This is a genomic window from Vitreoscilla massiliensis, assembly GCF_001457815.1.
In the GTDB taxonomy this organism is placed as follows: domain Bacteria; phylum Pseudomonadota; class Gammaproteobacteria; order Burkholderiales; family Neisseriaceae; genus Vitreoscilla; species Vitreoscilla massiliensis.
Map to the genome: position 1 here is coordinate 111,873 of NZ_LN898216.1, position 57,671 is coordinate 169,543.

A 57,671-nucleotide genomic window follows, 5' to 3' on the forward strand; every position below is an offset into this window, starting at 1 on the left:
ATCACTTGTGCCAATGGTACTGATGCCCTGCAAATTGCCTTAATGGCTTTGGGCATAGGCCCTGGTGATGAAGTGATTACCCCAGGATTCACCTACATCGCCACCGCAGAAACCGTCGCTTTATTGGGCGCTAAACCTGTGTATGTAGACGTGTATGAAAACACTTACAATTTGAATGTGGAATTGTTAGAAGCTGCCATCACACCCAACACTAAAGCCATTATTCCTGTGTCTTTATATGGTCAATGTGCTGACTTCGATGCTATCAATGCCATCGCCGCCAAACACAATCTTCCCGTGATTGAAGATGGTGCCCAAAGTTTTGGTGCCTCTTACAAAGGTCGCAAATCTGGCAATTTGACCACCATCAGCTGCACCAGCTTCTTCCCAAGCAAACCTTTGGGTTGTTACGGTGATGGCGGCGCCATTTTCACCAACGATGACGAATTGGCAAAAATCATCCGCCAAGTTGCCCGTCATGGCCAAGACCGCCGCTACCATCACATCCGTGTCGGCGTGAACAGCCGCTTGGATACCTTACAGGCCGCTATTTTATTGCCTAAATTGGCCATTTTGGATGATGAAATTCGTTTGCGCCAAGAAGTGGCCGCAAACTATCAAAAAGGATTTGCAGAAGTCGGTTTTACTGCAGTGCCATTCATTGAAGAACACAATATCAGTGCCTACGCCCAATTTACCGTCCGTGTCGCCAATCGCGATGCCGTACAAGCCAAATTGAAAGAAGCAGGCATCCCAACAGCGGTTCACTACCCTATTCCACTCAATAAACAACCCGCTGTTGCCAGCGATGCAGTATTACCAATTGGTGACAAAGTGGCTGAAGAAGTGATGAGTTTGCCGATGCATCCGTATATGACTTTAAGTCAAATTCAACAAGTTTGCCTTGCAGTTGGAAAATAATAGTTTGTTTAAATCTCGATTTAGCACATCAGAATTTAGCCGCAATTTAATTACTGTATTCACAGGTTCTACAATTGCGGCCTTAATTCCCATATTAATCATGCCCATCATTACCCGAATTTACACGGTAAATGACATTGGGGTTTATGGCACGTTTGTCAGCATTGTAACCATTATTGCTAGTGTTGTAACCCTACGTTACGAACTGGCAATTCTGTTACCCAAAACCAAATTTGGTGCCAATATTGTCACCAATTTAGCACTGAATACAACTGTGATTGTGAGCATTTTTTGTTTGTTATCCGCCTGTATTTATGCACTGGTTTTTCACTATCCGTTACTTGACATCCAAAATCCAGCGATTTTTATTTTATTGAGTTTTATTGCTATCGTCCTAACAGCTTTTTATCAGGTATTTACTTACCTCTACAACAGACAAGCATTGTTTAGACACACTTCTAAAAATAAAGTGCTCCAAAATCTGGCCATGGGCTTTGCCCAAATTTCATTGTTTGGGCTTTCTCAATCATGGAGCTTATTGATTGGGCACATCATTGGTTTGGTTGTCACCAATATTTTATTAATGAAATATGCACTGAAAAGTAAATTTTGGGCCTATTCTATTAAGACCTCGCATCAATTCTTTGCTGCATACAGATACAAAAATTTCGCCTTAATGGATGTGCCATCGGTGATTTTTAGCACCAGCGCCTCTCACATACCAAACATCTTATTTGCAGCTTACTTTTCCCCTGCGGTGGCAGGGTATTATTTCCTTACCCAAAAAATCTTACAAGCACCAATTACACTGGTTTCAAAATCAGTACTTGAAGTATTTAAAGAAAAAGCTGCAAAAGATTACCGCACACTTGGCAATGCAAAATCTATCTTTATCAAAACATTCAAATTATTGTTGTTGATTTCGATACCATCAACGGTGTTTTTATTTTTCAGTATTGAGTATTTGGTCAAAATCATTTTTGGATCCAAATGGTTAGAAAGCGCCCTATATGCACAAATACTATTGCCATCTTTGGCTTTAAGATTCATTTCTAACCCATTAAGTTTTATGTTGTACATTGGCCAAAAGCAACCTTGGAATTTGATGATAATGTTGGTGCAATTCATTGGAATCATTTGTTCATTTTTATACTTTAAAAATGAGATTTCCGTTGTATATGCCATCTCTTCATCATTGTGCTTAACATATTTTATACATATCTTATGTGCTTATAAAATTGCGATAGGTAAAACTTAGCCCATGTTACGATCTAATAAACTCAAATTTTTTACTCTTTATCTGTTATTTTGGGTGCTACCAATTGCATTTATTAGCAATAAATATGCATATGAAATCTATGAATTTAATAGCTCGATGCGAGTATTACTTACTCAAGGCTCCACAAAACATCGTACATTCAATGAAAAAGGCTTACCTGTTTCATACTCTCCTAAAATTGGAGAATTTGTTTCGCCCTTCTATGTCGTGCACTACTCTATCATTTATTCTGATAATTTAAGTGATACTGACAAATTTCAAAAACAAAACCAATACCATTGGAGGCATGATCCATCTATTGCGTATTGGAATGTTCATCCAGAGACAAATGATCAAACAAAAAATCGCCAATCTTTCAAAAATTCGGTAGATTGGATAATCCAAAACATTCAGTATGATCATAATGGCAATGCCCATTTATTTTATTCATTCGACTGGCCATATCGTGGCTATCCAAACAATAAAATTAAAGCGCCATGGTGGTCTGGTTTAACTGATGCATACGCCATTATTCCATTACTTCGTGCAGCTGATATTTACGGTGATGAAAAATATGCAAAATTAGCTGGTGAATTATATCGTTCTGTCACTGCCTCTTACCATAACGGAGGGAGTCGAACCGAATTAAACCAACAAATTTGGATTGAGGAATATTTAGACACTCAGGTACAAAAAGATACTGACTTAGCCTATGTATTCAATGGGATGGTATATTCTACTTATGGTATTAAATCTTATGAAGATTATCAAAATTTTGATAATACTAAAGCATTACAACAAAAATTGATCAACTCCATTTTTAATAATGTCCATATGTTTGATAACCATGGCTGGTCTTATTACGATCTTTATGGCACCAAGAATAATATTAAATACCATAAAGTACATGCCATACTGCTTGATAATTTGATGCACGACTTCTCGAAAGAATTATCACAATTAGATAAGCAAAAAATCAAACAACTACAAGAAATCAGTAACACTTGGAATAACTCACTTACTAATTCGGGTATCTACTATGGTTTATATGGTGAAAAAAACTCTTTTGCTTACTACAATTTTTTATTAAGCATTATTTTGCTACTGATATTACCCATATTATTGCTGCTACTTACCCGATTCATTAAAAATTTCGTTCTTAAAATACATAAAAAATGAACAAAAAAATAATTTTCCTATTATTTACCTGCATATTCATTGCATTGACATATCAGCTTACATATGACGTATGTAACTATTTTGCAATTATTCCAGGATTTAATTGCAATCAGTATCCACTTACTTATGAATATTACATATATGGCTTAATTGCTTTTATTCCAGCCTTTTTTGTACCATTTGAAGGTAAAAAACCCAGTACCATTTTCATTAATATCCTCTATTTTTTCCATGTTATTCCTTCAATATTACTGATACCAAAAGCCATTCAAGGTTATGTACTAGAAAGCATTGTTTGGGGTTTAACTATCAGCGTACTGTTTACGCTTATTGTAATACTATCAAAGGGGATACATTTCAAATTACCTAAGATTAAGAATCAATTAGGGCTATTCATCATTTTCGTGTTGGCTATGGTTGCCATAGCATTTTCTGTGATTATTGTTAGTCGACATGGTTTTAAATTTGAAATTCCAAACATAACCGATGTGTATGGCTTACGTGAAGAATTTAAAGAGAACAGTGATGCCATTACACTTTATGCAACCTTATTGGGCGGCTATTTTATCAGTCCCATTCTGATTCTTATTGCCATTAATAGAAAATTTGATTTACTCTCCAAAATATTGGTGGTCATAAGCTTGTTACTGATATTTATTATTTTTTCCAGTTCAGGTATTAAAAGTATCGCATTTTCGTCAATAGTTACTATTTTCTTTTATTTTTTAATAAAAAAAATAAAAAATTTTGGCCTATCCTTAATTATTTTTATAACGACCGTCATTGGATTTGCATTTACTTTATTCAAATTAACACCAATTGATCTTGTCTACATTCATTGGCTGCGCAGGATTCAAGTTGTACCTGGTCTTAACACATCCCGCTTTTATGAGTATTTTATTTTAAAATCAGATACTTTAGCTGAAAGTACTTACTCTGCTCCCAAATTGATTTCCCAATACTACTATGGCACATCTGGTTCTGCTAATGCAGGGATATTCGGTGATGCAGTAGGTAGATTTGGTCTTATTGGTTTATTAATTAACTCCATATTATTACTATTAATATTAATCGTATTAAATGCGATTACCAATAAGAATAACACCAATATTTTGGCAGCCATGATGATTTTAATCGGATATGCGGCCTGTAACAGCTCATTGCTGACGGTATTATTGTCTTACGGTTTAGGTCCAACCATACTGACAGTATATTTGCTTCAAAATACACAATTTATTAAAGACAAAAAATGGTCAAACGAATAACTCATCTTACGAGCGTACACAAACGCAATGATATCCGTATTTTTTTGAAAGAATGTGTTTCTTTATCCAACCATTTTGATGTGACTTTGATAGTCGCAGACGGTCAAGGTGATGCCAAAGAAAGCAATATTCAAATTTTGGATATTGGCAAACCTTTATCTCGATGGAATAGAATGACAAAAACATCTAAACAGATGTTTTTAAAAGCCGCATCGTTAAATTCAGACTTATACCACATTCATGACCCGGAACTCATACCCGTTGGAGTAAAACTGCTAAATCAAGGGTTTAAGGTCATTTTTGATGCTCATGAAGATTTACCGAAGCAGATTTTGACCAAGCCTTACTTACATAAGATGGTGCGTAAACCTTTGGCTTTATCAATCGCCTATTATGAAAAACTAAGTCTGAAAAAATTCTCAGGCATCATAACGTCAACCAGTACCATTGCTGCAAAATTTAGACTCATCAATAACAATGTTGCCAACATCAACAATTATCCAATTCTGAATGAACTATTTGATAATGTTGAGACAACAAACGAAGTTAAAAATACGTTTTCCTTCGTTGGGGGAATGACTGCAATAAGAGGCATTACTGAAATTTTGGATGCCATTGATTATGTAAAACAACCATGTCAAATTGCTTTTGCGGGGGAATTTTCCCCACTAGTATTTAAACAACTCTCAACTGCACACAAAAATTTTCAAAACGTCGATTATTTAGGCCAACTCAATAGAGTCGAAGTTAAAAACTTATTGAAGACTTCTCTAGCAGGCTTGGTTTTATACGCACCGGTTCCTAACCATATAGATGCTCAGCCAAATAAGCTGTTTGAATACATGAGTGCCGGCATTGCTGTAATCGGATCCAACTTTCCTTTATGGAAAGATATTATCGAAGCTTATTCGTGTGGTATTTGTGTTAATCCGGAAGACCCCAAACAAATTGCAGAGGCCATCAATTATTTAAGAGACCATCCTGAATTGGCCAAAGAAATGGGATTGAAAGGCAGAAATGCAGTTATCAATACATTCAATTGGGAAACTGAACAACAAAAACTGGTTTCATTTTATAATAAAATTTTATAGGTATTTTTCGTGAAAAAAATCATCACAGTCATTGGTGCTCGCCCACAATTTATTAAAGCCAGTGTGGTATCACAAGCATTGAAACAACTGTCCAGCATCAAAGAAATTATTGTCCATACGGGTCAACATTTCGATGAAAATATGTCCAATATTTTCTTTAATGAATTGAATATCCCTAAACCTGATTACCAATTGAATATTAATGGCAAATCACATGGCAAAATGACAGGGGAAATGTTAGCCTCTATTGAAGACATCATCTTGCAAGAACAACCAGATGCTTTAATGGTATATGGGGATACCAATTCCACCTTAGCAGGTGCATTGGCTGCTGCAAAACTGCATGTCCCAGTTATCCATATTGAAGCAGGACTTCGCAGCTTCAATATGAAAATGCCAGAAGAAATTAATCGTATTTTAACCGATCAAATCAGCGCGATTTTGTTTTGTCCAACTCAAACTGCTATAGATAATCTACAAGCTGAAGGTTTTACTGACAAAGAAATCTTAATTGAGTTGTCTGGTGATGTTATGCAAGATTCAGCTATGTATTTCAAGCAATTTGTGAAACAACCACAAATTGAAAATCTACCTGCAAACAACTTTATTCTTGCTACTTTGCATCGTGCTGAAAATACAGATAATATCCAACGTCTGCAACAAATTGTGCATGCTTTGAATACCATCCATAAAACCATCGCACCGGTTGTTTTGCCTTTACATCCTCGTACCCGTAATGTTTTGGCCAAAGAAAACATACCATTGGAAGTATGTGTAATTGAGCCTGTTGGCTATTTGGAAATGATTTGGTTGCTTGACCATTGCCAATTAGTTTTAACTGACAGTGGAGGTGTACAAAAAGAAGCTTTTTTCTTCAAAAAACCTTGTGTGACCATGCGAGACCAAACAGAATGGGTTGAATTGATTGAGGTAGGTGCCAACCAATTGGCTGGAGCAGATTCAAAAGTGATTATTGATGCGGTAAATAACATGCTCAATCGCACTATTTCTGATCCTAATGAATTATATGGTGGTGGTAAGGCATCTGCCAATATAGCCCAATTTATCTCACAGCATATTTAAAATTTCTATGTCACAAAAAAAAAACATTTGGATTATTAATCAATATGGCTCCACCCCTGATACTGGCATGGGGGGGAGGCATTTCTATTTAGCGCAAGAACTTGGCAAACTTGGTTATTCAGTCACCCTGATTACTGCCTCATACCACCATTTACTGAAAATACCAGTGACGGTGACTGCAAATTACACCACGGTTCAAAGCCAAGGCGTGACCAATGTTTTGATTAAAATGCCGTATTATGAACATGCACACAGTAAAAAACGCATTCTTAATTGGTTTAACTTTGCTAAGAAATTGCGTGGCTTAAAGCATTACCTGACTCAAAAGCCAGATGCCATTTTATACACATCACCCAGTTTGGTTGGATATTTAGGTGCTGAAGCCTTAGCAAAACACTATCAAGTACCGTTGAGTTTCGAGGTGAGAGACATTTGGCCACTGACTTTATGCCAATTAGGGGGTTTTTCTCCAAAACATCCCTTTATCAGACTGTTACAATACATTGAAGACCGAGCTTACAAAAATGCCGACCAGTTGATTTCAAATTTAAAATATTTGAATCAACACATACAATCTCGCGGGTATCCGACTGATAACTTTCATTGGGTGCCCAATGGCTACTCACAGGCTGAAGTAGACCAGAAAATCATGTTGTCGGCAGAGGTGATGCAACAATTACCTCAAGGTAAATTCACCATAGGATATACGGGTACTTTGGGTGTTGCCAATTGTTTGGATACTTTAATCAATGCTGCTCAAAAACTAAAGGAGCGCACCGAAATTGCTTTTGTGATTGTTGGTCAAGGTAAAGAAAAAGAACGTTTACAAACCAAGGTTCAACAGTTGAATTTAGGTAATGTGACTTTTATAGATGCCATTCCCAAAGTACAAATTCAGAGCATGCTAGCCACATTTGATGTGTGCTATATTGGTCTTACCAAAGATGATTTATTTCACTATGGTGTCTCGCCAAACAAACTATTTGATTATTTCTGTAGTGGTAAACCCATTATTTATGCCATTGACTCCGGTCAGTACCGGCCTGTAAGTGATGCCGATGCGGGTATCCAAATTGAGCCAGAAAATACAGATGAATTGGTATCAGCAATACAAACCCTGCACGAAATGGGACCAAAACGCTTGCAAGAGATGGGACAAAATGGGCAAGATGTCGCGCGTGAACAGTACGAATACGCTTCTTTGGCTAAACAATTAGAACAAGTATTGTTCAGTAAATAGGAAGCTTCATGAAACGTATTGTAGATATTCTGTGCTCCTTGATTGCTATCATCCTCTTGTTTCCCATTTTTTTCCTAGTAGCCTATTTGATACGTAAAAACTTAGGTTCACCAGTCATTTTTTCGCAAGTACGCCCAGGGAAAGACGGTAAGCCTTTTAAGATGTACAAGTTTCGCAGCATGCGTGATGCAACAGATGCTCAAGGGCAACCTTTACCTGATTCTGAACGCATGACTCCTTTTGGGCAAAAATTACGCTCAAGCAGTTTGGATGAATTACCGGAATTATGGAATGTGTTAAAAGGCGACATGAGTTTGGTTGGTCCACGCCCTTTGTTAATGGAATACTTGCCTTTGTACAACCAAGAGCAATACCGTCGGCATGACATGCGGCCTGGCATTACCGGTTGGGCACAAATCAATGGTCGCAATGCCATCAGCTGGGAAGAAAAATTCAAGCTAGATGTTTGGTATGTTGATAACCAGTCACTGTTGCTGGATTTGAAAATTTTATTTTTAACTATCAAAAAAGTATTTGTTAAAGAGGGGATTTCCGCTACTGGCGAAGTCACGATGTCTAAATTCACTGGTAGCAAAAAAGAACATGACTAGACTGGTAATCATAGGTGCAGGCGGCCATGGCAAAGTCATTGCCGATACTGCCAGCTGCACCCATCGTTGGTCTGAAATTGTATTTTTGGATGACCGCTATACTCAAGGCTTAACACAAACTTCTGTGTGGTCCGTCATTGGTAATAGCAATGCTTACAGGCCGCTGTTACAATCTGATGATGCAGTATTAATAGGCATTGGAAACAATACCATACGTGAAAAAATACTGCATGAAATGATGTCATTACAACTGCATGTTCCCCACCTCATACATCCTTCTGCCTATGTCAGCAACACAGTTCAAATTGGCGCTGGTACAGTGATCTTTGCGCAAGCGGCAATCAATGTAGATGCTCAAATAGGTAAGGGTTGTATCATCAATACCTCTGCAAGTGTCGACCATGATTGTGTATTGGATGACTTCTGCCACATCAGTCCTGGCGCACATCTGGCAGGTGGCACCAAAATAGGTGCTCGCAGCTGGGTGGGCGTGGGTGCAGTAACCAAGCAATTGGTTGAGATTGGTGATGATTGCATGGTTGGTGCAGGTGCAGCGGTAGTGCAAAATGTTTATAATGAATCCATTGTCATGGGCGTTCCCGCCCGAATGAAAAGCTAATATCATGTTAAATACCAAATTGTCTTCATGGCCTAGCTTCAGCAATGAAGAAGCTGATGCCGTTAAAAATGTGCTGTTATCCAATAAAGTCAATTACTGGACAGGACAAGAATGCCGTCTATTTGAACAAGAGTTTGCTCATTATATTGGTACCGAACACGCGGTTGCCTTAGGCAATGGCACTTTGGCTTTGGACGTGGCCTTAAAAGCGCTGAACATCGCCGCAGGTGATGATGTTGTGGTGACGTCGCGTACCTTCTTGGCATCTGTTTCTTGCATCATTACTGCAGGTGCCAATCCTGTTTTTGCAGATGTGGACTTAAACAGTCAAAACATCACCGCCCAAAGCATCAAAGCAGTGCTCACCCCCAATACCAAAGCGATTATTGTGGTGCATTTGGCCGGTATGCCTGCTGAAATGGACGACATTATGGCTTTGGCGCAAGAGCACAATCTTTTTGTAATCGAAGATTGTGCTCAAGCACACGGTGCTCGTTATAAGGGCAAAGCGGTAGGTTCGATAGGCCACATCGGCGCATGGTCATTTTGCCAAGACAAAATCATGACCACGGGTGGCGAAGGTGGCATGGTTACCACCAATGACCAAGCCTTATGGGAAAAAATGTGGTCATACAAAGACCATGGTAAAAGCTACGATGCAGTTTACAAACGCCAGCACCCAGCTGGCTTCCGTTGGTTACATGAGCATTTCGGCACCAACTGGCGCATGATGGAAATGCAAGCCGTGTTAGGCCGCATCCAATTGCAACACATGCCTGAATGGACTGCCAAACGCCAACACCATGCCAATCGCCTAACGCAATTACTCAGCCGATTTTCATGTTTGCGTTTGATTGAAGTGGCTGATTACATTGAACATGCCCAATACAAATACTATGCGTTCGTCAAGCCCGAAGCATTGAATGCAGGCTGGAGTCGTGACCGCATTGCCGCCGAGATATCCGCTACCGGTTATCCTTGCATGCAAGGCAGTTGTTCTGAAGTGTATTTGGAAAAAGCCTTTGACAACACACCTTGGCGCCCGCAACAGCGCTTGCCTCACGCAGTAGAACTGGGTGACACCAGTCTGATGTTCTTAACCCATCCTAGCATCACTACCGAACAAATGGATGCGTATTTGGCAGCCATTGAAACAGTGTTGACACAGGCCAGTGCAGAATAATATGCGTTACGATGCAATTTTAGCCTTACCGCGTTCAACCAAAAAAGCCATCTTCATCATTCACGACATGATTATGATTGCGGTGGCTTTTTGGTTTGCCTACTTGGTGAGGTTTACTTTCAACAGTGCTACTCTCCATGACTCCAACAATTGGTTGGTATTGGGCATTACTACGGTGTTTACCCTTGTAGCCTTTGTCAAACTCGGCCTGTATCGAGCAGTAATCCGTTATGTGGGCACCAAGATGATGCTGATTTGCTTGCTAGGCAGCATGGCATCAGTCTTGGTTTTGGTATTGGTGGCATTTTTTACCCGTTTCAACCTGCCGCGCAGCATCCCCATTTTGTATTTTTTTGTGTTACTGGTGGGTACCATCAGTTCACGCTTGGCCATACGTGAATGGATACGTGGCAGCTTCCTCAGCAAGAATACCCCAGTCATCATTTACGGCGCGGGGCAATCTGGCACGCAGTTATTGGAAGCCATACGTCAGGTGGAGAATTTTTATGCGGTGGCTTTTGTCGATGACGATAAAAAACACCAAGGGACTATCGTTAACAATTTGACCGTGTATTCACCTGAGAAACTGGCCAAATTGGTGGAAAAATACGAAGTTGAAAAAATTCTGTTGGCCATACCCAGTGCCAGCCGTGAAGACCGCAAGCGCATACTCAATACCTTAGAACCGTTGAATTTGGAAGTCTTGTCGATACCAGGCATGCGTGAATTGGTGGAAGGTAAAATAACCGTACAAGGCTTGAAAAAAGTGTCGGTGATTGACTTACTTGGTCGAGACCCTGTAACGCCGATTCCCGAATTGATGCAAGCCAACATCACCGATAAAGTGGTGATGGTGACAGGTGCAGGTGGTTCTATTGGCTCGGAGTTGTGCCGTCAAATTGTGGAATTGCGTCCGCATACCTTGATTTTGTTTGAGCTGTCAGAATTCTTGCTTTACAGCATCGAAAAAGAATTGCGCGAGCACATGACGCAGACAGGTTTGAATTTGCAATTAATCCCTTTGCTCGGTTCGGTACAACAACGCAAACGCCTATTTACTGTCATGCAAACCTACCAAGTGCAGACCATTTACCATGCGGCCGCGTACAAACACGTCCCTATGGTGGAATTCAATACCATCGAAGGCGTGCGCAACAATGTGTATGGCACTTTGCGCTGTGCACTGGCAGCCATTGATGCCAAGGTGGAAACCTTCGTGTTGATTTCCACCGATAAGGCGGTGCGTCCTACCAACACCATGGGCGCCAGCAAACGCATGGCCGAATTGGTGTTGCAGGCTTTGGCCGCACGCAGCGACCACCATACCCGTTTTTGCATGGTGCGTTTTGGCAATGTGTTGGGTTCTTCTGGCTCGGTGGTACCGGTGTTTGAAAAGCAAATTGCCCACGGAGGCCCAATTACTCTCACCCACAAAGACATCACCCGCTACTTCATGACCATTCCTGAAGCAGCGCAATTGGTGATACAGGCCGGTGCGATGGGCAAAGGTGGCGATGTATTTGTGCTCGATATGGGCGAATCGGTGAAAATCATTGACTTGGCCAAGCAAATGATCCGTTTAAGTGGTTTGGAAATCCAAGACGAAAACCATCCCAAAGGCGATATCGCCATTAAGATTACCGGTTTGCGCCCTGGTGAGAAGCTGTATGAGGAATTGCTCATCGGCGACAATGTGACCCAAACCACGCACACACGCATCATGACCGCCAATGAAATCATGCTGCCTTGGCCTGAATTGGAAGCTTTGTTGGCACGTTTAGACGATGCCTGCAAAGACAGCGATTACCGCTTGGTGCGTGAATTGCTGCTGGAAGCACCTACAGCCTTCCATCCAGCCGATCCGTTGTGTGATTTGATTTGGCAGCGACAAGTACAGCAACAAACTGAGCGTCCACACAAATCTGCTTAGTCCTTGATGTGATGCATACAAGCGGCCTGTAAATATTTACAGGTCGCTTTTTATTGTTCTTTGACTGTGCACCCACCAACTAATGTAATAACCCACTAATTTTCTGCTCTGGTAACTCCCTTAAAAAAAGATGCGTAAGAGTCCCAAAATAAACGATGCAATACAAGGGATTACCAAGCACAAGAGTGCCTTACTGGCTGTAAATCATCCAAATAAAACCATGATTGCGGCGACTGATGACTGTTTGATTGAAAATAGAAAGCTGAATAGGACAAGCCTATGCCCATATAATCAGCAAAAAACACTTTACTGGCCTGACCACACAAGAAGTGCACCTATAAATAGAAGAAACAAGCAAACTTGTTACAGGCCGCTTATGGCTTAGCAATTTTAGAATATCGTCACAAACAAAAAGCTAAGAATCTGGCTTAATTGAGATGAGAAATGATAGGTGGCTTGCACCTACAGTTTAAGACTGGTGACCTTTATGAGCCAGCCATACTCATAAGATTCATTCTCTATCCACCCATGCCCTATTTATCTCATCCATCCATAAAAAAGCGGCCTGTAAACATTTACAGGCCGCTTTTTACATACTCCGTGTGTGACACACGCAAGCATTATTTCAATGGGTGTTCCAATACGATGGTTTCTTCGCGGTCTGGACCGGTAGAAATGATGGCGATTTTGGCGCCACAGATTTCTTCCAAACGGCTCAAATACGCTTTGGCATTCGCTGGCAAAGCATCGTAGGTTTTCACGCCGAAAGTAGACTCAGTCCAACCTGGCATGGTTTCGTAGATAGGCTCGCAAGCGGCCACATCGTCGGCACCGAATGGGAAGATGTCGATGGTTTCGCCACGCAATTTGTAGCCCACACAGATTTTGATTTCATCCATGCCATCCATCACGTCCAATTTGGTCACGCACATGCCAGTGATGCCGTTCACTTGAATAGAACGTTTCATCAAAGCCGCGTCGAACCAACCACAACGACGTGGGCGGCCTGTAACCGCACCAAATTCGTTACCTCGTTTGGCCAATCCAGCACCAACATCATCGAACAATTCAGTAGGGAATGGACCTGAACCCACGCGTGTGGTGTAGGCTTTAACGATGCCCAAGATGTAGTTCAATTTGTGTGGGCCCACGCCGGCACCTGCAGAAGCCGCACCGGCCACGCAGTTAGACGAAGTCACATATGGATACGTACCGTGATCGATGTCGAGCAAAGTACCTTGTGCGCCTTCAAATACCAAAGATTCGCCTTGGTCATTGATTTCGTTCAAGGTGCGCGATACGTCGCCCACCATAGGACGGATTTTTTCGGCCAAGCTGATGGCCAAGTTGTAAATCGCATCGGCTTCAATCGCCACTTGACCGTACAAACCCACCAATTGGCAGTTGTAAATGGCCAAAACGTCTTCGATTTTTTGACGCAACAACTCAGGTTGGAACAAGTCCATCACACGCACTGCGCGGCGAGCCACTTTGTCTTCGTAAGCTGGACCGATACCGCGACCAGTGGTACCGATTTTTTTGTCGCCTTTGGCCGCTTCACGAGCGTGATCCAAAGCCACATGGTAAGGCAAAATCAATGGGCAAGTTGGCGCGATGGTCAATTGTTTGGCCACGTCCACACCAGCAGCTTCCAATTCCGCCATTTCGCTTAACAAAGCTTCTGGAGAAACCACCACACCAGAACCGATGAAGCAGCGTTTGCCTGCGTGCAAAATACCACTTGGAATCAAGCGCAATACGGTTTTTTTACCGCCTACCACCAAAGTGTGACCAGCATTGTGACCGCCTTGGTAACGAACCACGCCACTGGCTTGGTCGGTCAACCAGTCGACAATCTTGCCTTTACCTTCATCGCCCCATTGCGAGCCGACTACGACAACATTCTTAACCATTGTTTGTTCCTGCAAAAAAATTAACAATCACAAGGCACGACTTTCCATGCCCCGTCTTTTAATACCAATTCACGATCACAGTGCAGCGTTGCCCCACTGTCATTCAGATAATCGATGACCACCACTTCGCCGTTATGGCGCAACTTGTTCATTTCCTCACGCGCATCATTGGCTGCCGCTGCCGCGACTTTAATGCCTTGACGGGCTGGGCGTTGTGGCAATACATGTATCAAATCACGCAAATCCAAACTGAAACCGGTGGCTGGACGGGCGCGGCCAAACTGGCTGCCCAAACCATCGTAACGACCACCACGTGCCAACGCATCTGGCCAACCCGGTGCATACGCGGCAAACAATAAGCCAGTGTGGTAAGAGTCATTGCGCAATATCGACAAATCAATGTGCACTTTATAGGCTTTGAATTGCTTGCATATGGCTTTTAACGCATCCAATGCGTCCTGTACGCCTTTAATCGCCGGCAAATCTTCACGGGCACGGCGCAATACCGTTTCCACATCGCCATACAAAGTTGGCAACACCGCGAAAGTTTCCTTCCAAATGGTGTCAATGTCCCAATCTTGCATTGCCGCCAACACCGCTTCGCTGTCTTTGTCTTTCATCAAGTACAACAAGCTGTCGCGTTGTGCTTGGGTTAAGGCCGCTTTGTCAGCCAAGGCTTGGAAAATGCCCACATGACCCAAAGACAAATACACCTCTTGCGCATGTGCCAGCGTCAAGGTTTTCAGCATCAAGTCGATGATTTCCACATCGGCTTCTATGCCTTCATAACCGTACAATTCCGCACCAATTTGCAAAGGCTCACGCGTACTGAGCAAGCTGTCTGGGCGCGCATGCACGGTAGAACCTGCATAACACAAACGGTTAATGCCATCATTTGCGGCCAATAAATGGGCATCAATGCGCGCCACTTGCGGGGTAATGTCCGCACGCACGCCCAATTGACGGCCACTGATTTGATCGACGATGCGCACGGTTTTCAGTGCCAAGCCTTCGTCTATGTCCAGTAATAATGATGAGGTGTATTCGAGTAAGGGTGGACTCACGAGCTCATAGCCGTGTACCCTAAAGAGACCTAAAAGTGCTTCCTTGGCACTTTCCAATTGCCGTGCAGTAGACGGCAAAATATCGGCAATGTATTCAGGTAATTGCCAAGATTGCATGTGCGACTCGCTTTGTTTTTACAAAAGAAAAGGCGGGGTTTGCACCCACCTTCGACAGTTTTAGTCCTGATAGTAACACAAGCCGCAAAAATCCGCAGCAAAAACCTGTGTGTACAGGTTTTTTTGTGTTTACAAACTGAAGTATGTGAACAAGAGAATACCAGCAATGATGCGGTACCAACCCCAAGGTTTGAAACCGTATTTTTTGATGATGCCAATGAAAAACTTCATTGCCACCAAGGCCACCAAGAAAGCCACCACGATGCCGACCAAGAAAATGGGCAGGTTTTGCGGTGTGGCCATCATCATTTCGATGCCGGTTAAGCCTTGTCCTTCCGTGCCCCACTCTTTCACAAACAAAGAGTAAGTGGTCACCGCCAACATGGTTGGTACGGCCAAGAAGAATGAAAACTCGGCCGCCGCTTGGCGCGACAAACCTTGTTGCATACCGCCGATAATCGAAGCCGCAGAGCGGCTGGTACCGGGCATCATCGCCAAACATTGCCAAAAACCAATGGCCACCGCTTTGCGTATGGTGACTTCTTTTTCCGAAAATACGGTTGGCTTGGTAAACCATTTATCGACAAACAGCAAGACCACCCCACCGATGATGAGCATCACCGCAATCGGACGTGGGCTGCCTAACACCGCTTCAATTTTGTCATCAAACAATTTGCCCAAAACCAAGGCCGGCACCACCGCACAAGCCAATTTCACATACAAACCCAAATTGTTCTTATCAAAAAACTTGCGCCAATACATCACCACCACCGACAAAATACTGCCCAATTGGATGGACACCATGAACATTTTCACAAAAGCATCTTCTTGGATGCCAAAGAACGAGCTGGTGAATATCATGTGAGCGGTTGAAGACACCGGCAAAAACTCGGTCAAACCTTCAACGATGGCGATAATGATTGCTTCAAAAAAATTCATTTATTCTTAACCTGTAATAGCGGCCTGTAACAACAAACAGGCAGCCTATAGCTGCCTGTTCTGCACTCACATTATTGGTTTGCTTGGCTGGCCAAACGTGAACCTGTGGCTTTCACTTTCAACACTGGTTTGGCTTGCGCCGCTGGCATGCCGCGCTCAGTGCGCACTTTTTGCACCAGCTCATCCAATTTGCCCATGTCTTGCGATTGCAATTGGTATTTGCCACCCACAATAATGGTCGGCGTGCCTTGGATTTTGTATTTGGTCGACAATTCGGCCATGTTTTTGGCTTCTACTTGGTTTTGAAAACCATTGTAAGCGGCCAATAATTTTTTACCGTCAAACGAGGTTTGCTGTTCAGCCCATTGTTTGAAGGTATCGGGATTGCTCAAATCCACACCATCATCCATCACTGCTTTGAAAATGGCCGGATTGGCTTGTGCTTTCAAACCCGTGGCATTCACAGCGGCGGCAATGCGCGCCAAACCCAAGTGTTCAGGACGCCATACCACGTGTTCGCCGCGGAAGTAAGTATCGGTTGGGAAGGTTTTCACATGCGCCGACATCGTTGGTTCCAAATGCTTACAATGGATACAGAAGTAACCAAAAAACTCCAACACTTCAATTTTATCTTGTTGCAATTGCGGAATGGCTTCTGGCAAAACAACGTAATCGGTTCCTTCTACCAAAGCAGCTTGAGACACGCCGACCATACCCACCGTCATCACCGCTGCTGCCATTAATTTTTTAAACAACATACACATTCCTTATCTTATGGACTAATTTGCACCAACGGCAATCGAGTCTATGCCATTATTGCTTAATTGTTTGCGCACTTGCGCGGCTTTGCCTTCATTCATGCGGCCTGTACGCACACGGTGTACCGGTTTGCCGTTTACTTGGGCACTTTCCACTTGCGCAGAAATGCCTAACAAAGCCAATTTGGCACGCTGTGCTTCTGCTTGTTCTTTGCTGCCAAATGAGCCGGCCTGTAATTTCACACTGCGACCACCATCGGCTTTGGCCTGAGGTTTTTCCACATGTTTTTCAGCTGGCTTTTCAACCTGTTTTTTCGCGGCCTCTTGGTTGGCGGCGCGGGCTTTTTCTACGCTACCATGTTCCAAAATTTGCTCAGGCGTTGGCTTGGTACTTGGTTTGTGTTCTGGAGGCTGTTTGCCCTCAGGTTTTTTGTCTGGATGCGGCGTGTGCGGTTTTTTATCGCCTGGTTGCAATTTAGAGCCGCCATCGCCTTTGATTTCAGGCACTTTAGGCAATACTGGTTTTTGTGAGCCCTCGTCCTCGCCACCATCCACTTCACTGGCAGCGCCCTGTTCACCTTCTGAACCTGCGCTTGCAGATGCCGCAGACGCATTCAGATGCTCAGGCAGCTGCGCCTTATTCGGCACGATGATTTCGGTTTGGGTCGGTTCAGAAGCCTTAGGCGGCTCGGTCGGCATTTTTTGTTTGTTCAAAAACCACAACAAAATTGCGATGATGATGGCACCTAAAATCAATCCGATTAATATGCCATTTAAGGTTTGCCCCAAAGATTTGGATTTACTTTGGCGCTGGTACGTCTTTTTAGCCATGTAATGAAACTTTCTCAACGCTTATGCGCATAATATTACCAAGATTTGTGCCCCAACTGAAGCTGATTGCTCCAAGCCCGTCGGAACTGTATGGCCTCAACAATGTGGCTGGGTTGAACCACGGCATCGCTGTGCAAATCTGCACAGGTTCGTGCCACTCGCAGCAATCTGTGGTAACTGCGGGCTGACAAGTTTAAATCATTCATCAATTTGGACAAATACTGCGCCGCATCGGCACCGATGGCCGCGACGCTGTCCAATTCATCCACATTCAAAGCCGCATTGCTTTTGCCTTGACGCTGCCATTGCGTCTCATGCGCTTGCAACACCCGTTCACGCACTTGGGCACTGCTTTCAGGCCGCTTGGTACTGGTCAAATCCTGCTCACTCAATTGCGGCACTTCAATAATCAAATCAATGCGATCGAGCAACGGGCCGGAAATCTTATCGCGGTAACGCTGTATCGTTTCCATAGAGCAACGACAAGGCCGACTGGCATGGCCAAAATAGCCACACGGGCATGGATTCATCGCCGCCACCAACTGAAACCGCGCCGGAAACACCGCATTGCGACTGGCCCTGGAAATGTGAATTTCACCACTTTCCAAAGGCTCGCGCAGCGCTTCCAATACCTTGCGGTCAAACTCAGGCAGCTCATCCAAAAACAACACGCCACAATGCGCCAGCGAAATTGCCCCCGGTCGTGGGTCTGAACCGCCGCCGACCAAAGCCACCGCCGAAGCCGAATGGTGCGGCATTTGAAACGGCCGCGCTTGTGGCAACACTTCGGCACTGCCTTGCATCAGCAATGAGCGAATGCTGGCCACGCTCAAGCGTTCGTCCAACGACAGCGGCGGTAAAATACTGGGCAAGCGTTGTGCCAACATCGATTTACCAGTACCGGGCGGCCCCAACATCAACAAATTGTGGCCACCAGCGGCAGTCACTTCCAAGGCACGGCGCGCGCTGTACTGGCCTTTGACCTCGCTCAAATCAGCCATCGCACTCAAATCCAGCACGGGCTCAGTCACCTGCACCACACTCAATGGCGTGACGCGATTCAAATGCGCCGCAACTTCAGCCAAACTGGCGGCTGCGTAAATATCTGTGTGCTGCAACAAGGCTGCTTGCGCCGCACTGTCACTGGGCAACACAAACGCCCGTCCCGAATGGGCACACGATACTGCCATTGCCAGCGCACCGCGTATGCCACGCAAGCGGCCTGAAAGTGCCAATTCGCCAGCAAATTCGTATTGCGCCACATCATCGGCCATGACTTGCCCCGATGCGACCAAGATGCCGATTGCTATCGGCAAATCAAAGCGGCCTGAATCCTTGGGCAAATCGGCAGGTGCCAAATTCACGGTGATTTTTTTGGCGGGGAAATCGAAACCCGACTGCAAGATGGCTGCCCTGACCCGATCGCGGCTTTCTTTCACCTCGGTATCGGGCAAACCAACGATGTTAAATGCGGGCAAACCATTGGCCAAGTGGGCTTCTACCTCCACCAAAGGTGCGTCCATACCGCTCAAAGCGCGGGAACACACCGTGGCCAATGACATGGTTTGCCCCTAAAGAGTATTAAGCCTCTTTATTTTGCTGTTCTTCGGCCACTACCTTGGCGGCGGCAGCTTCTGCGGTCTCAACCGCGTCTTCAACGGTAGCTTCGGTGAAGGTTTGTGCCGCTTCTAAGGCCGCCACACGTTGTTCCAATTGCGTCAGCAATTCGCGTGTTTTGATCAACACCTGTTGTTGGATATCAAATTCTTCGCGGGTCACCAAATCCATGCGATTGAAAGCCGAGCCCATCAACGATTTGACATTTTTTTCGATGTCTTTGGCTGGGCTTTGTGCAATGGTGTCGCCCAATTTAGACGAAATCTCTTCAAAGATTTTTTTGGCTATCATGTCGTGCTTCCTTTATCAAATTGTTGGTTTGCAGCCATTGTAATGGAAAACTGCGCTGCAGCGCATCAACGGTTCACATTCAACGCTGTTTGGTATTTTTGTTCACCCACCCGCCAAGTGGCGATGTAATCGGCACGGTTTAAGGTGCAAATCGGCAGGCGAATTTCCGCTTGCCAATGTTTGCCATCGTCGCTGATTAATTTGTAGCGGTTGTAACCGATTTCCATGTCCACCATGCTGAAACTCACCGACACCTCAGGCACAGCCTCGGCCGTGGTCAATTCGATGTAAAACGGTTGGTTCAGCTTCAGTTCGGCGCGGCTTTTTACTTGCGTGTTGGCGCCCAAGCGGCAACCTTGTTGCAATTGGCAAGGTACCATCGGTGCATCCAAGGCTTGGCCTTCTTTGATGTCTTCAAACGCCAATACCGCCACCACTTTGGCAAACACAAACGCCACCACCACGATGGCAATCAGCAAATACACATGTTTTTTCATGCAGACAACACACTTTCAGCCGTCGTGTCGGCGATGTGCACACCAGCAGCCTGTAAACGCGCCGCCTGCGTTTGCAGCGACTCTGGCAATAATGCCACTATCGGCACCGGGCAACCTTGATGCAACCGCGCCAACAATTCATTTACCTCAGCCTCTCGCTGCGGCTGCCACCACCAACCATCGGCGTTGCAAGCGGCCAAGTCAGAGTCGGCCTGTAAACACTGCAATTGCAAACCCGCATCATCGGTGCGTTGCGTGTTAATTGGCAATAAGCGTATGTCTTGATTTGTAAAGCCCATGCTGACCTTGCCCAATCCATTCACGCCCGTCCAACCTTGTGCCGCATTACCACGTAAACGCAGCGGCAAGCTCAAAGCCCGCAAAATCGGGCCATTGGCTGGCAACATCGGTTCCACATCAAAGCGACCGGCTTGTTGCCATGAGTATTGTTGGCGCTCACGACACACCACCTCACCCTGCCATTCATGCGGCAACACACGGAAAAAACGCAGCAACACACTGGCGTGTTCGTAATGGTGGATTTTGGTCAACCATGGTGTGGCGGCGGTAATGCGCAAACCCAATTCTTCATACAGTTCGCGCTGCACAGCCTGCAATTCGCTTTCACCGGTTTCGACTTTGCCGCCAGCAAATTCCCAATAACCTGCATACGCCTTGCCTTCTGGGCGCGAGCTCAATAAGAATTCGCCTTGCTCATTCAAGATGACGGCGGCCACCACATGCACCAGCTTTTGCGTCATTGCTCAGCCACCACAAAAGCCACACTGTAATGGTCTTCATCGGTCAAGCTCAGGTGCACGTGTTTGATGCCACGCTCGTCCATCCATGCTTGCAAAGGTTCGGCCACCCAAAATTCAGGTTTGCCCATTTCATCATGGATTACGCCTATATTGCCCAGTGTCACCGGATTGCGTATGCCAGTATTCACCGCCTTACTGAACGCTTCTTTGGCGGCAAAACGCTTGGCCAAAAACGCCACCGGTTGTGGATGGCTTTGCCATTCCAAATACTCAATGCGCGACAAAATTTTCAAGGCAAACGCATCGCGGTATTGTTGATACAAGCGTTCGATGCGTTTGATGTCCACCATATCGGTGCCTATGCCGTAAATCATTCCTTCTATAACCCTTCTGTGATACCGGCACTGATGCGCGCGCGGTACATGACTTCTTTCATTTGTTTAATCGCCTCAGGCAAGCCCAAGAACACCGCTTGTGCAATCAAGGCATGGCCGATATTGAGCTCACGAATTTGCGCCAATTCCGCCACTTCCGACACATTGTGGATGTTCAAACCATGACCTGCGTTCACCACCAAGCCCAACTCATCGCCCAATTCCGCACCGGCGGCAATGCGCGCCAATTCATGCGTGTGCGCAGCGTGATTCGGCGCATCGGCGTAAGCGCCGGTGTGCAATTCAATCACGGGCGCACCGACATCGCGCGCGGCAATGATTTGGTCGGCATCGGCATCGATGAACAAAGACACACGTATGCCAGCTTCAGTAAGCTTGCGTGTGAATTTGCTGATTTTCTTTTGGTATTTGAGCACGTCCAAACCGCCTTCGGTGGTCACTTCTTCGCGCTTTTCTGGCACCAAACACACATCGGCCGGCTTGATTTTCAACGCGTGTTCCAACATCTCATCGGTCAAAGCCATTTCCAGATTCATGCGTGTTTTCAACGCTTGCTTGATGATGGCCACATCGTCATCTTTGATGTGGCGGCGGTCTTCACGCAAATGCAAGGTAATCAAATCCGCACCATGCGTTTCCGCCAGCAAAGCAGCCTCTAACGGACTTGGGTAAGTGGTGCCACGCGCATTGCGCAATGTGGCGACATGATCAATATTGACACCTAATAACATGACGACTCCTACAAATGAAAATTGAGCTGTTGCTTCCACTCATTTAATTGTTGCAATACTTCACGACTGCGTAATCCATACGGCAAGCGAAATTGAATCAAACTGCGATTGAGGCGCAGCGCTTCTTTGTGCACCTCGGGCGTCCACTCGTGTTCGCCTTGCAAGGCCAACAAAGTCGCGCCGCCCACTTGCACCGCCGCGCGCACATGGCTGAAACGGGCATCTGAACCGAGTTTGAACGGCGCGTGTTCAGGCCGCATCCAATACTGCGCGGCCGCATCCAAGCCTTGCTCGTGTGTGTCCATGCTTAAATCTGGCGCCAAACCCAAGTTTTGCAACAGCTGCCATTCAAACACGCGCAAAGCCTCGGCCGTGTCTTGTTTGTGGCTCAAGGCGCGCATCACCACCATCAGCGCATCGTACAAACGCGGCATCGCGTCTTCACGCGCACTCAGATTGAGCAGCAATTCATTCACATACCACGCACTCATCAATTCTTGTCCGGTTGGCTGCGCCCAACCCCCGCGCCAAGTGGCGGTGTGCAAGGTATAGCTGTCTTGCTGACCAAACCATGCGGCGTCAAGCGGCACAAACGGCGTCAACACGCCGCGCAAATCGCTTTGGCGTTTGCGCGCACTGCGAGCAATCAAGGCCACGCGCCCATAATCGCGGCTGAACACTTCCAACCACAAACTGGATTCGCGCCAAGGGCTGCTGGAGAGTATAAAAATCGGTTGGGCATCAACGCGAATTTTGGCAGTGGAACGTCGACTCAAGACTGTAGACTTACCGTAATCATATCGCCGTCGATTATAGCAAAGACCCAGCTTTACTGCTGCAGCTCAGCCTGTGCCAACTGCATAATCACCGGATTTAATCAGAATTTGCATTTCTCAACCTTTGGTGGTCGGCATTTTCTGCACCCAGTTCCATAAGCGGCCTGTAAACACAGACCAAGATTCTAGACCAAGCTGCTGGCAAGCAGCACGTGTTGCTGCCCTTCATACCAACACTTAGCCTTATCAATTAACACTATATCTGTGTTCATATCTGAGCAAGACACGCATTTGCATTGCTCAACCTTCAGCAGACCGCATTTTATGCACACGAACTTACAAGCGGCCTGTAAACAGATATACAGATTCAAAACAGCGCACTGGCAAGCGTGCTGAGTGGATGCCATTGATACCAACACTTGGCTTCATCAATCTCACGCTATCTGAGCCAGCCACACCTTGGTTTACAGGCCGCTTGTATGGCATGATGGCTGTTTCCTTCTTTACCTTGAGTCTAAGCCATGAGCATACAAGCCGTTCCTCTTGCCAAAGCCTACCGTTTACTCAATCACGGCCCGACTGTGCTGGTGTCGGCACAACACGGCGACAGCGTCGATGTGATGGCGGCGGCATGGGCATGCGCCTTGGATTTCACTCCGGCCAAAGTCACGGTGGTCTTGGACAAATCCACGTACACAAGGGTTTTAATCGAGCAAAGCGGCCAATTTGTATTGCAAATCCCCACCCGCGACCAAGCGGCGATGGTGTTGGGCGTGGGCACGCAAGGTTTGCTAGAACATCCGGATAAATTAAACGCCCACGGTGTGCAATTGTTTCAGTACGATGCGCAGCCACTGCCTTTGGTACAAGGCTGTTCGGCATGGCTGTTGTGTCGCTTAATACCTGAGCCGCACAACCATGCGGCGCACGATTTGTTCATAGGCGAAGTGGTGGCGGCGTATGCCGATGATGAGGTGTTTCGCGATGGCCATTGGCATTTTGAAAGCGCCGATGACAAATGGCGCAGCCTGCATTATGTGGCGGGTGGCCAGTTTTATGTCATCGGTGACTCACTCAATGTCAGCGCGGCCACGGCTTAAATCAGCACATGGCTTATTTCATGCGGCCTGTAAACCTTACAGGCCGCTTGTTTTAGCCGCAAACACCGCCCTCACACCACTGCAATCTATCTAAATATGCTTAGGCACACAGCTTGTGCGCAAATTACCTGCACACCAGTTCAGCCATTAAAAATGCGGCCTGTAACAGTTACAGGCCGCATTTGTGCTGTTTAATGTTGTGTTTAATGCAAACGCTGTAACACACTGCTCAAAAAGGCATCGCATGCATCCAATTGGCTCAAGGCCACATACTCATCGGGTTTGTGCGCAACATTGATGGAACCGGGGCCGCACACCAATACCGGACAATCCAAGGCTTGCGTGAACAAGCCGCCTTCGGTGCCGAAAGTGATTTTGCCGACTGGATGTGGCTCAGGCAAACAGTCTTGCAAGAAGCGCAGCGCGTCTACCGTGATGGGCGTGTCCAAACCAGGGTATTGGTTGGTCGCGGCGATGTCCAACCACGGCAAGGCGTGGGCATGGTGGGTTTCGATGTGCGCATGCACCTCCTCGATTAAGGCTTGCGGCTCATCCACCGGCAAATGGCGGATTTCAAAATCGACCACACACTCGTTCGGCACAATGTTCAAAGCCTTGCCACCATTGATTTTGCCGATGTGCAACGTGGTATACGGCACATCGTAAGCCGCATCTTGTGCGCCTTGATTCGCCAAACGCGTTTGCGTGGCGGTAATGCCGTCGATGACACGGCTGGCGATGTGGATGGCATTGGTGTATTGCGGCGCCATCGCCGAATGCCCTTCTTGGCCGCGGCACACCGCTTGATACACCGCCTTGCCTTTGTGGCCGGTGGCGATGCGCATCAGCGTGGGCTCGCCAATGATGACCAATTTGGGACTGATGAGCTGCTGCTTAAGCACATCCAAAATCCCGCGCACGCCGATGCAGCCGATTTCCTCATCGTAAGACAAACACAGGTGTAACGGCGTGTGCACCTCCAATGCAGCGGCCTGTAACATCGTGTTGATGGCGCAAGCGATAAAGCCTTTCATATCTGCCGTGCCGCGGCCATACATCAAGCCCTCGCGCACTTCGGCCTGAAACGGATTGCTGCTCCATGCTTGTCCTGCCACTGGCACCACATCGGTATGACCCGACAACACAATGCCAGCGCGCTCTTTCGGGCCGACCGACGCAAACAAATTGGCCTTGGTGTGCTCGGCGTTGTAAACCAAATCCACGTCTATGCCCGCTTGCTGCAAGCGCGCGGCCACAAAGCGGATGAGTTCCAAATTCGACAAATGAGAAGTGGTGTCAAACGCCACCAATTCGGCGAGCAAAGCGGCACTGGCAGACAAAGCCATGAGGGTTCCTTATGCGTTCTCAGAGATGTGGTTTTCAATGACATGTGGGCGCGGATCGAAAAAGGGCGCACTCATGCCAGGGATGTATTGATCGGAAATGTAGGCGCGGCAACGGCTCATGAAGGTTTCGGTAACATTGTTAAGCGAATTCATTTTATTGGTGGCCAGCCCAATGAGCATGGGGCGGTGTTTGCCCAGCAAGGGAATGCGCACCAAGCGTTTGCCATCGAGCGAGTAATTGAGCTTGGGACGCACATTCAAGATGGTATAGCCCAAATTGTTCGCCACCATCGCCCGCACCACGTCGGTAGACTTGCCCGACGCCACCACATTCGGGCTGAGGTGTTCTTGTCGAAACAGCGAAATGAAATACTCATTGCTGTACGGCATGTCGAGCAAAACCATCGGATACGGCGCCAATTCTTCCAAGGTGATGTTGGCAGCCGAGGCCAACGGATGCGCTTCTGACACCAACACATGCGGCGGCAATTTCGCCAGTGGCTCAAACTGAATCACTTTGTCGTCTATGTTCAAATCGTAAGTCAGCGCCACATCCAGCTCTTGGTTAATCAGTTTTTCGATGAGGCCGCTTTGGTCTTCTTCCACCAGTTTCACATCGACTTGTCCATACAGACGGCTGAAGCCATGTATCACTTCGGCATACACCATAGGGGCAAAAGCGGGAAAACAACCAAGTTTCAATGGCCCGCGCACCATGCCGGCATAATCAGACGCCAAGCTGTACAAATTGCCGGCTTGATTGATGATGGATTGGCAAGCTTGCATCAATTGCTCGCCCACAGGCGTGAGCTGCAAGCCTTTGGCGTGTTGGCGGATGAACAATTGCACTTGCAATTCGGATTCGATGTGCGCAATCGCCGCCGAAATCGACGGCGACGACACATGGATTTTTTCAGAAGCATTGATGATGCTGCCACTTTCTGCGGTTGCCACAAAATACTCCATTTGCCGCAGCGAAATTCGATTCAACATCAACAACACTCCTGTCTTATGAAAACGCCATCTTAAAGCCTACATGTCGCCCGGTACACCATAACTTTCGGCCAAACTAGGATTGAGGGCGCGCTGCACATAGCTGTCGATTTGCGGCGCATACACTTGCCACGCGGCATCCAGCAAAGCAATCGGATCGTCCTCGCTCCAGTCTATGCGCAAATCCACCGTCGGCCAGCTCAATTTATCGACTACCAATAAACCTGCCGAATGCACTGGTCCAGCCTCGCCACCGGCGGCCAAACCTGCCTGTAAAGCCCGCATTAAACGCTCGCCCAAATGGCCGCTGCTGGCTTCAAATGCCGCCAACATCGCAATCGGCACTTCGGTATTGGCAAGCAAATTGCCAGCACACACCGCATGCTCACCCACAACCGCATGGTGCACGCCCAAAACCTCGCTGCCGCTAAAGCAAGCTGGCGTGTCTGCCGCATTCATCACCGCCAATTGGCGGTATTGAATGAATTCCACGCTTTGCTGCAATTCTTGCAGCGCTTGTGTGGGCGTGATGTCGTATTTGATTAAGTCCAATAAGGCATGGCCCAATTGCGGGTCGGTGATGTTTTGGCTCGCCGCCACGCCGACGCCAGCGCGGGCGCGGATGCAACGCGAGGCCACCGCTGGCGACGATGAGGAAATCGCCGCGCCAAACTGACCCGTCTTAGGACAACGTGCAATGATGGAAAAAGTCATGGTATTTCCTCGCAGTCTCAACAATCAGCATCAATCCGGAATCACCGCAGTGGCGTCCACTTCCACCATCCATTCAGGGCGCGCTAAGGCCGACACCACGATGCCGGTAGACACGGGATACACGCCTTTTAACCATTTGCCGACGATGCGGTACACGGTTTCACGGTAGCGTGGGTCGATGATGTAAATGGTGATTTTGCAAATGTCTTCCAATTCGCCGCCGGCTTCTTTGAGCAACATGTCGATGTTGTACATCGCTTGCTCGGTTTGCGCCGCCACATCACCGACACCGACGTTTTCCGACGTGTCCAAGTTTTGACCGATTTGGCCACGCAAAAACACGGTGCGACCACGCGCCACCACCGCTTGGCACAAATCATTGTCCAAATTTTGTTCAGGATAGGTTTGTTTGGTATTGAAGGTACGGATGCGAGTGTGTTTCATCGGAATGTGCTCCAAGGCGATTAAGTGCAGCCATTATCAATACAATCCACGCCCGCACTCAATTAGGCAATTTCTAGCCTCATCTTCAAAAAAACCGTATCAAGTGGCCTGTAGACTCTATTCCCCAATCCACAGCTTGATGCAGCTTGGTTTTGCGCGAGAAAGCGGCAGTGATTAAGTTTTTCTGAGGGGGATGTTTTGCATATTCTATTTTCGCGCCCGCAGCGATTTGCCTATATTCGCATTCAGCAACGCAATACTGCGCTGGCACACCGTTTACAGGCCGCTTATTTTCCAAGTCGCTCAACCAGGTGTTGCACAGCCTTCAACACACAGCGGGATACCCTTGATAAGGAATGAAAAATGACTGCCGAAACCATCAAAATTGATACTTTAGTTGTGGGCGCTGGCCAAGCAGGTGTCGCCATGAGTGAACACTTAAGCGCCTTGGGCGTGCCCCATTTGGTCTTGGAAAAAAACCGCATCGCCGAAGCTTGGCGCAGTGGTCGCTGGGACTCTTTGGTCGCCAATGGCCCTGCTTGGCACGACCGCTTCCCGGGCATGGAATTTGATGCCGACCCCGATGCCTTTGTGGCCAAAGAACAGGTGGCAGCGTATTTCGAGGCCTATGCCCAAAAATTCAAAGCACCGATTAAAACCGGTGTCGAAGTCATCAAAGCCGTGCGCAAACAAGGCGAATCGGGCTTTATCGTCGAAACCTCGGCCGGCACCATAGACGCGCAGCGCATCGTTGCCGCCACTGGCCCATTCCAAAAACCGATCATTCCTGCCATCGCGCCGCAAGACGAAGCATTGTACCAAATCCACTCTGCCCATTATTACAAGCCTGAACAAATGCCCAAAGGCGCGGTATTGGTGGTCGGTGCTGGTTCTTCTGGCGTGCAAATTGCCGACGAACTCAATCGTGCTGGCAAAAAAGTATTTTTATCGGTCGGCCCTCACGACCGCCCACCACGCGCTTACCGCAACCGTGACAATGTGTGGTGGTTGGGCGTATTGGGCTTGTGGGATGCCGAAGTGCGCACCAAAGGCAAAGAGCACGTGACCATCGCCGTCAGCGGCGCGCGCGGCGGCCACACCGTCGATTTTCGTGAATTGGCCAAACAAGGCATCAATTTACTGGGCTCAACCCGCGCGTTTGAAAAAGGCCATGCCATCATCTCTGACGATTTGGCCACCAACATCCGCGAAGGCGATGCCAATTACCTCGAGGTTTTGGACATGGCCGATGCTTACATCGCCCGCCACGGCTTGGACTTACCGGAAGAGCCGCACGCACGCGACTTTTTGCCCGACCCCGAAGCAATGTTACACCCGATTTTGGACTTGGATTTGCACGCTGCCGGCATCACCAGCATCATTTGGGCGACCGGTTACGGCGTTGATTACAGCTGGTTACAAACCGAAGCGGCTTTGGACGCGCAAGGCAAACCGCAACACCAACGCGGCGTTTCTGCCGAAGCCGATGTGTATTTCCTAGGCTTGCCGTGGCTGTCGCGCCGCGGTTCCAGCTTTATTTGGGGCGTGTGGCACGATGCCAAACACATCGCCGGCCACATCGCCACCCAACGCAGCTATTTGCAATACCAAGACGCCGATCAACGCCAACAAGCCAGCAGCAAGGCCAGCGTCGCTTAATCTTCGTTGCAGTAACATCCTCTTCTTCACGCCCAACGCCGCAAAGCTTTGGGCTTTTTTTCATGTTCAGCACCGCATCAAACTGACGCAACTCACCTCAACATCACATTTACAGGCCGCATTTACAGGCCGCATTTACAGGCCGCATTTACAGGCCGCATTTACAGGCCGCATTTACAGGCCGCATTTACAGGCCGCATTTACAGGCCGCATTTACAGGCCGCATTTACAGGCCGCATTTACAGGCCGCATTTACAGGCCGCATTTACAGGCCGCATTTACAGGCCGCATTTACAGGCCGCATTTACAGGCCGCATTTACAGGCCGCATTTACAGGCCGCATTTACAGGCCGCATTTACAGGCCGCATTTACAGGCCGCATTTACAGGCCGCATTTACAGGCCGCATTTACAGGCCGCATTTACAGGCCGCATGAAAAAACAGCCTGTTCTGTGACAGAACAAGGCTGTTTTTTCTATCCGACCTCACCGCATAGGCTTCACACCGTCAGCAAAGACTGGGCAAGACTCGCATGTTGTGCCACCACCGCGTCGACCATGTCGCGTTGCAAGGCTTGCAAGTCTTGGCCGGCGGTGGCTTTGTGCGCGGCCAAAGCAGGATCGCTAATGCCGCTGTGCAAACCCGATAAGGTTTCGACCACGCTCAAGCCCAAATACGGCGTGGTCATCGGGTTATAACCGCCTTCGTGGATGACCACCAAGCGGTCGTCACACAATTCGTGCGCCGCATCCATCAACATTTGTGTCAACATGGCATAGCTGTCGGCATGCAACATCATCCGTCCCAATGGGTCTTCGATGCTGGAATCAAAGCCGCAGGCGATGATGATCAAATCTGGCTCAAATTGCTGCAAGGCTGGCAACACCACGCGTTCAAACGCATAGCGGTAAGCGCCATCGCCGCTGCCTGCTGGCAACGGAATGTTGATGTTATGGCCGATGCCTGCGCCCTCACCCATGTCTTCTATGCGGCCGCTGTCTTGCGGGAACAAATTGTCTTGGTGCAAGGAGATGGTAAGCACACTGGGGTCGTCGTAAAAACACGCTTCGGTGCCATTGCCATGGTGCACATCCCAATCAATGATGGCGACTTTGTCCAAACCATACACGGCTTGCGCATGGCGCGCGGCCAAGGCGGCATTGGCAAAGATGCAGAAACCCAAACCTTCATCTGGGGTGGCATGGTGACCGGGTGGACGGGTTAAGGCATAGGCGTTTTGCACCCGCCCTTCGGCCACTGCCGCCACGGCGGCCATCGCACCACCAGCGGACAAGCGCGCAATCTTCACCGACGCCAAAGCCACTTTGGTCTCGCCATCGAGCACGCCGTGTTTGCCATCCAAAGCCTTGACCTTGTCCAAATACGCACCCGTGTGCACGCGCAGCAAATCGGCATCCGTAGGCTGCACCGCGTTAATCGGCAACAAGCCCTCTAATACCCCACTCACTTCCAATAAATTGCGGATGCGGCGCTTGGCTTCCGGTGCTTCGTAATGTCGGTATGGTTGGATGTGCTCATTGGCCTCGAACAAGCCGGCGTAACCTGAGGTGTCATGCCACATGTAAATCTCGTGCCACACAAAACCTGTGCGTGCAGTTTCTGCCATTTTCTGCTCCTTGATGGGTCTGATTTTTTTCATAGCGGCCTGTAGGCGCTGATGTCTGCAATCTAAAGCAAGACTGTGCTAACGATAATTTCTTTTTCCCGAAGAGCTGCATCATTTTTTACGAATGTTCAGTTGATGTGACTGCGTTTATAACTGATGGCAAGTTGATAAGGAGCAAAGACAAATGGAGAAAAACTGGCAAGAGCTGCGCGCGCGTTTGACGTTACCGACACAGGCATTCGTGAATGGTGTGTATGAGAAAAATCATCAAGATGGGGTGTTTGACGTCATCAATCCCGCCACCGATGAAACCTTGGCACAAGTGCACAATGCCGGCGAAGCGTGTGTGAACCGTGCGGTAGCGGCGGCCAAAAGCGCGTTTCAAAACCGCGTGTGGGCTGGCTTGAGCATAGACGAGCGCAAAGCGGTATTGTGCCGTTTGGCCGATTTGATTTTGGCCCACGGCGACGAGCTGGCCTTGCTCGACTCCATCAGCATGGGCAAACCGGTGAACGAAGCCTTGAACATAGATGTTGCTGGTTCTGCTTACATTTTGCGCTGGTATGCCGAGGCTTTGGACAAGATGTTTGACCAAGTGGCACCGACGCCTAGCAATGCCTTGGCCACCATTACCCGTGAAGCCATAGGTGTGGTCGCAGCAGTCGTACCGTGGAATTACCCGTTGGAAATGGCGATTTGGAAATTGGCACCGGCTTTGGCTGTGGGCAATTCGGTGGTGTTAAAGCCAGCCGAGCAATCACCGTTCTCCGCCTTGCGCTTGGCCGAGTTGGCGATAGAAGCCGGTATGCCGGCGGGTGTGTTCAATGTGGTGACCGGCACGGGTGAGCTTACAGGCCGCTTATTGGGCTTGCACATGGATGTCGATTGTTTGACTTTCACCGGCTCAACCGCCGTGGGCAAAATGTTCATGAGCTATTCGGCGCAATCGAATTTGAAACAAGTGTGGCTGGAATGCGGCGGCAAGAGCCCGAACATCGTATTCCAAAACTGCAAACACTTGGAACACGCGGCGCAAAAATCATTGGCAGGCATCTTCTTCAACCAAGGCGAAGTGTGTTCTGCCAATTCGCGTTTGTACGTAGAACGCCCGATATACGCGGAATTCTTGGCCTTGCTTGAGCAACACGCGGCCACATGGCAACCATCGCAACCATTACAGGCCGATGCCAAAGCCGGCGCCCTCATCAGCCGCAGCCATGCGCTGTGGATAGAAGAACAAGTGGCCGCCGCCGTGGCTCGTGGTGCCACTGTCTTGACTGGCGGCAAGGTGTTCAGCATAGACGGCAAAGGCACGTTCTTCCAACCGACCATCCTCATCAACACCACCGTCGACGACGACGTCAACCAACAAGAGTTGTTCGGTCCGGTGGTATCGGTATTGCCGTTTGACAGCGAAGACGAAGTCATCAATTGGGCCAACGATTCTGTGTACGGTCTCGCCGCCTCGATTTGGACCGATGACATCCACCAAGCCCACCGTGTGGCCAAGCGTTTACAGGCCGGCACAGTATCGGTAAACACCGTCGATGCCTTGGGCGTGACCACGCCGTTTGGTGGCTACAAACAATCGGGCTTTGGCAAAGACTTGTCTTTGTTTGCCTTTGATAAATTCGTCAACCTCAAAACCACTTGGTTTCAGATTTTGTAATACCCCAATCTACAAAGAGAACACAATAAAGGAAAAACTCCCCATGCAAAACCACCATGACTCCCTAGGAGGGCGGCCTGAAAAACAGGTCGAAAACCTCGAAACCCACACCATACAACCCATTTCCTTGGACAACCGCCACGGCACTTACCGCGATTTGTTCACCATTTGGTTTGGGGTGAATTTAACCGTGCTGACCATTTTCACCGGCTCTTTGACTTACTCGCTGTTCAATTTGCCGTTTGTGACGGCGGTGATTTCCTTGCTCATCGGTCACTTTGTTGGCGCCATCTTCATGGCTTTGCACGCGGCGCAAGGCCCACAATTGGGTGTACCGCAAATGCTGCAAACGCGCAGCCAATTCGGCTCGTTCGGTTCTTTGTTTGTGGTCGGCTTGGTGGTGTTGATGCATTCAGGCTTCTTCGCCTCCAATGCGGTCTTGGGCGGCCAAACCATCAATGTCATCAGCCCCAGCATCCCGACCAATGTCGGCATTACCTTGGTGGCGGTAGCGAGTTTGATTGCGGCGATTTTTGGTTACAAAATCATCCACATGTACGCCCGCTTGATTTCAGTGGTATCAGGCATCGCCATGTTGGCCATCTTCGTGTTGATTTTGTTCAAAGGCCAATTGCCGAGTGACTTTTTTGCCCGCGGTGAAAACTCCATGGTCGGCATCATGGGCACCATTTCCATCGGCGCTTTGTGGCAGTTGGCTTACGCTCCGTATGTGTCGGACTACACCCGTTACATGCCCAAAGACACCGGCGTAAAAGCGGCGTTTTGGGCCAGTTATTGGGGTTGTACCTTGGGCAGCGTGTTGCCAATGATTTTGGGCATCATCATCGCCATCGGTTACACCGGCGACATCACCCAAGGCATGTTGGCTTTGTCACAAAACAGCCCGATTGCCGTGGTCGCCATCATTGCCTTCAGCATTGCCATCGCTGGTTCGAATTCTATGAACATGTATTGCGCATCTATGTCGGCGATTACCTGTGCGCAAACCATCGCGCCACGTTTTTACCCTACCAGCCGCGCCCGCGCCATCACGTGCTTGATTTTGTTTGCCATCACCTTGTCGGTATCGATTTTGGGCAAAGACAATTTCTTGGTGAATTATTCCAACTTCATCATGGTGTTATTGTATGTGTTGGTGCCTTGGACCGCGATTAACTTGGTCGACTACTACTTGGTCGAACACGGTGTGTACGATGTGGATTCGTTCTTCCGCCGCGACGGTGGCATCTATGGCTACTTTAACTGGGCAGCAATGGTGTCGTATGTGTTCGGTATCTTGGTACAAATCCCGTTCATGGCCACGGTTTTGTACACCGGCCCTGTGGCCGAAAGCATGGGCGGCGCCGACATCTCATGGATTGTGGGTCTGGTATTGGTCAGCCCCGTGTATTACGCCTTAATCAAGATGAAGAAAAAGCAAGATGCAGCCAAGGCACGCACACGTGTACAAGCCCAAGCTTAAGCTGCACTGAAAACTGATTGTTTAACCCTATGGTACACAGCGGCCACACCCGTAACACTTTACAGGCCGCTGGTGTACTCAGACAGAAAGAAAGAGAAACTGTGATGACGCAATTGAACAAAGCTGCGATGCAGCACAATTTACACCCATTTTCTAACAACCAAGAGTTGATTGACAAAGGCGTGCGCGTGATTGAACGCGGCGAAGGCATTTACATTTACGACACCGACGGCAATAAAATCATCGACGGCATGTCGGGCTTGTGGTGTACCAACATCGGTTACGGTCGCACCGAATTGAGCGATGTGGCCAAGGCGCAAATGGACAAGCTGGCGTATTACAACACCTTCTTCCAAACCTCGAATACCGCGGTCATCGCCTTGGCGAACAAATTGGCCGAAGTCACGCCCAGCCAATACAACCATGTGTTCTTCACCGGTTCAGGCTCCGAGTCTTGCGACTCAATGATCCGTTTGGTACGTCACTATTGGAGAAGCGTTGGCAAACCACAGAAAAAAATCCTGATTGGCCGCTGGAATGGCTACCACGGTTCGACCATCGGCGGCACCAGCATGGGCGGCATGAAATCCATGCACGAACAAGGCGATTTGCCCATCGCCAACATCACCCACATCGAGCAACCAGCGTATTACGAATTGCACGAAGCCGGTGAAACGCCAGAAGCGTTTGGCCTGAAAGCCGCCAACTGGTTGGAAGAAAAAATCTTGGAAGTGGGCGCCGACAATGTGGCCGCGTTTGTGGCCGAGCCGATTCAAGGCGCGGGCGGCGTCATCATCCCACCATCGACTTACTGGCCACGCATCCAAGAAATCTGCCGCCAATACGATGTGCTGATTGTGTCTGACGAGGTGATTTGTGGCTTTGGCCGCACCGGCAATTGGTTTGGCTTTGAAACGTTTGGTTTTGAACCCGACATCTTCACTTTTGCCAAAGGTGTGACCTCGGGTTACCAACCATTGGGTGGCGTGATGTTGAGCGACCGCGTCGCTGCTGGCGTGTTACAAGGCGGCGAATTGCAACACGGCTTTACCTACAGCGGCCATCCAGTGACCTCGGCCGTGGCCTTGAAAAACTTGGAAATCTTGCAAGAAGAGCAAATTGTTGAACGCGTGCGCGACGACATCGCCCCGTATTTCCAACAACGCTGGCAAGAAACCTTTGCCCCGTTTGCCCATGCCGATGACGTGCGCGGCTGCGGCATGATTGCCTCGTTCAAAGTGGTGAAAGCCAAAGGCGAACCGTTCAGCGACCCTGCACGCGCCGGCTCTTTGTGCAAAGACATCTTCTTCGGTAACAATTTGATTTTCCGTTCTACCGTCGACAACATCATTTGCGCGCCACCATTGGTAATTACCAAAGCCGAAATCGACGAAATGTTGGCCTTGGCCGCCAAATCTTTGGCCGAGTTTGAACAAAACGTCGTGCCTACGCTGTTGGCAGAAGAAGCGGCTACCGCTAAATAAAGCCTTTCATCTTCAATATTGAAAAGCGGCCTGTAAGTGTTTACAGGCCGCTTATTTACATGCAATTTGATAAACAATCACAGCGTTCATGATATTGAAACTGATAGACGCTTGAACCATTGAACCCATGCCGCTGTTTCAATCATGCGGCCACATGCGCCACTCAAGCTTAACCCTCTATTGCTTTGGTATTCACTCGCCCTAATCAAAGAAAAAAGACTCATACATCACCCAAGTGGCGCGTTCAAAAAACGCATTCGCATCGTCCATCATCAGCTGTAAAAACGCCTCAAAACTGTCGGCCATTTTCAGCACAAATTGGTCGCAACCATCGTGCAAAAACAACCATACCTGCCCTTTGAGCCTGCCATCGGTCAGCAATATAAAGCGCTCGGGACTGAATTCAAAACCGCCAAACACCAACACATGCTCGACGTATTGCGCGATGACTTCTCTGATGTCGTCAAAATACGCATCGTCATCCAAATCGGCCATGATAGGCTGCAACCACTCCAGCAATTGTGCTTTCTCAAACGCCAACTCCTCAATGCCAAACAGCAACACACTCGCGTCTATCACATAGTCTTGCAGGCGCTGCTCGGCCATAAACAATGCCGCGCCATTCATTTGCGCATAAAACGCCACCACACTGTTGGGAAGATTGGCACAGTGCTGCTGCAACAGCACCAACTGCGCAGGCGTGGCTGCCGCGTGCACAACATGACGCACTGGCAAACACACTTGCTGTTGCCCGTCGGTGGCTTTGTTTTTGACAATATCAATGTGGGTATTGGTATGGGCAAACGCCTTAAAGTCTGCGGCGAGGGTCATGGCTGCGCTCTTGGTATCATAATTTTAAAACTATAGCCTATTTTCCAAACGCAATATTCAATCTAAAACAAAGACTTGCATCCAATATAAACACCATGATTGTGCAAATTTCCTGTCAATCAAACAATAAAAAAGCGGCCTGTAAATCTTTACAGGCTGCTTAGATAAACAATTTTATATATTGGGTATAACCATGCTTGGTACTTTTACACAAATATCTAATTTTCTATGAAGCATCGAGATGAAAGTTAAATAATCAATCGCATCTACTTCACCATCCCACAAAATTTTTGCTTTTGGTTCATGTGCCAGTGGGTTTCTTATCGCCATTGCACACCCCTTAAGTAGCTGTGCAAATCCTGTATATTCTGATTTTTCAGTTACTGTTTGCAAACTATTAAAAATCAATATTGGATTTTGTGTAGAGAAAACTTTATCTATCAAGTTAGCCCCATCTGCTTCTATGCCTGACATTTTTCTAATTCGTTCAAACAAGCCTTTTGCCGCTTCAAATGACGCATGAAAATAGTTTTCTTGTAAAATTTCTACCGTACAATATTGATAAATTTCATGATGTATTCCCCTAGCCTCCAGTTTTCTCTTGAAATTATTTACTCGCTCTTGCACCTCATTTAAAGTTGTAGCTATTGGAACAGATTTAAATGTGCCTTCTTTTGTATATTCCAGTCCTTCTAATACTAATATTGCATTCAAGTCCATTCTAATTGTTTCAAACTCAGACATGCGATTATGAAATCGGCTCAATGCTAAAAAAGACTTAATAAACGCAAGTACTTGATTACAACATTTTGTACTATTCTGGCATTCTAGAAATACAGAATTAAGTCTCCTCCACTTTGTGGAGTGCCCTGAATTATCCACTAAGTGATTCATTATTAAATATGAACTAATCTCACTTCCAGTGCCAGAATCTCCTAAGAGTTTTGAGATTGATTCAATTGTTCCCAAACTTAATGATGAATATGCAGCCATTTACCTTCCCCTTACCTTACATCCATTGCGTAGATTTCATTTAATCTTCATTGTAAACAAAAAAGCGGCCTGTAAATCTTTACAGGCCGCTTATTACATTCAAATCAATGTTGCAGACTTATTTGTCCAAACCTGCCAACAACACGTATTTGATTTCCACATAGTCTTCGATGCCGTATTTAGAACCTTCGCGGCCCAAGCCGGATTGTTTCACGCCACCGAATGGTGCGGCTTCGTTAGACAAGATGCCGGTGTTCAAAGCCACCATGCCGTAGTCCAAACCTTCAGACACGCGGATGACGCGGCCGATGTCGCGGGTGTAGAAGTAAGAAGCCAAGCCGAATTCGGTGTCGTTGGCATAGCCCAACACTTCTTCTTCGGTTTCAAACTTGAACACTGGCGCCAATGGGCCGAAGGTTTCATCTTTGGCAAATTGCATTTCTTGCGTCGCGCCAGTGACGATGGTCGGTTCAAAGAACAAGCCGCCCAAAGCGTGTGGGTGACCACCAGCCACCACGGTAGCGCCTTTAGCAGTGGCGTCGGCAATGTGCTCTTCCACTTTTTTCACTGCATTGGCATCAATCACTGGGCCAAAGTTCACGCCAGCGTCCATGCCGTTACCAATCGACAATTTCGCCACTGCGGCTTTGAATTTCTCCACGAATTGGTCGTAGACACCGCTTTGTACATACAAGCGGTTGGCGCACACGCAGGTTTGACCGGCATTGCGGAATTTACAAATCATCGCGCCTTCAACCGCTGCATCCAAATCGGCATCGTTGAACACGATGAATGGTGCGTTGCCGCCCAATTCCATAGACACTTTTTTCACTGTAGACGCACATTGTTCAATCAATTTGCGACCCACTTCGGTAGAACCGGTGAAGCTGAATTTTTTCACGCGGTCGTCTTTGGTCAACACTTCGCCGATTTGGCTAGAGCTGCCGGTTAACACGTTGAACACGCCTTTCGGAATGCCAGCGCGCTCAGCCAATTCGGCAATCGCCAAGGCTGAGAATGGGGTTTGTGACGCTGGACGGATGACGAAAGTACAACCGGCTGCCAATGCTGGTGCGGCTTTGCGCGTGATCATCGCGTTCGGGAAGTTCCAAGGGGTAATCGCAGCGCACACACCAATCGGCTGTTTGGTCACCAAGATGCGTTTGTCCAAACCAGTCGATGGAATGATGTCGCCGTAAATGCGTTTGCCTTCTTCGGCATACCATTCGATGTAAGACGCGCCGTAAGCGATTTCGCCTTTGGCTTCTGCGAGTGGTTTGCCTTGTTCCAAGGTCAAGATTTTGCCCAAGTCTTCTTGGTGCGCCATCATCAAATCAAACCATTTGCGCAAGATTTGGCTGCGCTCTTTGGCGCTCTTATTGCGCCAAGCTGGCAAGGCAGCTTGAGCAGCGGCCACGGCACGGTCGGCTTCGGCTTTGCCCATTTGTGGTACGGTGCCGATGACTTCGCCAGTGGCGGGATTGGTCACTTCAACAGTGGCTTTATTGTCGGCATCCATCCATGCGCCATCGATGTAACATTGGGTTTTAAATAAAGCGCTGTCTTGTAATTGCATCATATTCTTCCTTCATATCCTCTAGAAAATAAAGGCGCCCTGAACTGACAGGACGCCTTATTTAAATCAGCATTAAGCTTCTGCAGTTGCAGCTGCGTGAGTTAAAGCGGCTTCCAAAATACCCAAAGATTCTTCAAAGATTTCGTCTTCGATGGTCACTGGGAACAAGAAGCGCATCACGTTGTAATACATACCACAAGTGAGCAAAATCAAACCGTTTTCCAAGGCGTGGGTTTGCGCACGTTTGGTGAATTTTGGATCAGGCTCGTTGGTGCCTGGTTTCATGAATTCTACTGCAATCATGCCGCCCAAGCCGCGTACCATGCGGATTTGTGGGATTTTGTCTTTCAAGCTTTCCAAACGAGCGCGCAATTTGTCGCCCAATTGTTGTGAGCGTTCGCACAATTTTTCTTCTTCGATGACATCCAACACCGCCAATACCGCAGCCAAAGCCAATGGGCTACCGGCGTAAGTGCCGCCCAAACCACCGGCCGCAGGCGCATCGATGATTTCAGCTTTGCCCACCAAGCCAGAAATCGGGAAACCACCAGCCAAAGATTTGGCCATGGTAATCAAATCAGGTTTCACACCCGTTTGCTCAGTAGCGAACAAAGTACCGGTACGCGCAAAGCCTGTTTGCACTTCATCAAAAATCAACACGATGCCGTGCTCATCACAAATGTCGCGCAAGCCTTGCAAGAAGTCTTTAGGCGTGACATTGAAACCGCCCTCGCCTTGAATCGGCTCGATGATGATCGCAGCCACTTCTTTAGGGTCGATGGTGGTTTTGAATTGGCGTTGCAAGCTGGCCAAGGCTTCGGCTGAGCTCACACCGTACAATTCATTCGGGTATTGTGCGTGCACGATATCAGCAGGGAATGGACCAAAACCCAATTTGTATGGAGCCACTTTACCAGTCAAGCCCAAAGTCAAATTGGTACGACCATGGTAGCCGCTTTGGAAAGAAATGATGCCAGGGCGGCCTGTAAATGAGCGTGCCACTTTAATCGCGTTTTCAACCGCTTCTGCACCCGTGGTCAAGAAGAAGGTTTTGGCTGTACCGTTGACAGGGGCTTTGGCATTGATGCGCTCAGCCGCTTCGGTATAGCTTTCGTAAGGAACCACTTGGTAGCAAGTGTGGCTGAATTTGGTCAATTGTTCTGCCACAGCAGCCTGTACTTTAGGATGCAAATGACCGGTATTCAATACACCGATACCACCGGCGAAATCGATGTAACGATTGCCTTCGGTGTCCCAAAGTTCTGCATTTTTCGCTTTGTCGATATAAAAATCGCACATGATACCCACGCCACGGGCGGTGGCGGCCAAACGGCGTTGGGTGATTTCTACTTTACTCATTTTGTCTCCTAACTGACTTGTGCTGTAGTGTGTCGTCCTACAGTGGGCGGCACACACCTAAATGACTGGGTGGATGCTTGCTACCAACTCAAATGTGTTTGTTTGCTTATTTTCGATATCCTTAGAGCCTCTCATAACCACAGCAAGAAAGCAATATGCGCCACAAAAAAAATTTCACTGAGCAGACCTAAGTTCCACTAAGTGAAACAAAATCACCAGCGCGGTCATTGTTTTGCTGTTAATAAGCGCGCTGGCTTGATTGCTGCTTACCCTGTTATCACTACTGTTTACAGCTTATGTCGAATTGATTAAGCCTCAGTGGCCGCATTTTGATGTTGCTGAAAAAAGGCCACCACATGATTGGCAAAACGTTGGTTGTGCAGCTTGGCATGTTCGGTTTTGACTTCGGCGATGTCGGTGGTGCTCTCGCCAAAATCACTGCGACCGCGTGCTAACAAATCCATCACCAAGCCTTGGGTAAATTCTGGGTGAAACTGTACTGACAAGGCTGGGAAATCGTATTCCAAAGCGCCGTATTGGCAATGGTCGGAATGGGCGCGCACGTGCGCGCTTTCAGGCAGGCGCACCACTTGGTCTTGGTGGAATACCAACACGTCTTGCTCCATATTGGCAAATTGGTAATGGTCAACACCAACGCCCCAACCCTTATTCGATTTTTCCACCTTGCCGCCAAATGCCTCGGCCATCAATTGGTGACCAAAGCAAATGCCAAACATCGGGATTTTCAAGGCCGCAACCTGATTCAAAAATGCCTTGGTCGCGTGTATCCACGGCAAATCTTCGTAAACACTGAATTTGGAACCTGACACCACATAGGCATCAAAGTCGGCTGGCGCTGGCAAAGCATCGCCATTACACACCACAAACTGGCTGAATTCCAAGGCCGCGTCTTGCTCGCTGTGGCCCAACCAGTTGCGTATCAAATCAAAAAAACTGCCGTGTTTTTGCGCCATGGTTTCTGGCAATAAACCCATTTCTAAAATTGCGATTTTCATTTCTAAACAAGTCCATGTGTGTGAATTGAACAAGCATGGTCTGCTTCTCCCAGACCAAAAGACATACGCATGAAATATAGCATTAAAAATCAATTTATTACAAACACACTAACCGATACTTACACTCTAAACCCGCAGTGATTTACAGGCCGCATGACATAAAAAAACCCTCTTGCAAAGAAGAGGGTGATCAAAAAGGACAGCAATTACAAAACTTCGATTAAGCCTGCCGCGCCCATGCCGGTACCGATACACATGGTCACCATGCCATAGCCGGTTTCGCCGCGTGCACGCATACCGTGTATCACGGTCGCAGCACGGATGGCGCCGGTCGCGCCCAATGGGTGACCCAAGGCAATCGCGCCACCATTTGGATTGACGATGTCGGTGTTCAAATCCAAATCGCGTATCACCGCCAAGGCTTGCGCCGCGAAGGCTTCGTTCAATTCCATCCACTTGATGTCAGCCAAAGTGCGGCCAGCTGATTTCAATACCGCCGGGATGGCTTCTTTCGGACCTATGCCCATGATTTCGGGTGGCACACCGCGCACGGCAAAACCATCGTAGCGCGCCAATGGCGTGAAGCCATAACGCTTTATCGCTTCTTCAGAGCACACCAACAAAGCGCCAGCGCCATCGGACATTTGTGAAGAGTTACCCGCAGTGACCGAACCTTTGGCCGCAAACACCGGACGCAATTTGGCCAAACCTTCCAAAGTGGTGTCAGCACGCGGGCCTTCATCGGTATCCAATAATTTGCGGATGGCCAAGGCTTCGCGGGTTTTCAAATCGGCAGTGCGGTAAATCGCTTCAATCGGGCTGATTTCGGCTTTGAATTTACCTGCCGCAATCGCCGCCAAGGCACGGCGGTGGCTTTCTACCGCAAACGCGTCTTGGTCTTCGCGCGAAATCTTCCATTGGTTGGCGACGTTTTCAGCGGTCAAACCCATGCCATAAGCGATGGCCACGTGTTCGTCGTTTTCAAAAATCGCGGGGTTCAAGGCCACTTTATTGCCCATCATCGGAATCATGGACATGGATTCCACGCCAGCGGCGATGGTGATATCGGCTTCGCCAGTGCGAATGCGGTCGGCGGCGATTTGCAAGGCATTGATGCCAGACGAGCAATAGCGGTTGATGGTGATGCCGCCCACGGTATTAGGCAAGCCAGCGAGCAAGGTGCTGATGCGCGCCATGTTCAAGCCTTGTTCGGCTTCAGGGAAGGCACAGCCAGCCACCACATCGTTGATGTCGTGCAAATCGAATTCAGGTACTTGGCCGACCACGCTTTTGATCACGTGAGCCAACAAATCGTCAGGACGGGTGGTGCGCAACATACCGCGTGGGGCTTTGCCAACGGGTGTACGGGTTGCTGCAACAATATAAGCATCTCTAAATTGAGTCATTTACTATCTCCAAATTTGGGGCTACAAGCGGCCTGTAAACGGTTTACAGGCCGCTTTCAGGCATCAGTTACGCAATGGTTTACCGGTAGACATCATGTTTTCGATGCGCTCTAAGGTTTTCTCTTGTTGCAACAAGGAAACGAACACTTTGCGCTCCAAATCCAAAATCCACTGTTCATCCACCACCGTACCCGCATCCACATCACCGCCCGTCATCACGTCGGCAATTTGGCTGCCCAAATACATGTCGTATTCACTGATGAAACCACCTGCTTTCATGTTCACCAATTGGCCTTTGATGGAAGCCGCACCAGTACGACCTGCCACCGCAAAGCTTTGTGGGATTTCTGGACGCCAGCCGCTGTCAGCCAAGGCACGTGCCTCGCTCAAAGCCACGTACAGCAATTCGTAAGTGTTGAACACCACCACGGCGTCTTCGTTCAAATAGCCCAACTCTTTCGCTTCCAAAGCCGACGTGGCCACTTGTGCCATCGCCAAATTCATGTAGCGGTCTTTCAAAGCCGCGAGCAAATCGCCTTGGCTGGCGCGCGCTGCTTTCAAGGCAAACTCTTTGCTGCCACCGCCAGCAGGAATCAAGCCCACACCCACTTCTACCAAGCCGATGTAAGATTCCAAGGCCGCAACCACTTTGTTGGAATGCAAAATAAATTCGCAACCACCACCAAATGCATAGCCTTGTACCGCCGATACGGTTGGAATTTGGCTGTAACGCAAGCGCATAGAGGTGTCTTGGAACAATTTCACCATCGCTTCAATCGCGTTCATGTCGCCCGCAGCAAACACTGGCATCATCGATTTCAAATCGGCACCAACTGAGAATGGTGCATCTGGCGCCCAAATCACCAAGGCTTTGAAGCGCTCTTCGGCCACATCCAAGGCTTGGTTAATGCCTTCCAACACATCGCGGCTGATGGCGCGGTTTTTGTTGGTGTTTTCAACGATCAATACTTCGTTGTCCAAGGTAAAGGCATGAATGGCCTCGGTTTTGAACACGGTTTCGCCCAATACTTTGGCCGATTCACCGAACAATTTCGCTGGTGCGTATTGGCGTTGGTACACGTCCAAATCGCTCCGACCTTCGGCGTGTAAAGTCGTGAAGTTCAAGCTGCCGGCATCAGAATGCACGCCGTCACGGCCATCGACTACCCAAGCTGGCAGAGCAGCATTGCTCAAAGTTTTGCCCGCAGCGATGTCGGCATTAATCCACTCAGCCACTTGTTTCCAACCCGCGGCTTGCCAGATTTCAAACGGGCCCATGTCCCAACCAAACCCCCAACGGATGGCGAAATCAATGTCGCGCGCATTGTGGGCAATGTCTTTGGCGTGAACAGCGATGTAATGGAACACATCGCGCATACACGCCCATAAGAATTGTGCTTGTGGGTGTTCTGAGGCACGCAAAGCGGCCAATTTCTCACCCCAAGTTGGTGCTTTTAACAATTCGGTCACGGCTTTGTCGGCTTTTTCATTGGAAGCCACATAATCGCCGGCTTTGGCATCGAGAACAAAAATGCGTTTGCCTTCTTTTTTGAAGATGCCGGCCTTGGTTTTTGCACCCAAAGCGCCTTTTTCAATCAAGCCGGTCAACCATGTTGGCAAACCAAAATGCGCATGCCAAGGGTCGGCCTGTAAATTGTCTTGCATGGTTTTGGCCACGTGCGCAAACGTGTCCAAACCCACCACATCGGCGGTGCGGAAGGTGGCTGATTTTGGACGACCCAAACGCGCGCCCGTCAAATCATCGACCACATCAAAACGCAAATCGTATTTCTCGGCATTGGCCATAGTCGCCAACATCGAGAACACACCGATGCGGTTGGCAACGAAGTTAGGCGTGTCTTTGGCGCGTACCACGCCTTTGCCCAAAGTCGATACCAAGAAACGCTCTAAATTGTCCAATACCGAAGCGTCGGTTTCTTGGCAAGCAATCAATTCCACCAAGTGCATATAGCGTGGTGGATTGAAGAAATGCACGCCGCAGAAGCGGTCTTTCAATTCTTTGGAAAACACGCTGGCCAAGGTTTCAATCGACAAACCTGAGGTATTGGTGGCAAAAATCGTTTTCGCGCCCAAATGTGGCGCTACTTTGCTGTACAAATTCTCTTTGATATCCAAACGCTCGGCCACGGCCTCAATCACCAAATCGCACTCAGACAACAAGGCCAAATCATCATCGTAATTGGCGGCCTGTATGTACTGTATGGCCGTTTTGCTGGCCAAAGGTGCGGGTTTTTGCTTTTTCAATGCGGCCAAGGCTTTTTCAACGATGGCGTTTTTAGGACCTTCTTTGGCTGGCAAATCAAATAACACAGTTGGCACTTTGGCATTGGCCAAGTGGGCTGCAATCTGAGCACCCATTACGCCTGCGCCCAAAACGGCCACTTTGCGTACCACGAGCTTGTTTGAAGACATAAGAAAACCTCTTTACTGACAGGGTTGTAATTCATGCGAGTGGGTTGCCCCACCCGCGTTGACTTGATTAGAATTTATACGTGTATTGCACGCCTAAGATGTGGGCATTGCTGTCAAACTTAGCAGAACCATTGGTTTTGCTGCTGACGCTGGCAGAAGTACCTGCACCCCAAGCGTTTTTGTCGGTACCATAGCCATTGACATGCGCATCTGAGTCTTTGATGTAAATATAGCTGTAAGCCACGTTCACACTGTGGTGTTTGTTGATGTCGTATTTACCACCCAAAGAGAACCAAATGCGGTCATTGTCTGGCAAGGTCGACATGCGGTATTCCGAGCTGCGCACTGGTGATTGGTCGTAAGCCAAACCAAAGCGCAATTGCAACGGCTCGGTGATTTGGTAAGACGCACCAACACCGAATTTCCAAGTGTCTTTCCAGTTTGGATTCAACACGGTTTTATTGGATTTGTTGCCATCAGCGGCTGGCAAAACGGTTTTCATGTTTTCGTATTGCAAGATGGCTTGGTTAAAGCGTGAGTGACGGGTCCAAGTGGCATCGGCAAACAAATTCCATTTTGGATCGACTTTCCACATACCATGCATAGACAAAGATTCTGGCGTCACGATTTTCACGCTGGCGGTTTCTTTGGCCACATAGCCACGGTCACGGATGGTTTGTTTGATGGTGCCACCCAAATATGGGTTATTGAAGGCGCCGTCTTCCAAATACCATTCTGCATGGCCTTTTAAGGTGTGTTCCACTTTAGAACGGTAGTTCACACCAACACGCACGGCGTCATTGATGTCCCACATCCACGCCAAGTTATAACCAAAACCCCAGTCATCGCCCTTGATTTTGGCATGACCATCGGCGCCACCATTACCGCTTTTACCCATTTGCGCCAATTGCGCATCCACCACTTGTTTTTGTTGGGCCACACCGTCGCGTTGGGCTGTGTATCCTGCAAGCTGGGTTTGCAAGCCAGTGCGCTCGGTCACGGCTTTATCGCGTGCGGCTTCGGTCGCCGCCAATTGTGCTTGTAATTGGGCATTGTTCGGATTGGCTTGCAATGCGGCCTGTAATTGCGCAATACCCGCTTCTGCTTGGGCAATACCCGCATCATACTGAGCAATACCGCCGTTCAATTGCGAAATACCGGCGTTTAATTTGGTCAGGCCAGCCGCAGCCTCGCCTGATTTTTCTGACAAACCCGCAGCCACTGCTGGGCCAAAGTTCGCGTATTGGCGCAATTCAGCCGAGGTGTTTTGTGCCACCAAACCCACTGCAAATGAGTGTTGGTCATTCAGTTTGAACGCCAAGGTGGGTTGAATGGCGATGGTTTGTAAGCCCAATTCGTTTAAGTTGTAGCGCAATACCGAATCGCGCTCGTATTCAGTGCCCGAACCAAACGGTACAAACACGCCCAAACCCACGGCCACGCGGTCATTGATTTGGTGCGACGCGTAAGCATGCGGTGCAAAGGTCAAACCTGGGTCTATGCTGTTTTTGCGACTGCCTTTAATCGCTTCGCCCTTGCCCGCGCCAACAAGATTGCCATTGGCGTCGGTTGGGTAATAGCCTTTTTGATCGTATGAATCAATGCTCGGAATCACCAAGTTCAAATTGATGGTGGCTTGGGTGCCTTCCAATTTGGTCAAACCAGCTGGGTTATAGAAGATGGTAGACGGATCTGCCGCTTCTGCAGCAGACGAGTTAGCAGTGGCTTGTGAGCTCACCGATTGTGAACCAAAGTGATAACCCGAAGCATGAGCTTGTGCGGCAATACCGGCTGTAATCAAAATGGTGGAAATTTTAATCGAAGTGAAAACGTTTTTATTCATGCTTTATTTCTCCTTGGCACATGCCAATGCGATACAAAAAAGGCAGCCATTGTATGTTTTTTTCGCTGCCCAGTCAGACAAATCCCCAACTGGCTGGCATGCATAGTGCCGCCAGCGGGGTCTTAGGCATCAGAATATGTGACGCTCTAACAATTTATCATCATGTTGCTCAAGCTGCATATCGAAATCATCAACCATAATCACTTGACGTTTTAAGCCACGGGCTTTGTTGATTAAATCGAACTCATCTTGCGTGATTAATGACAATTGCAATGCCTGTTCTAATCGCAAGTTAGGCGATGGTGCAGAAAGCTGATCGTTGCGTTCTAATTTGCGCAATTTTTTCTCAGCATCGGCCGCTGCAATCACCGCTTTGTGCGCTGGCGCCAACACTCCAACAGGATCACTTTCCTCGCTAGGCTTGAACATGAAGCGGGTCAGACGTTCCAACGCTTCTTCGCCTTTCATTGCCTCATTGGCCACTTGCGTACCCAATTTGTCGCTTGGTGCCTTGATGGCGTGACCGGTAGGCATGGTCAAACCGCGCAACAACCACGCCAATGGGCGGTTAGGCAGGTTTTTCAATACCCCATCCATCGCTACTTGTGCGTCATACAAAGCCTGTTGCGCCGCGTATTGCATAATTGCCACATCGGCTTTAGGTGAACCATCGCGCTCAAAGCGTTTCAGTACCGCTGAACAGATGTACAGATTGGCCACAATGTCACCCAAACGGGCAGACAATTTCTCACGGAATTTCAACGAGCCGCCCAAACTGAACATGCACATGTCGGTTAACAAGGCGAAGTTGGCTGCCAAACGGTTCATTTGTTTGTAATACGGAGCAGTCACACCACGTTGTGGGGCACGGCTCAAGCAACCGTTGGTCAAACCCAACCAGAAGCTGCGCGCCACATTGGTAATCACGAAGTGCACGTGTTGACCAAAGACTTGTTTGAACGAAGCCGCATCGTTATTGGTTGCCGCCATCATTTCACGCAACACATAAGGATGGCTGCGAATGGCGCCTTGACCGAAGATCATCAAGCTGCGGGTCAAGATGTTGGCACCTTCCACCGTGATTGCAATCGGGATGGCTTGGTAAGCCGGCACCAAATAGTTACGTGGGCCTTGTACCACGGTGCGACCGCCATGAATGTCCATCGCATCGTTCAAGGTTTTGCGCATGCGTTCGGTATTGTGGTATTTCAACATCGCTGAAATCACACTTGGTTTTTCACCCACATCTAAGCCGGTCAAAGCCAAGTCTTGTGAGGCTTCCATTTGGTAGGTATTGGCAATGATGCGCGCCAAAGCCTCGTCCACACCTTCAAATTTACCAATCGGCAAACCGAATTGGTCGCGAATGCGGGCATACAAACTGGTGGTATACGAGCTGACCATGCCTGCGGCCACAGAGTTGGCTGGCAAGGAAATACAACGGCCGACAGACAAGCATTCCACCAACATTTGCCAACCGCGACCGGCAAAGTCAACGCCACCAATAATCCACTCCAAAGGAATGAACACATCTGCGCCCCAAGTTGGGCCATTCATAAACGCACTGCCAGACGGCCAGTGACGTCGGCCAATTTGCACACCTTCATGGTGGGTAGGCACCAAAGCGCAGGTAATGCCAATTTCTTTTTTGTCGCCCAACAAACCATCAGGGTCGAACATTTTGAAGGCCAAACCCAAAACGGTGGCCACAGGTGCCAAAGTAATCCAGCGTTTTTCCCACGACACGCGCACGCCCAACACATCTTCATGGCGCACACCAGTGTGCGGATCGGTATATGAACCACGTGTTACCACGCCAAAGTCAGGAATGCCACCGGCGTCAGAGCCTGCAGAAGGACTGGTCAAAGCAAAGCAAGGAATGTCTTCGCCTTTGGCCAAGCGTGGCAAATAGAAATTCTTTTGGTCTTCGGTACCATAGTGTTGCAACAATTCGCCTGGGCCCAACGAGTTAGGCACCATCACGGTCACGGCCGCGCTGCCACAACGGGTGGCGATTTTGGTCACCACTTTGGCGTGGGCATAGTTAGAGAATTCCAAACCACCGTATTGTTTCTTGATGATCATGCCCAAGAAACCGTGTTGTTTGATGAAGTCCCATGCCTCTTGTGGCAAGTCTTTCAACTCATGGTTGATTTGCCAATCGTTGAGCATGTTGCACAATTCTTCGACTGGGCCGTCAATAAACGCCTGTTCTTCGGCAGTCAATTGTGGGTGTGGGTAGTTCAACAGTTTTTGGTAATCAGGTTTGCCTGAAAACAATTCACCATCCCACCACACCGTGCCTGCATTGATTGCATCTTGTTCGGTTTCCGACATCGGCGGCGTCACTTTTTTGAACAAGCCAAACACGGTTGGCATGTACAAACTTTGCACAAATGGCAAACAACACACCACCCCCGCAACCAAAGGCAACAAAGCCCACCACACTGAACCACCGATGAGCGCGCCTATGAAAGCGGCCAAGGCAATGATCCAGCCTTTGGCACGAAAATAAGCGGCAATTCCACCGAGCAGTAGCATTAAGCCCAAACTTAACATTACTTCTTCTCCTTAATTGACTGCGCCCGAGTTAAGGCGCGACTAAACCTGCGACCACAAATGGCACCACATAGCGCGCCACTTGTTCAGGATTCTTGGCATTGACCCACTCACGGCGAGCCAAGGCTTTTAAAACATCGTTACCGGCAAAACTGTTGAACAAAGTGCTCAGGGCGATGTGCATGCGCCAACGCACGGTTTCTTTGTCCAAATGCGGCAAAGCCTGTTCAAACAAATGCAAAATGCTTTCGATGATGTCGCTGTATTCCTGCGCCAATTGCTCGCGAAACACCTTATATTCATCCACCATCAAACGGGTGACCAAGCGCGTGACCAAACCGGCTTCGCGGTCAAAATCACGCACGTATTGCAAACACACATCGACAAAAGCCTGTACCAAGTCTTCAGGCCGCACACTGGCGTGCAGCTGGGCTTTTTGTTTCATATTGTCGAGCACCATCAGCACAAACGGTGCGATACGGCGTTTTAACACCGCCAAAAACAAGGCCTCTTTATTGCCAAAGTGGTAATGCACTGCCGCCACATTCACATCGGCTTCACGCGTCAATTGGCGCATGGACGTTGCGTAATAACCATGGACGGCAAAGTGCTCTTCGGCAACTTTGAGGATTTTTTCGATGGTGAGGCTGTCGGCTTGGCTCATGGCATTTAGAATTTCAAACAAGTGTTTGAAACATACGTTTTAAACACTGTGGTGTCAATGCTTTTTTCACAAATAAAACAGTGCAAGCTATCCAAAAACGGTGACTGCGTTTAAACTGTCAGCCTTTGTTTTCATTGGAATGAACGCCGTGCGTGGATTAACTTCTGCCGTGCCTGTGTACGTGGTTTTGGCCGATTTGTGGTATGGCTTGGTCTTGAATGTGGCGCAAAGTCTGGACGAACCCAGCCGCAACACACCCAATATCATCCCCACCGTACCGGATGTGGCGTTTAACTGGCTGCAAGTCTTGGCCAATGCTGGCATGGTGTTGGTGATGACGTTTGCCTTGTGGCAATTGCTGCAATTGAATAAGGCTGTGGCGCGCAAACAGGTGTTTCACATGAGCGCGTTTCGCGTTTTGGGTTTGGTACTGACCTTGGCATTCAGCCTACCGGCCTTGTACGGCATCATCTTAAGCCTGTTGCACTTGCTCACGGGTCACATCACCATCTCTTTGGCCAATATTCGCTATTTTGTCACCGCGGTGTGCATCGCCTATTGCGCAGCGCTGTGTTTGCGCCGTTTACTCGGCTGGCGACGCACGCGCAAGACTTTGGTCATTGCCACGCCAGCCAAAAATGCCGATGTCGAATTGGTGCGCGAGGCCGAATCGAATTAAACGATACAATTAATGTATTCATTAAATCATTGTGTCTTTAAGAGCATGACACATTAAGTGTGGTAAAAAAGCGGCCTGTAAATGTTTACAGGCCGCTTTTTATTGTGGGTTTGCCTTGATACCCTCGTTGTGTTGCAAACACCGCAACACACTCACCCGTCATTGCATGCTTTTCTGTGCCTCTATTGATGCAGATACAAACTCTTGTGAGCGCAATGCGCTATGGTTGTTCATGCAAGACCATCACGACAACCATCATGAGGAGTGCCCTATGAAAGCAGCCCGTTTTTACGACCGCGGTGACATCCGCATTGAAGACATCCCTGAACCTATCGTTGCCGCAGGCACCGTCGGTGTCCAAGTCGCATGGTGCGGCATTTGCGGTACCGATTTGCATGAATTCATGGAAGGCCCAATTTTCATTCCGCCTTGCGGCCATCCACACCCGATTTCAGGTGAATCGGCACCGATTACCATGGGACACGAGTTTTCTGGCGTGGTCTATGCCGTCGGTGAAGGCGTGGACGACATCGAAGTCGGTCAACACGTGGTGGTCGAACCGTATATTGTGGCCGATGATGTGCCCACTGGCGAAGGCGACAACTACCATTTGTCCAAAAACATGAATTTCATCGGTTTGGGCGGTCATGGTGGTGGTTTGTCCGAAAAAATTGCGGTCAAACGCCGTTGGGTACACCCGATTTCAGACAAAATTCCGCTGGACCAAGCGGCATTGATCGAGCCTTTGGCCGTCGGTCACCATGCATTTGTGCGCAGTGGTGCCAAAGCCGGCGACATCGCCTTGGTTGGCGGCGCGGGTCCAATCGGTTTGCTATTATCGGCCATCTTGAAAGCCAAAGGTCTCACCGTCATCATCACCGAGCTCAGTGCCAAGCGCAAAGAAAAAGCCATTGAATCGGGCGTCGCCGATTATGTGCTCGACCCGTCACAAGTGGACGTGCATGCCGAAGTGATGAAAATCACCGGTGACGCCGGCGTGGACGTGGCCTATGAATGCTCTAGCGTCAATGCCGTCTTGGACACTTTGGTCGCCGCCACCAAACCGACTGGCGTGATTGTCATCGTGTCGATTTGGAGCCACCCCGCTACCGTCAATGTACACAGCGTGGTGATGAAAGAATTGGACATGCGCGGCACCATCGCCTATTGCAACGACCACCAAGCGACCATCAAACTGGTGGAAGAAGGCAAAATCGACTTGGCGCCATTCATTACCCAACGCATCAAACTCGACGATTTGATTTCGCAAGGCTTTGAAACGCTGATACACAACAACGAATCGGCGGTGAAAATCATTGTGAATCCGAATTTGTAATGTATTGAATCACCAATAAGCCAAAAAGCGGCCTGTAAATGTTTACAGGCCGCTTGTATATTGTGATTATGGCTGTAGACATTTCAACAAACCTGCATGCAACTTTGCACTTCTGTATCTATGTGTCTTTATAGCCTGTGTCCGATTGAAGACTTGCCTATTCTTATCTCAACCCCAAGCAGACTCTGTGTTATCCAATGACTGCAACATCACCGCTATCAATTTGGCATCGCCACTACAAGGTTGCCAGCTCAATTCGCCATGCATCCCTTGCCACCACAAGCCTTGTCCTGTTTCCAAGGCCAGCACTTCCTCACCCCACTGACATTGCGCTGCCCCTTGCCACAGCATCACCAAGCCCGTATTAGCAGCGATGGTACTGGCTGTGTGCCATACGGTCACCTGCGCTTGCCACGCATCCCGCCGCACCATCACATTGAAATCACGCACCGGCCCAGCCAACAATAGACTGTCCATGTCTGCTTCACCGGCAAACGCCAACACCTCGCCATCGGCATGCAAAGTTTTGTCGATGTTTGCTTCTTGGCTGTGCAAACACACGCCCTCGCCTTGCAAAATTAACAAATGCCGGTCTATGCCAATAAAGCGTGAAAACGGCCCTGTTTGGGCGATGTCGGCGACACTGATGCGCCATGCAAAATCGTCCAAACTCGCGTGTTCAGGAAAGCGCACCAATTCGCGCGTTTGCCCGCCGCCGTTTTTCCACGCGGCAATCGGCAAGTGTTGTAAATCAAATCTGTGTAATGTCGCCATCTTCACCTCTGGGTGATGAAACCATGTTTGCCCATGATAAAAGCGGCCTGTAAACATTTACAGACCGCTTCCCTCTCTTCCACTGCTTATTATGTCAGCTTGGCTGCTTTATATCATGCCTTGTGCTTTGATGCGCTCATCCGGTTTTTGCAATTTGTTCAAAGCCGAAATATACGCTTTGGCACTGGCCACAATCACATCGGTGTCTGCACCCTGACCGTTGACGATGAAACCGTCCTTAGACAAACGCACTGTCACTTCGCCTTGGCTCTCGGTGCCTTCGGTAATGGCATTCACGGAATACAATTGCAGTTGTGCATGGCTAGGCGCCACAGATTCAATTGCTTTGAACACGGCATCCACTGGACCTGAACCTTGGCTGGTAGCGCGGTGTTCTTGACCTTGTTCACTGATGACGATTTCTGCTTGTGGCAGCTCACCGGTCTCAGTTTGGATTTTCAATGACAGGTATTTGTAACGGTCGGGAGTGATGTTGACCAATTCGTCAGACACCAAAGCATGCAAGTCTTCATCGAAGATTTCACGCTTTTTATCGGCCAATTCTTTAAAGCGGGCAAAAGCAGAATTCAATGCTTCTTCCGAATCCAAATGGATGCCCAATTCGGTTAATTTGGTTTTGAACGCATTGCGGCCAGACAATTTGCCCAAGGTCAGGCGGTTGTGTGACCAACCCACAGACTCGGCCGACATGATTTCGTAAGTCTCACGGCATTTCAAAATGCCGTCTTGGTGGATGCCAGACTCATGTGCAAACGCATTGGCGCCAACAATGGCTTTGTTTGGTTGCACAGGATAGCCGGTAATTGTCGATACCAATTTAGACGTTGGTACGATTTGCGTGGTGTCTATGCCAGTTTCCAAGCCAAACACATCGTGGCGGGTTTTCAAGGCCATCACGATTTCTTCCAAGCTCGCGTTACCGGCGCGCTCACCCAAGCCATTGATGGTGCATTCCACTTGGCGCGCACCGCCCATCACTGCAGCCAAAGAGTTGGACACAGACAGACCCAAATCATCGTGGCAATGTGCCGACCAAATCACCTTGTCACCACCTTGGGTACGGGTAATCAGTTCGCGGAAAAATTTTTCGGTTTGGAATGGAATCGCATAACCAACGGTATCGGGAATGTTAATCGTGGTCGCACCCGCAGCAATCACATCGCTGCAAATTTCCACCAAGAAATCAATGTCTGAACGCAGTGCATCTTCGCAAGAGAATTCCACATCATCGGTGTATTCACGCGCAATTTTCACCGCTTTTACTGCCGCTTCACGCACTTGCGCAGGCGACATTTTCAATTTGTGTTCCATGTGCAATGGACTGGTGGCGATAAACGTGTGGATGCGTTTTTTCGCTGCTGGCGCAATCGCTTCACCTGCTGCGCGTACATCGCGTTCATTCGCACGTGACAATGAGCACACTGTCGATTTGGTGATGGTTTTGGCGATGGTTTGGATGGCATCAAAATCGCCAGGACTGGCAGCGGCAAAACCCGCTTCAATCACATCAACACCCAACTTCTCTAACTGGCGCGCAATACGAATTTTTTCTTCTTTGGTCATGGCTGCGCCAGGCGATTGTTCGCCATCGCGCAAAGTGGTATCAAAAATGATGACTCGGCTGTTGCTAGACATGGTGGTACGCTCCAATTGAGGTTGGTGTTGTATAAAAGCATTCAAATCCAAAGGTCTGCCCTGAAGCTCGGCCAAGGCAGTCAATTTTTGTAGCTGCGCCAATGGCAAAGACGCACGTGCGCGCCATTTGTAAATGGCTGCTGTCGATACCACCTCTGTGGGATAATGCTGCTTCCACGCGGCAGCGAGTGCATTCACACCGCCAAAGTAATCAATTAAACGTGCAATATCCAGTTGCATAATAGACCTTTTGTCTAAAATTGTTATCAAAACTGCTAAACCAGCAAAACGTGTCTCCATTGTAGCCACATTTTGGACAAAATCAAGACTATTTTGCAGAAAGTTTGCAATTATTTCGCAACGCACAACACAATTTTATACATAATGTCCAAAAATATCCCAACCCTAGGCTTGCAACAACACGACTTTGACCACCAAGGTCAAACTTTGACTTGGCTCAGCCACAGCCACATCAAGCCGCCACAACAATTACAATACCTAGCCAAGCAGGAACACCTGTCTGCCGACCAAGCCTTAAAACTGTGGCGCGACAAAACCGCCACCGTGTGGCAAGGCGATTACCACCAAGCCAAAGCCTTATTGGATGCGGTCAAACGCCGCTTGCACAAGCCGCTTAAACCTGCCGACTCAACATTGGAAACCTTCCACAAATGGCGTTTGCAACAGCAACAGCGCAGCCAAGTATTGAGCCATTTGTTGGTGGAAGTAGCGGCGGGATGGCAATTGAGCCTGCCCCGCGCACCGAACATACAGGCCGCTTGTCAGCAAGCGTTTGGCTTTGACAACGAGCACACGGCGTTATTGCCGCTGCACGCATTGCTAGGCTATATCGGCGCGGAGCAATGGCATCAGCGCGGCATCGCTATTTCTGCCTTGGACGATGCCCACATACATGTGCCGTTTGGGGTGTTTTCACCGTTGCGTGGCGAGTATTTGGACTTGCTGTCCAATGCAGCCTTGCCACAGCCTTGCCACAGCGCTTGGGACATAGGCACCGGCTCGGGCGTGTTGGCAGCGATACTGGCCAAACGCGGCATCAGCGACATCATCGCCACCGACACCAATCCGGTGGCCATCGCGACTGCCAAGGCCAATTTCACCCGCTTGGGCGTACAGGCCGCCATCCATGTTGTTGAACGAGATTTGTTTCCAGAGGGCCAAGCCGATTTAATCGTGTGCAATCCACCATGGTTGCCAGCCAAGCCCAGCGCCATGATAGAAACCGCCTTGTACGACCCGAACAGCCAGATGTTGCGGGCATTTCTAGACGGCGCAGCCGCCCATTTATCCGTACATGGACAGGCGTGGCTGATCATGTCCAATTTGGCCGAGTTAATTGGTTTGCGCGATGCCGATGATTTAAACACGTGGATTACAGCAGCCGGTTTGCGCATCGTCGCCAAACACAACACCGCGCCCAAACACGCCAAGGCACAAGACGCTAACGATGTCTTACATGCGGCGCGCTCGCAAGAAGTGACCAGCTTGTATTGTTTGATGGCAGCCAATTAGACACTGTTCTGTATTCATGCGGCCTGTAAGCCTAGAATGTGGCTTACAGGCCGCATATTTGTGTGCATTCAGCGCATCATTAGCAGCAAATTGATATGCCCAATACAAGTCTACACGGCAGGCATGTTAAGCTCGAATTCTGACCATGCGTAGAGACTTGCCCATGTACCATTGCAAAATTGCCGACACTGTCGCCGAATTCACCGCCATCGCCAGACTTAATTACGCCACGTTTGTGGAAGAAATTCCGCAACACCCTGCCAATGCCGAAAAATTGTTGGTGGACAAATTCCATGCTGAAAACACTTATGTGGTGCTATACCAAGACGATGAGCTGATTGCGATGTTGGCGTTTCGCGATGTGCGGCCGTTTTCTTTGGATGGCAAAATCGGCGCCATCGAGCAGCATTTGGATGCAGCAACGTGCCGAAAACTGTGTGAAATCCGCTTGCTGGCCGTCCAGCCTGAGCACCGTCACAGCTTTGTGTTTCTGCGTTTGGCACAGGCTTTGTACGTCTATGTATTGGACAAAAATTACAGCGCGTGTGTGATTTCCGGCACCACCCGCCAACAAAAACTGTACCACCACATCGGTTTCCAAGCCTTTGCTCCTGCGGTGGGCACAGCAGCGGCGAGTTTTATTCCCATGGTGTTAAACGCCATCGCCGCACGCGATTTTTATGCACAGTTTCAGCGCGCACAACACTGCTTCTACCCCGGCCCGGTGGCGCAAACCAGCGCCCTAAGCCACACCCATGTGTCGCACCGTTCAGCCGAATTCACGGCTTTGCACAGCGAGGTGTGCAGCCGTTTACTCAAGCTGAGCGGCGCGCCCAAAGTGGCGCTGCTACTGGGCAGCGGCACGCTCGCCAACGAGGTGATGCTGAACCAACTCAAGGCCAAACATGGCACAGCCATGGGCTTGATATGCAGCAATGGCGAATTTGGCACACGCCTCATCCAGCAAGCACGTGCGCTTGGTTTGCGCTTTCGCGTGTACGAGGTTGCATGGGGACAGGTATTTGATGCCCAAGATGTGGCCGAGCAAGCGCAAGACTGTGCATGGCTGGCAGCCGTGCACGGCGAAACCTCGACCGGTTGTTTGAACGATGTGGCGCTATTCAGCGCGTATAAGGCACAGCGCGGTGGCGACTTCTCCATCGCCTTAGATTGTGTGTCTTCTTTTGGTGCAGTGCCGTTTTCCTTGGCTGAAGTGGATTTCGCCAGCGCCACCTCGGGCAAGGCCATAGGCGCTTTAGCTGGCTTGAGCTGGGTGTTTTACCAACAGGCCTATGCCAAACTGGCAGAACAAGGCACTTATGCCCAATTGGCACATTACGATGGCCATATCCCGTTTACCCTGCCAGCGTATTTACTCGCCAATGTGTGCGATGCCTTAGTGGCCTATCCTGAGCGTTACACTG

The 57,671-nt window shown here is 48.6% G+C and carries 50 protein-coding genes (2 of these 50 cut by a window edge); 21 read left to right on the top strand and 29 right to left on the bottom strand.

The annotated features are described in order from the left end of the window. The 11 genes in view from BN3003_RS01150 to BN3003_RS01200 are tightly spaced (at most 9 nt apart) and all read left to right on the top strand, a layout consistent with a single transcriptional unit that may run on beyond the window. Positions 1-921, top strand: partial view of a DegT/DnrJ/EryC1/StrS family aminotransferase gene (locus BN3003_RS01150; RefSeq protein WP_058304909.1) — the 3' portion only. It extends 156 nt beyond the left edge of the window; the window shows 921 of its 1,077 coding nt (coding positions 157-1,077); its start codon lies beyond the left edge, outside the window; it ends in the stop codon at positions 919-921. Further along, complete coding sequence (locus BN3003_RS01155; RefSeq protein WP_147645291.1) at positions 905-2,179, top strand: oligosaccharide flippase family protein; 1,275 nt, start codon at positions 905-907, stop codon at positions 2,177-2,179. The genes BN3003_RS01150 and BN3003_RS01155 overlap by 17 nt, the downstream gene beginning before the upstream one ends. A gap of 3 nt (positions 2,180-2,182) precedes the next feature. Further along, complete coding sequence (locus BN3003_RS01160; RefSeq protein ID WP_058304911.1) at positions 2,183-3,358, top strand: D-glucuronyl C5-epimerase family protein; 1,176 nt, start codon at positions 2,183-2,185, stop codon at positions 3,356-3,358. After that, positions 3,355-4,623: a hypothetical protein gene (locus BN3003_RS01165; protein ID WP_058304912.1), complete on the top strand. Its 1,269-nt coding sequence runs from the start codon at positions 3,355-3,357 to the stop codon at positions 4,621-4,623. Before BN3003_RS01160 ends, BN3003_RS01165 begins: the two co-directional genes overlap by 4 nt. Beyond that, a complete protein-coding gene (locus BN3003_RS01170) occupies positions 4,608-5,714 on the top strand; it encodes a glycosyltransferase (protein ID WP_058304913.1) in 1,107 nt (368 codons plus the stop codon). The genes BN3003_RS01165 and BN3003_RS01170 overlap by 16 nt, the downstream gene beginning before the upstream one ends. 9 nt (positions 5,715-5,723) lie before the next feature. Next, positions 5,724-6,797: a non-hydrolyzing UDP-N-acetylglucosamine 2-epimerase gene (wecB, locus tag BN3003_RS01175; protein WP_058304914.1), complete on the top strand. Its 1,074-nt coding sequence runs from the start codon at positions 5,724-5,726 to the stop codon at positions 6,795-6,797. A gap of 7 nt (positions 6,798-6,804) precedes the next feature. Then, positions 6,805-8,037 carry a glycosyltransferase family 4 protein gene (locus BN3003_RS01180; protein WP_058304915.1) on the top strand — a complete coding sequence of 411 codons (1,233 nt, stop codon included), beginning with the start codon at positions 6,805-6,807 and terminating at the stop codon, positions 8,035-8,037. Further along, positions 8,034-8,648 (top strand): sugar transferase, encoded by a 615-nt coding sequence (locus BN3003_RS01185; protein WP_280524770.1) that lies wholly within the window; start codon positions 8,034-8,036, stop codon positions 8,646-8,648. The genes BN3003_RS01180 and BN3003_RS01185 overlap by 4 nt, the downstream gene beginning before the upstream one ends. Beyond that, on the top strand, positions 8,641-9,267 hold the full coding sequence (locus BN3003_RS01190) for an acetyltransferase (RefSeq protein ID WP_058304917.1): 627 nt from the start codon (positions 8,641-8,643) through the stop codon (positions 9,265-9,267). Before BN3003_RS01185 ends, BN3003_RS01190 begins: the two co-directional genes overlap by 8 nt. A 4-nt stretch (positions 9,268-9,271) precedes the next feature. Further along, a complete protein-coding gene (locus BN3003_RS01195; protein ID WP_058304918.1) occupies positions 9,272-10,450 on the top strand; it encodes a DegT/DnrJ/EryC1/StrS family aminotransferase in 1,179 nt (392 codons plus the stop codon). 1 nt (position 10,451) lies between these two features. Continuing rightward, the gene (locus tag BN3003_RS01200; protein ID WP_058304919.1) at positions 10,452-12,380 is read left to right on the top strand and encodes a polysaccharide biosynthesis protein; all 1,929 of its coding nucleotides are present in this window, start codon (positions 10,452-10,454) and stop codon (positions 12,378-12,380) included. Between the two features lie 620 nt (positions 12,381-13,000). Here BN3003_RS01200 and BN3003_RS01205 read toward each other — a convergent pair. The 12 genes from BN3003_RS01205 to recO all read right to left on the bottom strand — a co-directional run bounded on the left by BN3003_RS01205 (position 13,001) and on the right by recO (position 23,070). Then, a complete protein-coding gene (locus tag BN3003_RS01205) occupies positions 13,001-14,293 on the bottom strand; it encodes an adenylosuccinate synthase (protein ID WP_058304920.1) in 1,293 nt (430 codons plus the stop codon). A 20-nt stretch (positions 14,294-14,313) separates the two neighbouring features. Next, positions 14,314-15,474, bottom strand: coding sequence for an ATP phosphoribosyltransferase regulatory subunit (locus BN3003_RS01210; protein WP_058304921.1), 1,161 nt, complete (start codon positions 15,472-15,474; stop codon positions 14,314-14,316). 129 nt (positions 15,475-15,603) lie between these two features. Then, positions 15,604-16,413 carry an undecaprenyl-diphosphate phosphatase gene (locus BN3003_RS01215; protein ID WP_058304922.1) on the bottom strand — a complete coding sequence of 270 codons (810 nt, stop codon included), beginning with the start codon at positions 16,411-16,413 and terminating at the stop codon, positions 15,604-15,606. A gap of 71 nt (positions 16,414-16,484) precedes the next feature. Continuing rightward, a complete protein-coding gene (locus tag BN3003_RS01220; RefSeq protein WP_058304923.1) occupies positions 16,485-17,171 on the bottom strand; it encodes a thiol:disulfide interchange protein DsbA/DsbL in 687 nt (228 codons plus the stop codon). A gap of 21 nt (positions 17,172-17,192) precedes the next feature. Then, positions 17,193-18,002, bottom strand: coding sequence for an SPOR domain-containing protein (locus BN3003_RS01225; protein WP_058304924.1), 810 nt, complete (start codon positions 18,000-18,002; stop codon positions 17,193-17,195). 35 nt (positions 18,003-18,037) lie between these two features. Continuing rightward, complete coding sequence (locus BN3003_RS01230; protein ID WP_058304925.1) at positions 18,038-19,564, bottom strand: YifB family Mg chelatase-like AAA ATPase; 1,527 nt, start codon at positions 19,562-19,564, stop codon at positions 18,038-18,040. Between the two features lie 19 nt (positions 19,565-19,583). After that, a complete protein-coding gene (locus BN3003_RS01235; RefSeq protein WP_058304926.1) occupies positions 19,584-19,910 on the bottom strand; it encodes an accessory factor UbiK family protein in 327 nt (108 codons plus the stop codon). Between the two features lie 65 nt (positions 19,911-19,975). Continuing rightward, entirely contained in the window at positions 19,976-20,407 is a 432-nt protein-coding gene (locus tag BN3003_RS01240; RefSeq protein ID WP_058304927.1) for a hypothetical protein, read from the bottom strand. After that, positions 20,404-21,168 carry an NUDIX domain-containing protein gene (locus tag BN3003_RS01245; RefSeq protein WP_058304928.1) on the bottom strand — a complete coding sequence of 255 codons (765 nt, stop codon included), beginning with the start codon at positions 21,166-21,168 and terminating at the stop codon, positions 20,404-20,406. The genes BN3003_RS01240 and BN3003_RS01245 overlap by 4 nt, the downstream gene beginning before the upstream one ends. Continuing rightward, positions 21,165-21,542: a holo-ACP synthase gene (gene acpS / locus BN3003_RS01250; protein WP_058304929.1), complete on the bottom strand. Its 378-nt coding sequence runs from the start codon at positions 21,540-21,542 to the stop codon at positions 21,165-21,167. Before acpS ends, BN3003_RS01245 begins: the two co-directional genes overlap by 4 nt. A gap of 5 nt (positions 21,543-21,547) precedes the next feature. Then, entirely contained in the window at positions 21,548-22,294 is a 747-nt protein-coding gene (gene pdxJ, locus BN3003_RS01255) for a pyridoxine 5'-phosphate synthase (protein ID WP_058304930.1), read from the bottom strand. Positions 22,295-22,302: 8 nt separating this feature from the next. Next, complete coding sequence (recO, locus tag BN3003_RS01260; RefSeq protein WP_234332982.1) at positions 22,303-23,070, bottom strand: DNA repair protein RecO; 768 nt, start codon at positions 23,068-23,070, stop codon at positions 22,303-22,305. 521 nt (positions 23,071-23,591) lie between these two features. On the opposite strand from recO, the gene BN3003_RS01265 reads away from it, so the two are divergent. Beyond that, complete coding sequence (locus BN3003_RS01265; protein WP_058304931.1) at positions 23,592-24,170, top strand: flavin reductase family protein; 579 nt, start codon at positions 23,592-23,594, stop codon at positions 24,168-24,170. A gap of 203 nt (positions 24,171-24,373) precedes the next feature. Here BN3003_RS01265 and argE read toward each other — a convergent pair whose 3' ends face one another. From argE to BN3003_RS01285, 4 genes are read right to left on the bottom strand one after another with little or no spacing between them, the layout of a single operon-like run. Further along, the gene (gene argE, locus BN3003_RS01270) at positions 24,374-25,516 is read right to left on the bottom strand and encodes an acetylornithine deacetylase (RefSeq protein ID WP_058304932.1); all 1,143 of its coding nucleotides are present in this window, start codon (positions 25,514-25,516) and stop codon (positions 24,374-24,376) included. A gap of 9 nt (positions 25,517-25,525) precedes the next feature. After that, positions 25,526-26,509, bottom strand: a complete 984-nt coding sequence (locus tag BN3003_RS01275; protein ID WP_058304933.1) for a LysR family transcriptional regulator — start codon at positions 26,507-26,509, stop codon at positions 25,526-25,528. Between the two features lie 39 nt (positions 26,510-26,548). Continuing rightward, complete coding sequence (locus BN3003_RS01280) at positions 26,549-27,223, bottom strand: DUF1028 domain-containing protein (RefSeq protein ID WP_058304934.1); 675 nt, start codon at positions 27,221-27,223, stop codon at positions 26,549-26,551. Between the two features lie 30 nt (positions 27,224-27,253). Beyond that, positions 27,254-27,667, bottom strand: coding sequence for a RidA family protein (locus tag BN3003_RS01285; RefSeq protein WP_058304935.1), 414 nt, complete (start codon positions 27,665-27,667; stop codon positions 27,254-27,256). Between the two features lie 363 nt (positions 27,668-28,030). Between BN3003_RS01285 and BN3003_RS01290 the strand changes: the two genes are divergently transcribed. Both BN3003_RS01290 and BN3003_RS01295 read left to right on the top strand, forming a co-directional pair. Then, complete coding sequence (locus BN3003_RS01290) at positions 28,031-29,326, top strand: flavin-containing monooxygenase (RefSeq protein ID WP_058304936.1); 1,296 nt, start codon at positions 28,031-28,033, stop codon at positions 29,324-29,326. 48 nt (positions 29,327-29,374) lie between these two features. After that, on the top strand, positions 29,375-29,782 hold the full coding sequence (locus BN3003_RS01295) for a hypothetical protein (protein ID WP_058304937.1): 408 nt from the start codon (positions 29,375-29,377) through the stop codon (positions 29,780-29,782). 43 nt (positions 29,783-29,825) lie between these two features. Here the strand turns inward: BN3003_RS01295 and BN3003_RS01300 are convergent, their stop codons facing one another. Continuing rightward, on the bottom strand, positions 29,826-30,953 hold the full coding sequence (locus tag BN3003_RS01300; RefSeq protein ID WP_058304938.1) for a class II histone deacetylase: 1,128 nt from the start codon (positions 30,951-30,953) through the stop codon (positions 29,826-29,828). A 184-nt stretch (positions 30,954-31,137) separates the two neighbouring features. Between BN3003_RS01300 and BN3003_RS01305 the strand changes: the two genes are divergently transcribed. Genes BN3003_RS01305 through BN3003_RS01315 form a run of 3 tightly spaced genes read left to right on the top strand, consistent with a single transcriptional unit; the run spans position 31,138 to position 35,589 of the window. Continuing rightward, positions 31,138-32,622, top strand: coding sequence for an aldehyde dehydrogenase (locus BN3003_RS01305; RefSeq protein WP_058304939.1), 1,485 nt, complete (start codon positions 31,138-31,140; stop codon positions 32,620-32,622). A gap of 43 nt (positions 32,623-32,665) precedes the next feature. Further along, positions 32,666-34,105 (top strand): purine-cytosine permease family protein, encoded by a 1,440-nt coding sequence (locus BN3003_RS01310; RefSeq protein ID WP_058304940.1) that lies wholly within the window; start codon positions 32,666-32,668, stop codon positions 34,103-34,105. Positions 34,106-34,134: 29 nt separating this feature from the next. Continuing rightward, positions 34,135-35,589, top strand: coding sequence for an aspartate aminotransferase family protein (locus BN3003_RS01315; protein ID WP_267886086.1), 1,455 nt, complete (start codon positions 34,135-34,137; stop codon positions 35,587-35,589). 201 nt (positions 35,590-35,790) lie between these two features. On the opposite strand, the gene BN3003_RS01320 is transcribed toward BN3003_RS01315, so the two are convergent. From BN3003_RS01320 to BN3003_RS01365, 10 genes are all read right to left on the bottom strand, one after another. Continuing rightward, positions 35,791-36,420: an SMI1/KNR4 family protein gene (locus BN3003_RS01320; RefSeq protein WP_058304942.1), complete on the bottom strand. Its 630-nt coding sequence runs from the start codon at positions 36,418-36,420 to the stop codon at positions 35,791-35,793. 174 nt (positions 36,421-36,594) lie between these two features. Further along, positions 36,595-37,413, bottom strand: coding sequence for a TIGR02391 family protein (locus tag BN3003_RS01325; protein WP_058304943.1), 819 nt, complete (start codon positions 37,411-37,413; stop codon positions 36,595-36,597). 118 nt (positions 37,414-37,531) lie between these two features. Beyond that, positions 37,532-38,992: an NAD-dependent succinate-semialdehyde dehydrogenase gene (locus BN3003_RS01330; RefSeq protein WP_058304944.1), complete on the bottom strand. Its 1,461-nt coding sequence runs from the start codon at positions 38,990-38,992 to the stop codon at positions 37,532-37,534. A 69-nt stretch (positions 38,993-39,061) separates the two neighbouring features. Further along, on the bottom strand, positions 39,062-40,348 hold the full coding sequence (gabT, locus tag BN3003_RS01335) for a 4-aminobutyrate--2-oxoglutarate transaminase (RefSeq protein WP_058304945.1): 1,287 nt from the start codon (positions 40,346-40,348) through the stop codon (positions 39,062-39,064). Between the two features lie 308 nt (positions 40,349-40,656). After that, on the bottom strand, positions 40,657-41,364 hold the full coding sequence (locus BN3003_RS01340; protein ID WP_058304946.1) for a type 1 glutamine amidotransferase: 708 nt from the start codon (positions 41,362-41,364) through the stop codon (positions 40,657-40,659). A gap of 206 nt (positions 41,365-41,570) precedes the next feature. After that, on the bottom strand, positions 41,571-42,770 hold the full coding sequence (locus BN3003_RS01345) for an acetyl-CoA C-acyltransferase (protein WP_058304947.1): 1,200 nt from the start codon (positions 42,768-42,770) through the stop codon (positions 41,571-41,573). A gap of 63 nt (positions 42,771-42,833) precedes the next feature. Continuing rightward, the gene (locus BN3003_RS01350; protein WP_058304948.1) at positions 42,834-45,203 is read right to left on the bottom strand and encodes a 3-hydroxyacyl-CoA dehydrogenase/enoyl-CoA hydratase family protein; all 2,370 of its coding nucleotides are present in this window, start codon (positions 45,201-45,203) and stop codon (positions 42,834-42,836) included. A gap of 67 nt (positions 45,204-45,270) precedes the next feature. Then, positions 45,271-47,046, bottom strand: a complete 1,776-nt coding sequence (locus tag BN3003_RS01355; RefSeq protein WP_058304949.1) for an OmpP1/FadL family transporter — start codon at positions 47,044-47,046, stop codon at positions 45,271-45,273. A 129-nt stretch (positions 47,047-47,175) separates the two neighbouring features. Next, a complete protein-coding gene (locus BN3003_RS01360) occupies positions 47,176-49,605 on the bottom strand; it encodes an acyl-CoA dehydrogenase (protein ID WP_058304950.1) in 2,430 nt (809 codons plus the stop codon). Between the two features lie 31 nt (positions 49,606-49,636). Beyond that, entirely contained in the window at positions 49,637-50,269 is a 633-nt protein-coding gene (locus BN3003_RS01365) for a TetR/AcrR family transcriptional regulator (protein ID WP_058304951.1), read from the bottom strand. A 148-nt stretch (positions 50,270-50,417) separates the two neighbouring features. Between BN3003_RS01365 and BN3003_RS01370 the strand changes: the two genes are divergently transcribed. Together BN3003_RS01370 and BN3003_RS01375 are read left to right on the top strand one after the other, a co-directional pair. Continuing rightward, positions 50,418-50,948: a hypothetical protein gene (locus BN3003_RS01370; RefSeq protein ID WP_147645293.1), complete on the top strand. Its 531-nt coding sequence runs from the start codon at positions 50,418-50,420 to the stop codon at positions 50,946-50,948. A gap of 271 nt (positions 50,949-51,219) precedes the next feature. Next, entirely contained in the window at positions 51,220-52,284 is a 1,065-nt protein-coding gene (locus tag BN3003_RS01375) for a 2,3-butanediol dehydrogenase (protein WP_058304953.1), read from the top strand. A gap of 168 nt (positions 52,285-52,452) precedes the next feature. Here BN3003_RS01375 and BN3003_RS01380 read toward each other — a convergent pair whose 3' ends face one another. Both BN3003_RS01380 and BN3003_RS01385 read right to left on the bottom strand, forming a co-directional pair. Next, complete coding sequence (locus BN3003_RS01380; protein WP_159061370.1) at positions 52,453-53,058, bottom strand: HutD/Ves family protein; 606 nt, start codon at positions 53,056-53,058, stop codon at positions 52,453-52,455. Between the two features lie 108 nt (positions 53,059-53,166). Next, positions 53,167-54,954: a 2-isopropylmalate synthase gene (locus BN3003_RS01385; protein WP_058304955.1), complete on the bottom strand. Its 1,788-nt coding sequence runs from the start codon at positions 54,952-54,954 to the stop codon at positions 53,167-53,169. Positions 54,955-55,098: 144 nt separating this feature from the next. Between BN3003_RS01385 and BN3003_RS01390 the strand changes: the two genes are divergently transcribed. Both BN3003_RS01390 and BN3003_RS01395 read left to right on the top strand, forming a co-directional pair. After that, complete coding sequence (locus BN3003_RS01390) at positions 55,099-56,247, top strand: 50S ribosomal protein L11 methyltransferase (RefSeq protein ID WP_082625479.1); 1,149 nt, start codon at positions 55,099-55,101, stop codon at positions 56,245-56,247. Positions 56,248-56,410: 163 nt separating this feature from the next. Further along, a protein-coding gene (locus tag BN3003_RS01395; RefSeq protein ID WP_058304956.1) for an N-acyl amino acid synthase FeeM domain-containing protein crosses the window boundary here: on the top strand, positions 56,411-57,671 show its 5' portion. It continues 284 nt past the right edge of the window; only the first 1,261 of its 1,545 coding nucleotides appear in the window; its start codon is at positions 56,411-56,413; its stop codon lies beyond the right edge, outside the window.

Bases quoted from the DNA above. Each gene is read 5' to 3' on its own strand.
- BN3003_RS01160 (WP_058304911.1), top strand. From the start codon at position 2,183: ATGTTACGATCTAATAAACTCAAATTTTTTACTCTTTATCTGTTATTT.
- BN3003_RS01165 (WP_058304912.1), top strand. From the start codon at position 3,355: ATGAACAAAAAAATAATTTTCCTATTATTTACCTGCATATTCATTGCA.
- BN3003_RS01170 (WP_058304913.1), top strand. From the start codon at position 4,608: ATGGTCAAACGAATAACTCATCTTACGAGCGTACACAAACGCAATGAT.
- BN3003_RS01180 (WP_058304915.1), top strand. From the start codon at position 6,805: ATGTCACAAAAAAAAAACATTTGGATTATTAATCAATATGGCTCCACC.
- BN3003_RS01190 (WP_058304917.1), top strand. From the start codon at position 8,641: ATGACTAGACTGGTAATCATAGGTGCAGGCGGCCATGGCAAAGTCATT.
- BN3003_RS01195 (WP_058304918.1), top strand. From the start codon at position 9,272: ATGTTAAATACCAAATTGTCTTCATGGCCTAGCTTCAGCAATGAAGAA.
- BN3003_RS01200 (WP_058304919.1), top strand. From the start codon at position 10,452: ATGCGTTACGATGCAATTTTAGCCTTACCGCGTTCAACCAAAAAAGCC.
- BN3003_RS01205 (WP_058304920.1), bottom strand. From the start codon at position 14,293: ATGGTTAAGAATGTTGTCGTAGTCGGCTCGCAATGGGGCGATGAAGGT.
- BN3003_RS01210 (WP_058304921.1), bottom strand. From the start codon at position 15,474: ATGCAATCTTGGCAATTACCTGAATACATTGCCGATATTTTGCCGTCT.
- BN3003_RS01215 (WP_058304922.1), bottom strand. From the start codon at position 16,413: ATGAATTTTTTTGAAGCAATCATTATCGCCATCGTTGAAGGTTTGACC.
- BN3003_RS01220 (WP_058304923.1), bottom strand. From the start codon at position 17,171: ATGTTGTTTAAAAAATTAATGGCAGCAGCGGTGATGACGGTGGGTATG.
- BN3003_RS01225 (WP_058304924.1), bottom strand. From the start codon at position 18,002: ATGGCTAAAAAGACGTACCAGCGCCAAAGTAAATCCAAATCTTTGGGG.
- BN3003_RS01230 (WP_058304925.1), bottom strand. From the start codon at position 19,564: ATGTCATTGGCCACGGTGTGTTCCCGCGCTTTGAGCGGTATGGACGCA.
- BN3003_RS01235 (WP_058304926.1), bottom strand. From the start codon at position 19,910: ATGATAGCCAAAAAAATCTTTGAAGAGATTTCGTCTAAATTGGGCGAC.
- BN3003_RS01240 (WP_058304927.1), bottom strand. From the start codon at position 20,407: ATGAAAAAACATGTGTATTTGCTGATTGCCATCGTGGTGGTGGCGTTT.
- BN3003_RS01245 (WP_058304928.1), bottom strand. From the start codon at position 21,168: ATGACGCAAAAGCTGGTGCATGTGGTGGCCGCCGTCATCTTGAATGAG.
- acpS (WP_058304929.1), bottom strand. From the start codon at position 21,542: ATGATTTACGGCATAGGCACCGATATGGTGGACATCAAACGCATCGAA.
- pdxJ (WP_058304930.1), bottom strand. From the start codon at position 22,294: ATGTTATTAGGTGTCAATATTGATCATGTCGCCACATTGCGCAATGCG.
- BN3003_RS01265 (WP_058304931.1), top strand. From the start codon at position 23,592: ATGAGCATACAAGCCGTTCCTCTTGCCAAAGCCTACCGTTTACTCAAT.
- argE (WP_058304932.1), bottom strand. From the start codon at position 25,516: ATGGCTTTGTCTGCCAGTGCCGCTTTGCTCGCCGAATTGGTGGCGTTT.
- BN3003_RS01275 (WP_058304933.1), bottom strand. From the start codon at position 26,509: ATGTTGAATCGAATTTCGCTGCGGCAAATGGAGTATTTTGTGGCAACC.
- BN3003_RS01280 (WP_058304934.1), bottom strand. From the start codon at position 27,223: ATGACTTTTTCCATCATTGCACGTTGTCCTAAGACGGGTCAGTTTGGC.
- BN3003_RS01285 (WP_058304935.1), bottom strand. From the start codon at position 27,667: ATGAAACACACTCGCATCCGTACCTTCAATACCAAACAAACCTATCCT.
- BN3003_RS01290 (WP_058304936.1), top strand. From the start codon at position 28,031: ATGACTGCCGAAACCATCAAAATTGATACTTTAGTTGTGGGCGCTGGC.
- BN3003_RS01300 (WP_058304938.1), bottom strand. From the start codon at position 30,953: ATGGCAGAAACTGCACGCACAGGTTTTGTGTGGCACGAGATTTACATG.
- BN3003_RS01305 (WP_058304939.1), top strand. From the start codon at position 31,138: ATGGAGAAAAACTGGCAAGAGCTGCGCGCGCGTTTGACGTTACCGACA.
- BN3003_RS01310 (WP_058304940.1), top strand. From the start codon at position 32,666: ATGCAAAACCACCATGACTCCCTAGGAGGGCGGCCTGAAAAACAGGTC.
- BN3003_RS01315 (WP_267886086.1), top strand. From the start codon at position 34,135: ATGGTACACAGCGGCCACACCCGTAACACTTTACAGGCCGCTGGTGTA.
- BN3003_RS01320 (WP_058304942.1), bottom strand. From the start codon at position 36,420: ATGACCCTCGCCGCAGACTTTAAGGCGTTTGCCCATACCAATACCCAC.
- BN3003_RS01325 (WP_058304943.1), bottom strand. From the start codon at position 37,413: ATGGCTGCATATTCATCATTAAGTTTGGGAACAATTGAATCAATCTCA.
- BN3003_RS01330 (WP_058304944.1), bottom strand. From the start codon at position 38,992: ATGATGCAATTACAAGACAGCGCTTTATTTAAAACCCAATGTTACATC.
- gabT (WP_058304945.1), bottom strand. From the start codon at position 40,348: ATGAGTAAAGTAGAAATCACCCAACGCCGTTTGGCCGCCACCGCCCGT.
- BN3003_RS01340 (WP_058304946.1), bottom strand. From the start codon at position 41,364: ATGAAAATCGCAATTTTAGAAATGGGTTTATTGCCAGAAACCATGGCG.
- BN3003_RS01345 (WP_058304947.1), bottom strand. From the start codon at position 42,770: ATGACTCAATTTAGAGATGCTTATATTGTTGCAGCAACCCGTACACCC.
- BN3003_RS01350 (WP_058304948.1), bottom strand. From the start codon at position 45,203: ATGTCTTCAAACAAGCTCGTGGTACGCAAAGTGGCCGTTTTGGGCGCA.
- BN3003_RS01355 (WP_058304949.1), bottom strand. From the start codon at position 47,046: ATGAATAAAAACGTTTTCACTTCGATTAAAATTTCCACCATTTTGATT.
- BN3003_RS01360 (WP_058304950.1), bottom strand. From the start codon at position 49,605: ATGTTAAGTTTGGGCTTAATGCTACTGCTCGGTGGAATTGCCGCTTAT.
- BN3003_RS01365 (WP_058304951.1), bottom strand. From the start codon at position 50,269: ATGAGCCAAGCCGACAGCCTCACCATCGAAAAAATCCTCAAAGTTGCC.
- BN3003_RS01375 (WP_058304953.1), top strand. From the start codon at position 51,220: ATGAAAGCAGCCCGTTTTTACGACCGCGGTGACATCCGCATTGAAGAC.
- BN3003_RS01380 (WP_159061370.1), bottom strand. From the start codon at position 53,058: ATGGCGACATTACACAGATTTGATTTACAACACTTGCCGATTGCCGCG.
- BN3003_RS01385 (WP_058304955.1), bottom strand. From the start codon at position 54,954: ATGCAACTGGATATTGCACGTTTAATTGATTACTTTGGCGGTGTGAAT.
- BN3003_RS01390 (WP_082625479.1), top strand. From the start codon at position 55,099: ATGTCCAAAAATATCCCAACCCTAGGCTTGCAACAACACGACTTTGAC.